We start from the raw sequence: 57,671 nt of genomic DNA, 5'->3' as shown, positions 1-57,671 counted from the left end.
GCTTTTTGTTCAATTTCTTCATCCGATATATCACATGATGTTAATAGTAATAAACTAAACATTATGCTACATTTCATTATTGTTCTTTTCATATTGCCTCTCCTTTTACTACTACTGCCTATACAAAAATGTCCTTATGGATTTTAAATTACGATTTATATAAAGAACTTCTTCTAATAATCATAAGTATAAAAAAACTATTAGTTACCATTTTACACTTATAGTGTAATTTTACACTATAATCATTTTATCGTAAAGCAAATATAATCTCTATTAAAATCCGTTAAAAACCTACTAATATTTAATTCTATAGCAATCACAGTACGGTTTTTATTGTCTCTAACTTTAAAATAACCACTTTAATTTCACTGCGAAAAAATTTAATAAGTGCCTCCGCTATTGCGAATGTCATTTACTTTCCCTACTACATTTAATAATTATGACAAGCAATCATAGGAGGTTACTATATGAGCGAAGAATATATTATTTTACATGGAACTGCTCTTGAACCAAATTTAATCGGCCCCACACTACCACCAATTCCACCATTTACATTCCCTACCGGACCTACTGGAATTGGAATTACTGGTCCCACTGGGGTTACAGGACCCACTGGAATTGGAATTACTGGTCCTACTGGGATTACAGGACCTACCGGAATTGGAATTACTGGTCCTACTGGGATTACAGGACCTACCGGAATTGGAATTACTGGTCCTACTGGGATTACAGGACCTACTGGAATTGGAATTACTGGTCCCACTGGAGCAACCGGTTTAGGGATTCTTCCCGTATTTGGAACAATAACTACTGACGTAGGTATTGGTTTTTCAGTAGTAGTTAATACAAATATTAATTTTACCCTTCCAGGACCTGTTAGTGGAACTACTCTAAACCCAGTAGACAACTCCATTACAATTGATACCACTGGTGTATACTCAGTATCCTTTTCAATCGTATTTGTCATACAAGCTATTTCGTCTAGTATATTAAATCTTACAATAAACGATTTAATTCAATTCGCAATTGAAACACGAGTTGGCGGTGGTTCTGGGTTAAGGGTTACATCCGCCAGAACTGATCTATTATCTTTAAACCAAGGAGATGTTCTTCGAGTACGAATAAGAGACGCCACGGGTGACATTATTTATTCCAACGCATCTCTTGTTGTTTCAAAAGTCGACTAGTTCATTTATTAAAATACAGATTTAGGAATGATAACAATATAAAAAGAAGAGGAAAACTTATATTTCAGTCTACCTCTTCTTTTCTATTAACAATTCACTGCTGAACATATATGGAAACTGATCCTCCACTTACATGGAACTGCCCCCATCCATCCTTATTAATTGTTACAGTATTTGTTTGATTACCCGTCATATCGTGCCATACTTCCCCTGCATTATTCTTTCCAACATCCATCCACTTTGATCCTCCCGGTCCATCAGAGATTAATGTCGCTAAACCAGAATTAGCATGTACACTATCACCTTCTCTTGTCCATCCAATCACATCTGGATGGTCTAAATAATCACGCTGCGTACCATATGCAAAGTTTTTTCGTGCTGTCAAAATCGGATCAATTTTATCTTTTAACGCTGGAATTTCATAACTACTATTTCCGCTTGTCCCATAGTAATCACCATAAAAAACTGAAGGATAGCCCTCTGCACGAGTTAAAATAAATGCATATGCCAACGGTTTAAACCACGGACTTACTACAGATTCCAATGACTGACCAGGCTGCGAATCATGATTCTCAACAAGAGTAACTGCGAGTGCAGGATGATTTTGCATTACTGTTCCATTTAAAATATTTCTCATATCATAATTCCCATTTCCTTTTGAAGCATAATGAAAATTGTAATGCAGTGGTGCATCAAATACAGATTGATTATAATTGACTTTCGCTAAATAATTATTTAAAGTTTGGATATCATTTTGCCAATATTCAGCCACCGTAAACATTTCTTTCCCCGCTTGCTGTCTGACATGATTTACCCAATCGCGTAAATATTCATGATCAATATGTTTAACAGCATCTAAACGAAAGCCATCTAAATTTAATTCATTCGCATACCACGTCCCCCAATTTTTCATCTCATTCGCAACATCTGGATGATCAAAATCAAGGTCTGCATACATCAAATAATCATAATTTCCATTCTCACTAGACACTTCCCAGTCCCATGCTTTACCTATACCCCTAAATTTATAAATTCGATTTAATTTCCTTCCTTCATCCCAATCCGTTCCGTCAAAATGATACCATTTCCATTTGAAATTAGAATAAGTATCTCCGCGCCCAGGAAAGTTAAACCCTGTCCATGCATTAATTTCATAATCACCCGACACCTCAACGTTTCGATTATTACGGTCTACCTCAACAGCTGTTACAGTTTCAGTATAATCTGCTCCACCTTTATGATTCATAACTACATCACCGTATACATCGATGTTTTGCTTATGTAAAGCTTCAATTGCAGATTTCAATTGTGCTTTCGTCCCATATTTTGTTCGTACCGTTTCTTTTTGATTGAATTCCCCTAAATCATATAAATCATATGCTCCATATCCTACGTCATTTTGTGTAGTTCCTTTATATGCAGGCGGTATCCAGACAGATGTAATTCCCTTTTGAGCTAAATTTCCAGCATCTGAATGCAAGCGGTTCCAATGATTCCCATCATTTGGAGCATACCACTCAAAATACTGCATTAACGTTCCATTGTTAACCGTATCTGCATACGCTTTACTCTCCCCATATATACTAGATAAAAACAAAACAACCGACAAGCCGACTACTGTTATTTTTTTTAACATATTTAAACCATTCCTCCTTAGAAAACGTTTGCATAGTTTATCGGAATTATTATAATATTCGTTCTACAATTAGTAAAGTAGCAATCTCTCATTCTCCCATATTATTTTTTAGTCTAACTTCAAATATTCAACCAATACTTCAACGTAGTTTTCATTTCACATCTTATTCAAGATTGTTTACAATTTATCTATAAAATCATAACGGAGGGATTTCTATGACCGACTTTCAAAAGCAATTTTTTGCAAGATTAAATATTGAAGAAAAAGACAAAGTTTCATTTGAAGATTTACCCAACATTATGTACGCAATGGCACAAACTGTCCCTTTTGAAAACTTAAATATTCTCGAAAACAACTTTACAGAGATATCAAAAGAAAATCTAAAAGAAAAAATTTTAGTAAACAACCGTGGCGGTCTTTGTTATGAACTCAATCCTACTATGTGTTACTTCCTTAAAGACGCTGGATTTGATGTTCATCTCGTTTCAGGAACAGTGTACAATGCAGCAAATTCTATATGGGCTGTTGATTCTGGTCATATCGCAACCGTTTTAACACATCATAATGAACTTTATTTAATTGAAGTAGGATTCGGATCATACTTACCTCTTGCACCTATCCCTTTCTCAGGTGAAGTCATTCACTCCGTTACAGGAGATTATCGTATTCGTAAAGAAATGACCGAAAAGGGAAACTATATGTTAGAGATGCGTAAAAATAATGAGTTTTTGGATCAATCTTCTGCTGATGATTGGACGTTAGGCTATGCATTTTATATAGAAGAAGTGGATGAAGAAAAAGCAAATACCGCACAAAAAATTATCGTTGAACATGATGGCTCACCATTTAATAAAGTACCTCTTATTGTAAAACTAACTGAAGATGGGCATGCATCTTTAACAAAGGATAGTCTGACAATAGCGAAAAACGGTAAAAAAACGAAAGAAAACGTTACAGATGTGCAATATAAAAATCTTTTACATTCAAAATTCGGAATTACATTATAATTTTTTAAGCCTTGCCATTTTAGCAAGGCTTTTCAATTTTCAGCAGGGATTTTTTGCAATTTGTTGTATTTCATAGTTATATAGGAATATAACTACATATTTAGAAAGGAAATGATTATGACTGAACTTAAAGATCGACTACAAGTAGATGATAAAGAGAAATGGGATTTAACGGACATTTACCATACAATTGAAGATTGGGAAAGTGATTTTCAAAAAATTGGAGTATTAACGAAAGAATTACACGAGTTTAATGGAAATATTTACGATGGTAATAGCTTATTAGCTTATTTAACAAAGAGTGAAGAAATATCTAGCATCATATCTTTAATGTTCGCTTATGCACGATTACAATCTGATCTTGATACGCGCGATACTGACGCTCAATCTCTTGTCGATAAAGTATCACAATTACATGTGAAAGTAAGTGCTGCTAAATCTTTCTTTTCCCCATTCTTACTTAGCGTAGATGAAAACACATTACAATCTTACATAGAAGAAGCAGAAGGCTTACAATATTATAAAGAAGACTTATTTGAATTATACCGTTATAAAAAACACGTATTGAATAAGGACCAAGAAGAAATTTTATCACAAATGGGCGAAGCACTCTCCTCCCCGCAGCATACATATGGCATGTTAAATAATGCAGATATATTATTTGGTGAAGTGACTACTAATGATGGAGATAAAGTTACTTTAACAAGAGGAATGTATGCAAAGTTAATAGAAGATGAGAATCGCGAGAAACGTAAAGAAGCCTATAAAGCTTATTACAAACCATACGTTCAATTAAAGAATTCTATCGCTTCTACTTTATCTGCTGCTATTAAAAATAATGTTACTGTTTCTAAGCTAAGAAACTATCCATCGGCGTTAGAGAAATCATTATTTGGCGATATGGTTCCGAAAGAAGTATATGAAAACCTAATTGATACAACGAAAAAAAACATTCAATCATTACATACTTATAATAAACTTCGAAAAGAAAAATTAAATGTAGATGAACTACGCCAGTACGACTTGAGCGTTGATTTAGTAGCTGGTGTAAAACAAGACATTCCATACGATAAAGCGTTTGACATCATGATTGAATCACTAGCTCCTTTAGGTGAAGAATATATTGAAACATTAAAGAACTTTAAAGATAAACGTTATATCGACGTGAGAGAAACTCCAGGAAAACGTTCCGGTGCTTATAACTTTGGTGTATACGGCGTTCATCCATTCATTCTTTTAAATCATCATGATGATTTAAATAGTCTTTTCACTCTTACTCACGAATGTGGGCACGGTATGCATACGCACTACTCACACGGATACCAACCAAGAATTTCTGCACACTATACTATTTTTGTCGCAGAAGTCGCTTCTACTGTAAATGAAGTGCTATTAATTCATCATTTATTAAAAGAAGCAAAAGATGCTGATGTACGTAACCATTTAGTAAACCATTTTATCGAGAAATTCAAAGGTACTTTCTTTACACAAATCATGTTTGCTGAGTTTGAAAAAATTACAAATGAAATGGCGCAACAAGGCAAACCATTAAATGCCCAAGTCTTTAGCGAAGTTTATGAAAACTTGTTCAGAGAGTATAATGGCGACTCCCTCGTATTTGACGAAGAAGTAAAATACGGATGGTCTAGAATACCGCATTTCTATCGTCCATTTTACGTATACAAATACGCAACTGGATTCGCTTCTGCAATCCAAATTGCCGATAAATTATTAAGCGGCGATCCAAATGCACAGAAAAACTATCTCGAATTCCTTAAAGGCGGAAGTTCAGACTACCCATTAAACTTATTGAAAAAAGCTGGTGTTGATTTAACAACGCCAGAACCGATTGAAAGTGCATTAAATCGTTTTAGTGAACTTGTTGAAGAGTTTTCAACTCTATAAAAAAGAAGAGCCTCTCGCTAGAGGCTCTTTCTCTTTCATGCTCCCTTTCCTTCTATTAAATCGTTCGCCATTTTCCTAAACTCTTGATTAAATGCATCATTCATACCATTTTGGACATTAGAGAATAATATGACAAACGTTCTTTTATCCCAATTAAAATTATTAAAAGTATTCCAACCTGCTAATACGCCGTGGTTATGATAATAATCTGGATACGTATAGAAACTAAATCCGTATTTTCTTGCAGGTGATGCAGTAAACATGTCTAATACACTTTGTTTAGATAGCAGTTTTCCATCCATAATGGCCTCATCTAATCTTTTCATATCTTCAACAGTCGTATACATTTCACCACACCCATACAACCAGTTCATTTTTAAGCGGGGTGCAGCTATTAACTCATTATCTTTTTTCGTATAACCTTCTGCTAAGAAAATATCTTCAGGAAGGGTAGCCCCCATTCCTGATTCATGCATTTCAACAGGAGTAAAAATATTTTCTTTCACATATTCAGCGAGCGGTTTATTCGTAATTTTTTCTACAATATACGCAAGCACCATATAATTATAGTCTGTATATTTCCATCCTGTCCCTGCAGGAAATTGTAACGCTTGCGAACCAATCCACGTTACTAACTTTAAACGTGACGCCGCATCCACCCTACCTTTTCCTTGATCTGGTAACCCTGACGTGTGTGTTAATAGATTTCGCAACGTAATGTTTTTATCTGCCGGAAACGATGGAATATATTTATTTACATTGTCTTCAATATTTAATTTCCCTTTTTCTTTTAGTTGCATGATAGATATTGCAACTACTGTTTTCGTAATAGAACCAATGCGATATTTCGTTCTTGGCGTTGCGAATACGTTATCTTTCACATTCGCATACCCATAACCTTTTCGTAAAATCACATGGTCTTTACTAGCTACAAGAACGCTCCCATTAAATCCTTTATCTTTTAAATATTGATCTAATTTGCCAGCTACAACTTCATAGCGTTTCTTCTCATTTGTATCAACTTCTTGCATTTCGTCCTTTTGCTTACTATTTACATTAGAAAATGCCTTTATATCATATTTCTTACCTTTACTTGCATGTATGAGTGCAACGACACTTCCAGAAAAAACAGCAAAAATAAAGAAAACGATTAACCATTTCTTTAACATAATAGGAACCCTCTTTTATCTAGTTTCACTTAACGCGCATCCATTCTATTCTATATCTTTTAATTTTCAAACATTTTATAATACTATCTATTATTCACCCAAGTAAACTAGATTCCTTTTTCTCATATTCAGTTTTTGGCTACTCTCTATTGTATTTCTTTCTTGCAAAATTTCCACCTTACAATCGGATGCACCCTACTATAATTTCAACATCTTATGTAACATTTGTTACACACTATAAGAAACGGAGTTGTTAAGATGAAAAACACAGATAGAGACAATCGTTTAGATGATATGACGTTTCATTATCCTACAATAAAATATAGTTATAATTTAATATTAAGTAAAATAGATCATAACTTTAAAAGGAAATGATACTAAAAATTTTCAAACAAAAGAAATCATGCAAATAACGATAAAGAAAAACAAATCATTATGGCTAAAATTACAGGCAATTTCAAAAGAGGCAATGAACGTCATTGAAAACGAATCTCATTTACATTTTGATTATACAACAAATAAAAAAGGAAATGTCACCCATTCGGCATTTCTTTAGACTTTCTTCATAAAAAATTTACATTGCTAACTTTCTTTTATTTTTTGTTTTTACTATATAAACTCACTGCTGAGATACTTAATAGTAACACGACACACAACCACGCATACGTATACCCTTTCTCGTCCACAATATAACCAAATAAAACAGGTGCAATAATAATTGCAATTTGATTTATTGTAAGTGCTAAACTCACTGTTATTCCTACAGATTCTTCACTTGCCAATTCAGCAACTTCGGCTATAAAAAGACTAAACCATCCAATTGAAAAGAATCCTAACAATGCACTTACACCATACAATACTCCACTCGTTATTGTATGTATACTCATTACTAACAATAGAACCAAACCGATAGAAGCACAGACAGTTATAAATAAAGGTATGCGCCGATTCCCCTTATAAAACACATCACTAATAGCTGCTAATGCAACACGACCAATCATTCCAGAAAAGAACATAACTGAAAATACTGTTCCGGCTACAATAGATGTAATCGATTGTTCCCCTGCTAAAAATTTCATGAAGTGTCCAACTAACACCATTTGTAATGAAATCATGCAAATACCCGTTATATAAATTGGATACAACTCTTTTTTACATATCACTACTTTTAGCTCCATCCAAAAGGAAATTTTAATATGTCCTTTCCTCGCTTCCTCCTGAACATATGGCTCTTTATAAAACACAAAAAATAATACTCCTCCAATTATACAAATGCATGCGATACTATTTATCGCGTAAGTCATATTATATTGTACTGTAAGAAACGGGATTAACACTCCCGCTAACGCGCCACCAATCGGTATACCAGCTTGCCTTATTCCCATCGCTAATCCGCGATTTTCTTTTGGGAACCATTTTAAAATCACTTTACTTCCTCCTGGCTGGGAAACACTATAAAACATTCCTATTAATAAAAGTAAAAATAATAACCCATTAAATCCACTTACTATATTAGTCAGTAAAAGCGAACTCCCTAGCAAAAATGAACTGATAGAAATTAATATTTTTTCATGATATTGATCAAGTAGCCGACCGACAAAAAGCATACAAAATAACGGTCCAACATTTACAACACTTACTAACAATCCACTCTCCATATTCGTAAGCGCATATTCTTCTTTCCAAAATAAAGCGAAAACCCCGACACCATATGTTATAAGTGTCGCTGTTGTTTGAGCAATCGTCGCAACAATTAACATCACCCACTTATAAGTACTGTTCATCCTTTCTTCCATTAACACAATAATCCCTCCATCCTCTTCCATTGTATGAAAGTTCTGATATCATATAAAATAAAGATTCATCATATAATCCATCAAAAAAATTGATATCTTTTTGGAGGGATGATACGTGGACATAAAAGATTTAACTGTATTTTACGAAGTCGCGAAGGAAAATAATATTTCTCACGCAGCGAAAAATTTGAATTATGTACAATCAGGCGTAACAATGCGTATGAAACAACTAGAAAATGAATTAGGCGTGCCTTTATTTTACCGTAACGGAAAAGGTGTAACTTTAACTTCTAACGGTGAGATTTTATTAACGTACGCCAAACAAATTATCCACTTAATGGATCAATCTATAAAAGCGGTTCAAAGTAATGGAACTAAACCAAAAGGCACTTTAAAAATTGGATGTACAGAATCTACAACTGCGGTAAGGCTCCCCTTTATATTAACGACCTACTATGAGAAGTACCCAGAAGTCGAATTGATTTTAGAAACAAATACGACCGAACAACTAATTAGTCTTGTATTAGATCGAAAACTAGACGGAGCGTTTATAGCTGGCTCTACTCAGCATAATGAACTTCATTCAAATGTATTTCATGAAGAAGAATTAGTTCTCATTAGTAAAAAACCTTTATCCTCTCTTAAAGACATAGAAGATATGAATTTACTTGCCTTTAGTCACGGTTGCTATTATAGAAGTTTATTAGAAGACTGGCTTCAAGAAGAAGGAGTCTCGCCTAAACGAGTATTAGAGTTCGGAACAATTGAAGCTACACTTGCATGTGTAAAATCAAGTATGGGCGTAGCGATTATGATGAAATCAATTTTAAAGGGGCATGAACATGACGTATCATTCAATCCTTTACCAAATAGCTTCAAAAAAGTTCCTACTACTTTCATTACTAGAAACGATATATTTCGCTCAGCTGCATTACAAAAATTTATGGAGGTGACTCACAATGCATGAAAAGAAAATACGTGGGATGAAACGAAAAACAAACGCTATGATAAAACGAATTGAGGAACATACAAAAACGTTCCCTTCTACTTTCTATAACGATGAATATTGGTATATGCCTTTACCCGTTTCTCAAGCTTTTATCGAGTCTCATAAAACACCCAGAAAAGTAAAACGATTATGTATACAAACCTTAATAGATCGAGTAAATCATTTAATAAAAATAAAACCGAGTGATACACATACATATCGAGTTGTTGCCTTGATTTCTATAGGGGATTTATGGAGATCGCAAATTGTCGTATTTAAAAACAATGACTACTTTCATAATTTTTTTAATAGAAATAACGAATTCCAAAAATGGATACTTCTTTCGAATAAAATTGATTTTTGGGAAACATGGGGAATTTCAATTTGTCCTACTCCTCAAATGTTGCGCTTTCAAGAAGTCATTTATGATGAGGATGCAATCGATGAAAAAGAGATTTGGTTTATTGGAGAGTTATCTTAAAAGGGGTACTTTCAAATGAAAAGCTTCCCTTTTTCCACTTAACAAAATCGCTATATAATGAATTTATCATTTTACTATATAGGAGGTTTTTAAATGGTAATACCTAAATATCCTGATGTCCCTACTCTTACGAAAAAACAAATCGATCAAATTACAGAAATCGCTTTTCTAAAAGAAATAACACCACAAAAATGTGATGCTATTTTCGTTTTCGGCGGTTCTCATCCCGGCAATTGGCAAGCTCCTCTAGAAGCTTATCAACAAGGTTTAGGAAATCAAATTATCGTTACAGGTGGTACTAGTTTGCATGGTATGAAACATCCGAGCTGGAATTACGGAGATTTGTCAGATGCAGAAGTAATTGTAAATAAATTAATGGAACATGGCGTACCAAAAGATGCTATCATATTCGAGAAAAACTCCCTCCATTCCATTGCTAATGTAATAGAAGCGAAAAAGATTTTTGATTTCACAAAGATTAATCGTCTACTATTTGTATACAAAAGCTTAGGCGCTGGTCGGCAATATAGAGTATTAAAAAAACATTTACCTAAAACTATTACTTGTATCCCATATACATTTGATACAAGTTTCGATGGTGAGTTTATAATTAATAGATATAATTGGATGGAAAATGAGAAAAGCCGCTCTATGATTTTTGGAGAATACTTGAGAAATGTTTGCTACGGTAGAAAAGGTGGTATTGAGCCACCTGAAAAAGAGGTTCAAGGTCTAGAAGAATATGTTTCCTATTACTATAATCTAGCATAATAGAAAAAAGGTATACCTAAAACACCGGTATACCTTTTATGCTATCTCACTTATTTTTCTTTTAACACACTATGTAATCGATCCGGATAATTTGTAAACATTCCTGTAGCACCCCATTTCATTAACAATCTCATATCTGGTTTCTCATTAATTGTATAAGGATGAATTAACAGTCCATTTTGCCTAGCCATTTTTATATATGACTCATTGATAATTAAATCTCCGTTATCATTACGTAAGTTTGGTCCAATACCGACTGCATATTTTTTAATTTCTTGAAAATCATCATTCGTTACACTTTTCGGCTCATGTGTAATGCCAGACCATTCAACAATCTCATTGTTTTCATTTGGATAATACCAAAGCAATTGAACTAACGGAATACTTTTATTCATACTATGAATCTTTTTTAAACTATCTTTACTAAATGATTGAATCATAACACGGCTAGAAGACATGTTTTGACCTATTAAATTATATTTTTCTAATAAAGCTAATAATTTCTCTTCCATTCCTGGATACACATCTGGTGATTTTGTTTCAATGTAATACTTCATGCTTCTTCCGTACTTTTGGAAAATTTCTTCAAGAGTCGGAACTTTTTGACCAACATACTCTTGCTTAGCCTTTTCTGGATACGCTTTATTGAACCACGATCCTGCATCTAAACTCTTTATTTCGCTTAACGTTTTATCTCGTACTTCGCCTGTTCCATTTGTCGTGCGATCAACTGCTGTATCATGCATTGCAATTAATTGGCCATCCTTAGTTAATTGAATATCTAACTCCAAATAATCCGCTTTCATTTTTTTCACTAAATCATAAGAAGCAAAAGTATGCTCAGGTGCATGTCCACTTGCTCCGCGATGTGCAATATTTAAAAACTTATTCTTATTCCACTCATGCTTTCCTTCTGCTTTCGCATGAACAGCTCCCCCAGCAAAAATACTTCCCGTCATAAAGAAAATAACTAATACGCTAATAATTTTTCTCATCCTTCTAATCCTTCCTACGTTGTAAATTTCAACAAGTTAATGAGATTTACACGAAATAGAAGATACACTTTCATTATTTTTATAAGCCTATATTAAAATTCCAATCTTACAAATATAATTCTCCTATGTTATTACTATACTATTTATTTTCCATATCCCTCCTATTCACATGTAACTTCCTATTGATTACATTTCATCAATAAAAAAAGCCATAAATTATTTAGAGGACACTTCTGTATCCCTAAATAAATTTATGGCTTATCTCAAATATCTCCGGCCTCGATTAACTTGTCGAAATTAATCATACCAAACCTATTAAAATTTGTGAATATTATTTTTTCAGTACGGTAAAGCTTTAATCAGTATAAGTTATATATCTATCTTATACTAATTAGTATTTGAACACATCAAATTTTTCCGAACAGCCCGATTCCTATCTAACTTCTTTAATTTCCATTCATACAAGATAAAATTCTATTGTCATTTGACATGATATTTACGTAAATCTAGGCTTTACTTAATTACAAATTCTTAATTTCGTATATCCTTTCTTGCAAGTTTAGGTTTCTTTTGAGAATGTGGTATATTTACATGTCCCGAAGCAGCCACGGATTGTCTCCTTTCCTTCCTTGACAGCCTAGGCTTCTTTTGAGAATGTAATTTTTTTAAATGTCCTGAAGCAATACATTGTTTTTTGAAATCAAAGTAAAAATACAAATGTGTACTTAGAGCTATGAACACAACGGAAAAAAATGAAGCGAGAATGATTAATACAATAGCCATAGCCTTTTGACTCAAAACACCAATAATAACTTGACCAATCATATAGCCTAAACCTGAAAAAATACAATTTTAGGAATTTTCACATCTTGATCAGTTGTACCCCTTAAGCGGGCTGTAAAATATTTAATCCAGAATAATTCAGATTTATAAACAATTAAACTATATGCAATAAGCGATAGAATAAAAAATAAAGGTGACTCTATTTCTACGAATTCGTAAGCTAACTTTTGCACAGCTATGAAGCTACAAAATGAAATACTTAACGCAACAAATCCAGAATATAGTAAATGTTGCAATTGAGGCTGCCGAGGCTTATGAATAGAAACCCAAATTCCCCATAGATTACATATCATATAAAATGGAAAAGCTACGTAAGAGTATATATTGTACGGCGGAAATATGAATAGAATGATAAGTAGCATAAAATTCATAAAGAACCATACAAAGCCTACAATATTCCTTATATCAAATGGTATTAATATTCGTATACAATCAACTATGTTGTTGCCATTATATTTATCCATTATGCATCCCATCCATTTCCTTCCTCTTCAAATCAACATATACCCATATGTATACGCCATATATACTACACACAACAGCCAATAAAGAAAAGACTAAAATTAAGACCGTCGCTAAACCGTTTTGTGATAATGTACCTATACATATTTGTCCAATTACATATCCCAATCCTGATAAATAAACAATTGGAGAAATTTTTATATTGTCATTTTCTTCATTGTTTAATCGCCTTAAAAAACTTTTCATTCCAATAGAAATCAATTTATAGATTGTAAGAATGTAAAGCAGAAAAGTAACAATAAAAAACAAAGGTGTTTCAATTTTAATAAAGGTATATGCAATCTTTTGAATCACTATAAAGCTTCCAAAAGAAAAAGTTATTCCCATAAATCCATTATATAAAATGTGTACCAACCTTGGCTCATTTGGTTTACAAAAAAACACCCATACCCCCATATATTAGCAGTCAAAAGAAAAGGTAAAATTATATATAAGTATATAGTAAAGGTTGGAGGAAATAAAAATGGGTTAAAATCATAAAATTAATAACTACCCACACCATAATGACACTCGATTTTACACTGTCAGGCATCAATTTCCGAATAATTTGTTCTGTACTTTTTCCGTGATATTTTTCCATATTAATCTCCCAAAAAACTAAAAAATTTTATCTAAAGCTGCTCCGATTCCAGATTTAACTTTATCTTTTATCGAATCCTGTTTACCATCATGATTCCAATCACCTTTGTTAAATTTGATTCCATCAGTTTCTATATTAATTTCTATAAAAACATCCAAGCTTATTCCACTCCAATAAAGGTTCCATTTGCTGCATCACTAATAAGAAATAATGTAAAAAAAACTGCTTGTTTAAACAGTTTTTTTACATTATTTCTTATTGTATTTTAGATAATACATTTTCTTGGAAAGTACGCTCTTCCTGATCTTCATATCCAGTTGAAACAACTTCTTGAATATCATCTTGATTAAATAAATAAGTGAAATCTGGATTAATATAGCCTTCTGGATAAGGACATCCCATATAATCGAATTTTCTTACCTCATCCGTTGCTACTTGTTGTTTTCGCCCAAAAATCATAAGTTTCTTTGTACCTTCTTTTAAAATTACAATAGAGCCTATAGGAAAAAGTTGCGAATTCATTGTATGGCCCCTCCTTATTAATTGTTTTTTGCTAAGAATTTTAGGAACCTAACTTGGTTTTTACCTTCTTTAAATCAATATATATACATATATACGCTCCAGATATACTAAACACAACAGCCAATAAAGAAAAGACTAAAATTAAGACCGTCGCTAAACCATTTTGTGATAATGAACCTATACATATTTGTCCAATAATATATCCCAATCCTGATAAATAAACAATTGGAGAAATTTTTATATTGTCATTTTCTTCATTGTTTAATCGCTTTAAAAAACTTTTCACTCCAATAGAAATCAATTTATAAATTGTAAAAATGTAAAGCACAAAAGTAACAATAAAAAACAGAGGTGTTTCAATTTCAATAAAAGTATATGCAATCTTTTGAATCACTATAAAGCTTCCAAAAGAAAAAGTTATTCCCATAAATCCATTATATAAAATGTGTACCAACCTTGGCTCATTTGGTTTACAAAAAAATACCCATACCCCCCATATATTAGCAATGAAAAGAAAAGGTAAAATTACATATAAGTATATAGTAAAGGTTGGAGGAAATAAAAATGGGGTTAAAATCATAAAATTAATAACTACCCATACCATAACGACACTCGATCTTACACTGCCAGGCATCAATTTCTGAATAATTTGTTCTGTACTTTTTCCGTGGTATTTTTCCATATTAATCTCCCAAAAACTAAAAAATTTTATCTAAAGCTGCTCCGATTCCAGATTTAACTCTATCTTTTATCGAATCCTGTTTACCATCATGATTCCAATCACCTTTGTTAAACTTAATTCCATCTGTTACTATACTAGCTCCTATAGAAACACCAAAGCCAATACAAGCTCCAGCAACAGTTCCGATTGGACCTCCCAAAAAAGTTCCAACCAATGCACCTGCTTTGGCTCCCGCAAAGGCACTTACAGCAGTTGTACCAACCCCAATTGCTGCATCACCAATAATATCACCAGCTAGCTTAGTTTTTGACGCTTTATTTTCAATATTTTCCTTTGTATCATTAATTACATCCCATCCTACAGCTGCATAGCCTAAAGCATTTGTTTTTAATTTCAATGAATCTTTAAGAAATTCTTTTGGTGATAAAACATGTCTTTTTACATCGTCTATTTGCTTTACTTCGGCTAAAGGTAATTTTGTACGCCTTATCACATTAAGTCCATTTTTATCCTTTAGTACGGTCCGATTTTGAAACCTTACCATTTCTTTTCCTTTTTTATTTGTGTAGGGTGTTACACGCAAACCTTTATTATGTAAAGCTGCCAACTTGTAGGCAGCCGCACCTTCAGTTACAGTACCAAGTAAAGTAAATAATGATCCCGTAGGGTTATCTTTCCAATCACCAATATCGCCACCCAACGGTGCAAACCAATTAACATCAATTGCTTCTTCCCCAAATGAAACTTCTTGTTGATCAGCCTTCTCAAAACGGTCAGCAGCTTTTCTTAATGCATCACTATGTTCTTTTAAAACTGTCGTTATAGTAGCTAACACTGAGCCTGCGTATTGGGATTGATTTAACACAGCATCTCTTCCAGATACTTGGAAAGGAAGATCAAATAACTGCTGATTGATACGTTGATGTGTTTCAGATACCTCATGAGCTGTTTGTTCTATATTAGAAGCTAGTTTCCTTAAATGGTCAGGAGTAACCTTAATTTCACCGCTCACCTTGTTTTACCCCCTAATGATTTAAGATAAAGTACCATTTTCTTTATCTCTTCAGTAATTGTAAAGGTATCAAGGCAAATAAAATTCGTTTGTGTTTGCTCATTATCTAAAACTTTTTGGATTAGCCAATATTGGTTTTGACTATATAAAAACTGAATACAGTCTGTAGACCATGAGTCCTTTATATAATAATGAACTTGAACAGTATTTAATTCTTCACGATTATGTATAATGTTTGCTAACTCTAAGGAAGCTTCATCATCTAAGTAAAGTTTCAAGTAATCTACTAATTGCTTGTTTGATTGATTTAAAATAGTTTCCTTATATGCAGAAGAAGGGATTTTAAATGTATAATTTGGACGAGAGAAAGTATTTTTAGGCTGTAATGCTTGATATATAAATTGCCAAGCTACCTCTGGTGTCCCGCATTCTTTAAATGTACATTGTTTTTCACCGTTATCATCTGTTATTACATTTTGTATAACCTTTTTCTCACTAAAATAGAAAATGTTTTTTTCTAAAGTGCTGTTTTTACTTATCTGTACTTCAATAACAAATCCTGTAGTTAAACAAATACGAAAATATTCTAAAAGTTGTTTGTCACATAATGTTTCATCTTCTTTTATTATGAGTAGCTCTTCGTTTGTCCAATTCTCGTACATTACATCTAATTCTTTGTCTATTTCCTCATCTGACCAATTTTCAAAGGGGTTCTCAATTCCAATCATTGTTTCATGGTCAAATATCCCCGTTAATACATATACTTCTTTATTTGATAAAATAAGAGGTTCAATAGTCAAATAGTCCCACTCCCTAGCGTAATATATAATCTCTAGGAAATATAATACAATAAAAAAATGATTCAATCTAGTAATTGCCAACACTTATAACTAAAAACTAAAAAAATTCTAATAACAACAAAGAGAAAGGGAATTAATTTACATATGTTTTTATAATAATAATGTCTCTTCACTAAACAATTTTATTTTGTAAGCCAAAAAAATAGAAGTATCGTCCTATATAAGACAATACTTCCTTAGTTACTTAAAAACCACATAATAAATTACTCATTACCTCCTCCAGCATTACATCTGGATTTACCACTGCTTTTTCCGAACGCCATCCAATAAAGCCATCTGGTCTAATTAGTACAACTCCTTCATTCTCTATCCCATATAATTCACAAAAAACATTTTCTTGAGTAATAAAGTCTCTCCTTAAACCAACGCTGTAAACTTTTATATTTATTCCTAATTTAGATGAAACATCAAATACAGCTTCAGCCCAAGAACTATTTTCTACTTCAGTAAGTAATACAAAATTGTTACCGAATAAGTCTAATATAGAAACTTTCTCCCCTTCATACATTCCAAAAAAATGAGGTGCTCGCGTTCCAGGTCTTCCGTTCAAATCTATGATACCCATTCTATGCGGATTGTCTGAGTCATCTATTATTGCTTTTGAACAATACTGATACCCAACAGTTACAGCTAAACCATCCATAATATTTAAACTGCCTCCCTCCCTATTCGCAGCACGAAACAGTAAACCACTCGCATAATCTGTCGTTAATTTTGCAACAGGATATCTCTCTTCATGATATGTTTCTAACAATTTCGGGTTTGCTTTTCCTTTTATAACAGCCGCTAATTTCCAAGCTAGATTGTGCGCATCTTGTATCCCTGTATTGGAACCAAACCCTCCTGTTGGCGGCATAATATGTGCAGAATCGCCAACTAAAAAAATGCGATTATTTCGAAATTTTGTAGCAGTACTTTCAGTCGCTTCCCACGGTAAAACACTTAATATTTCTGACTCAACATTTGTGCTTCCAATTGCGGTTTGAATAATTTGTTTACAACGTTCTATAGTGAAATCCTCTGGTCGCTCTCCTTTTAATGGATCGTAGGATACATGGTAAATCCATCTTCTTTCGTTATCAACTGGAATGAGCGCACCAAGAACTTCCGGATGAAGTACCATAGAAAAACCAAATGCATCTCCTTGTATAAACTCACTTAAATCCGCTTCAAAATAAATATTCATATAATAGCCACCGATTGTACCTCGTCCCTCCGTACTTATCCCTAGCTGCTCACGTATTTTACTTTTTGCCCCATCTGCTGCAATTACGTAGTCACAATGAACAACCCTCTCTTTTTCCGTTTCGCGATCTCGAATCGTTGCTATTACTCCGTTTTCCTTTTGTTCAAATGAAACTAACTCATGATAAAAAAATAGTTGCCCACCTAATGTTTTTGCTTCTAGTAACATCATCTGTTCTAAAGTAATTTGATAACAAGCAGTTTGTTTTGATGGACTAATCTCTTTTACTTTTCGAAGTAATTTTTCATCGTTTTCATACTGAGTCACCCTCAATTGTGCGAATTCTTCCTGATTCGCCTCAGCTATTGTATGAACAGCTATTCTTCCTTGGCAATTTTCTAATGTTTTACCCGCTGATCTAATTCTTTGTTCTAAACCTAATTCTCGAAATAACTCCATCGTACGAAAAGTGATTCCACCTGCTTTTGGATGAATTGCAGTAGACGGATGCCTTTCAATAAGTAAGTACTCAATATTATGTTTTGCAAGAAATAACGCAGACGCTAATCCTGATAATCCCCCTCCAACAATTAAAACTGGTACATAATTCAATTCCATATACTTATCCTCCACATCATTGTTCTGAGCTCAGTGACATAAATATAATCAAAAAAACAACAAAGATATAGACTTATATTTCATTTTAAATTATCATATAGATAGATTACGCCCCAAATTACTTTTACTTTTTCATACATCTATAATCCGTTTGAATTGTGCATGTATGCAAGAGTAAAACGAAAGAACTCACTTTAGTAGACACCAAAACAATAAAAACATGATAAGCGGTCGTAACCCTATAAATTATACAGGGTTACGACCGCTTAATTTTTTGCCCAATGACTTAACCATTCTCATTTGGAAACAACGTATTATTAAATCATTTTCTATTTTTAAAACTTCATCCATCTTGGTATGTATTCCTTTTCTATCCCCCTATTATTTTCAACACATAAAATTTCATTCGTCTCGATTTTCTTTCCCAATATTGCAGCTCATACAACAATCATGTAGCATTACCGTATCGATGTAATGGTCCATCATCTTAAACCTTTCGACTTATTACCAGGGGGTATATTGATTAAAATGAATAAACAAGAACAATTAAGTGTTATAAAAAAAGATTTTATTGATTCTCAAAAAGTATTATTGGCAATTGGTGATGAAACACGTCAAGCTATTTTGTTAGTTCTCATGGAAACTGAATGTCAAACAGGATTACGTGTAGGAGAAATCACAAAACAAACACACCTTTCTCGACCAGCGGTATCACATCACCTTAGGATTTTACGAGAAGCCGGTATTATTTTAATGCGAAAAGAAGGTACAAAAAACTTTTATTATATTGATATACGTACAAAATTAGTTTTATTAAAAAATCTTGTATTAGATATTGAGAAACTATTGCACAACTTTTATTGAAATTTGGAGGTATAAGAAATGAAAGCGCTGATAATTGATAAGTACGAGAAAGTTCCAATGCATATGGCAGAGGTACCTACTCCTGAAATAAATGAGCATGAAGTGCTTGCAGAAATTCATGCAGCTAGTATTAACCCGATTGATTTTAAAATACGTGATGGAAAAGTAAAAATGTTACTTAAATATGAAATGCCCCTAATCCTTGGCAATGACTTTTCCGGTGTTATCGTAAAGGTTGGATCAAAAGTGAATCGTTTTAAAGTAGGCGATGAAATATATGCACGTCCAAGAAAAAATAAAATCGGTACTTTCGCGGAATATATAGCCATTCATGAAGATGACATAGCTTTAAAACCGAAAAATTTAAGTTTTGAAGAAGCTGCTTCGATTCCACTTGTTGGATTAACATCATATCAAGCATTACATGATATCATGCACTTACAAAAAGGACAAAAGATTTTAATTCACGCTGGGTCTGGTGGTGTTGGTACTTTCGCAATTCAGTTAGCAAAAATAATGGGCGCTACCGTTACAACAACTGCTAGTGAAGCTGGTTCCGATTTAGTAAAGTCTCTTGGCGCAGATCAAATTATTAATTACAAAACAGAAAAATTTGAAGAAATACTAAAAGATTATGATGCAGTATTTGATACCATTGGTGGTACAACACTTGAAAAATCATTCGATATTATAAAAAGCGGCGGCAACATTGTTTCCGTTTCAGGAATGCCAAATGCTCGTTTCGGTAAAAAATTTGGTTCTGGATTTTTTAAAACATTCTTATTTTCATTAGCAAGTAAAAAAATTACTGCACTTGAAAAAAAGCATAATGCTCAATATTCATTTTTATTTATGAAACCAAGCGGGGATCAACTACGCATCATTGCAAACTATATTGAAGCCGGAAAAATCAAACCGGTAATCGATCGCGTTTTCCCTTTTGAAGATGCTCAAAAAGCAATGGAATATTCAGAGGCTGGAAGAGCAAAGGGAAAAATAATTGTAAAAATAAAATGATAATACACCCTCCATTTTAATCAATCTTTTTGAAAAATGGAGGTTTTGTGTTTGCTGTAAAATAGACACAATGCACTGAAGTCCTTACAATAGATTGCAAGGGGAAATATCATATTATACTTTTCGTTAACTTAACAAAGAATACATACGTACAAATACATATTTAACACACAAAAAAGGAGGAGATAAAATGACTACAAATAATGAAGCAGGTTGGAATTTAGACAATAGTTATGCGACTTTACCACATTCATTTTATACAGAAATCCCCCCTACTCCCGTAAGTTCACCGGAGTTAGTTAAGCTAAACCATTCACTTGCGATATCTCTTGGCTTTAATCCTGAAGAATTGAAGAAAGAAGCCGAAATTGCTATTTTCGCCGGTAATGCACTCCCAGAAGGAGCTCATCCATTAGCTCAAGCATATGCTGGTCATCAATTCGGACATTTTAATATGTTAGGCGACGGTCGTGCTCTTTTAATTGGTGAACAAATTACTCCTTCAGGTAAACGTTTTGACATTCAGCTAAAAGGTTCTGGCCCTACTCCGTATTCACGCCGCGGTGATGGTCGTGCTGCACTCGGTCCGATGCTACGTGAATATATTATTAGCGAAGCAATGTATGCACTTGATATTCCAACTACCCGCAGTTTAGCAGTTGTCACAACTGGTGAACCAACCTATCGTGAAACAAAATTACCTGGAGCTATTTTGACTAGAGTAGCAAGTAGCCATATACGCGTCGGCACATTTCAATATGCTGCAGCTCGCGGCTCAATCGAGGATCTTCAATCGCTAGCTGACTATACAATAAAAAGACATTACCCAGAAATTGAAGATCATGAAAACCGATATACTGCATTGCTACAAGAAGTCATCAAAAAACAAGCAAGCCTCATCGCTAAATGGCAACTTGTTGGATTTATCCACGGTGTAATGAACACTGACAATATAACAATTAGTGGAGAAACGATTGATTACGGCCCTTGTGCATTTATGGATAATTACGACCAACGAACCGTATTTAGCTCTATTGATACACAAGGTCGCTACGCATATGGAAATCAGCCATATATGGCCGCATGGGACCTCGCGCGACTAGCTGAATCTTTAATACCAATCCTACACGAAGATGAAGAAGAAGCATTAAAGATTGCTCATGATGAAATTTCAAAATTTAGCGTACAGTATGAAAAACAGTGGTTCCTTGGAATGAAAAAGAAATTAGGACTATTTAGCAACGAAGAACAAGATCACTCACTTATTGAGCAACTTTTAAAAATGATGGAGAAATATAAAGCAGATTACACAAATACATTCTGTTCATTAACTCTTGATACGTTAGAAAATACGCCTCTATTCGATAGCCCTGAATTTAAAGAATGGTACAAACTGTGGCAATCTCGATTAGAAAAACAAGAAGAATCGAAAGAAAATGCCTACGAAATGATGAAAAATAATAACCCATCAATCATCCCAAGAAACCATCGCGTAGAAGAAGCACTAGAAGCTGCTGTCACAAATGGCGACTATAGCGTAATGGAGAAACTTCTTGAAGCTCTAGCAAATCCTTATGCTTATTCTACAGATCAAGAAGAATACTGTGTTCCGCCTGCGCCTACGAATCGTCCTTATCGTACTTTTTGTGGGACTTGATTGCAATTTAAAGAATGTTTCTAGTTATATTAACTGTTAACAACAAACTTAAAAGGTGTTTTCAATATTGAAAACACCTTTTAAGTTAACTTATTTAATGTCCATTTTTAAAATCAACTAAAAATGCCGACTTCAAATCAAAAATACTTCATTCTATATTTATCCACGTTCTACTACTAAAAAATCTGGTTTTGCAGGTGCAGGCGTATCTCCATGAGCAGCATATTGTTTAGTATCAAAATTTAATACCGAAAAATTTTCATGTGTCGCTTGTTTTGGTTCAGCTAAAATGCCACCAATACTCAAAAATACAACACCAGCAGCCGTTAACCCCATAATAGTTAATCCAATTTTTCTCATTATTTCAACGCTCCTTTGTCAAATATTCTTTTTCTCGTTTCATAAGCCTTATAAAAATACTTTTCAGCCTGTTCTATATTGCCTTCTTTATGAAATTCTATCGCCAGCTTTTCAGCATATTCGCAGATATATTCGTTTAAATTTTCTCTTTCAAAGTAAGAAAAACTTTCAAGCATAATTTTTTCTACGTTTTCTGCTTTCAAACATTGACAAAATTCATTTAGAATTAAAAAATGATACTTATATTCATCATTTTTTAATTCTTTGCAAACTTCCAATCCAATTTCAATTAATTCTTTTGCCTTTTCTATTTCTCCTATTTTATAATATTCTCCTGCCTCTATAAAAATAGCTTTATAATGATTCGGCATTTTTTTAGAAACCTCTGATAAGTGTCTAATAGCCAAGACCGAAAGGTTTTGACTTGCATACAATAATCCTAAATTATGTCTTATTCTTAAAACTAGTGTTTCAGCATCATTTTTTTGCAAAGTATTTAACGCTGAAACAATATACTCCTCTGCTCTTTCATGCTGTTTTAATTTTGAAAAAGATAACCCCAAAACATTTTCACATAGTGCTACATTCATTTCATGCCCTGTATGTTTTGCAAAGATATCCCTTGCTTTCGAAGCATATTCAATAGCTGAATACGCTTGATACATTTGATATTTTAATGTAGAAACTCTGTAGTTAAACTCTGCTTGTTCAACTTCATCTGGAATATTCTTTAGTAATCTTTCCGCTTTATCAAAATAGTTACTCGCTTCACTATAATTTGAGAGAATTGTAGAATGTATAGATTTGAAAAAATAATAATAATATTCTAAAAATTCATCATTCGGTTTAGGCAGCGAATCTAGTTTATCAAAAGAATTTTTTGAAATGCCTATACCATCAATTAGCACTTTATATCGAAAATCTAATAGATAATAGTGAAATAAAACATTTATATCTCCTTCGATAATATGTAGCTTTTTATCAATCTCTTCCTTTAATTTATTGGCTTCACTTACTCGTTGTGCTCTGATGTTTTGGTACCAATCATTCAGCATCTTAGTAATTAATTTATTACCCGTGATTTGTATATTCATTGAAACCCCTCCTCATCTATTTAAGTATTCTAAAAATAACACAATTCAATTATCTATATCCATATTTATATATATTTCTCAACAATTGTTTGAAATTCAATTCCTCAATTAATTATTTGTTCACATTACACCCATCTTTTATAACCTCTGAATATGAGTATCCTTAAAATCCGTCTCATATTTCAATCCATATCCAAACATTCGATCCATTCCGATATGTGCCGTCCATATTAGACCTATCATAATAACGGTATCCATCTTAAAATAAACACCTACTATAGCTATTAAAATGGATATAATATATGTGTGAAATATATTATAGATTTTAGCACCAATATGATTATTTATCCCATAAGCTAACATTGATAAATCCGGTGCTAATAGGAATATCCAAAATATAATCCAACTAAATTCATATAATGAATACATATAAATCGCGGCTAAGAATACAACTAAGCCTTCAAAATGTACAATACGTTTTTGCATTCTTTATCATTCCTATTTTTCTATATTTACCGATACATTTTTATCATTAAAAGTATTCTTTGCATTTTTTGACCAAATGGTTGCTAATATTGGTCCTGCAATGTTATGCCATACTGCTGCTAATACACTTGGAAGTGCAGCAGCTGGTCCAAAATGTGCGGTTGCCAGTGCAACACCTAAACCTGAATTTTGCATTCCTACTTCTATTGAAATAGCTCTTCTTGTCCCTTCATCTAGTCCAAGTACGAACGCTGTTATATATCCGAGTAAAAAACCGAACGCATTATGGAGCATAACCGCAATAAAGATAAGAAGGCCTGAAGAAGTAATACTGCTTACATTTGCTGAAACTACCGCTGAAACAATAATGATAATTGCTAATACTGATATTAAAGGAATAACAGTCATTCCTTTCGTAACAGTTTTAGGGAAAAACTTCTTCACCACTAATCCTAAAATAATAGGTAGGATAATGACTTGTACGATAGAAAGAAACATAGACATAGCATTCACTGGCATCCATTGTCCTGCAAGTAATAATAAAATAAGAGGTGTAGCAATGGGTGCTAATAACGTTGATAATGACGTCATTGCAATAGACAACGCTAAGTTCCCTTTTGCTAAATAAACCATAACATTTGATGCAGTGCCACCCGGTACTGAACCGAGTAACACTAGTCCAGCTGCTAATTCGGCTGGCAGATTCATAACATAGGCTAGTACGTATGCGACAAGTGGCATAATAATAAACTGAGCACATACACCGATAATAACTGGCAATGGTTTTGTAGCAATGATTTTGAAATCAACAGCCTTTAATGTTAATCCCATCCCAAACATGACAACCCCAAGTAAAATCGTTATGTAACTAGTTAATCCGAGAAATGGAGCAGGAATAAAATATGCAATAGCTGCAATACAAATAACCCAAAATGCAAAATGCAAAATACTTTCCAGCTATATTACTTATCGCTTCTAGTACTTTCACCCAATCAGCTCCTATCCTTTAATTGAAACACTTTATTCGGATTCAAAATATTTTGCGGATCAAGAGCTTTCTTTATTTTTTCCATTACGATTAATGCTGCCCCGTGTTCTTCTTCTTGATACTTCCTTTTTCCGATTCCGACGCCATGTTCTCCTGTACACGTTCCCCCTCGTTTAAGAGCATATAAAACGATACTTTCATTTATTTCGTCCGCCTTTTTCACTTCTTCTTTATCGTTTGGATTAACCATTAAGAGCACATGGAAATTTCCGTCTCCTACATGACCAAGAATGCCACCAACAAGACCATTCTTTTCTAATGTCTCTTTCGCATGTTGGATTGCACCAGCTAATTCTGAAATTGGTACACATACATCTGTACTCATAAGCTTTTTACCAGGATAGCTATGAACGTAAGAATATGCTAGATTATGCCGTGCATCCCATAATTTATTTCTCGCCGCAGTTTCCGTTTCAAAAGCAACTTCTTTACATTTATGATCAAAAACAATTTCCTTCGTAAATTCAATATCTTGCTTTAGCCCAGCTTCATTACCGTGAAACTCTAAAAACAGTGTAGGCTCTTCTCTGTAACTTGTTTCATTATAATGGTTTACTTGTTTCATAGATAATTCATCTACAAGTTCAATTCTCGCAATTGGAATACCCGCTTGTAGTATGTTAATAACAGCTTCTACTGCATCATTTATAGTTGGAAACGACGCTCTTGCAGCCATAACATGCTCTGGTATGCCGTATACTTTTAATGTTAACTCTGTAAAGCATCCAAGCGTACCTTCTGATCCTACGAAAACACCATTTAAATGATAACCTGATGATGACTTCGCTGCTAAATTTCCAGTATGTATTACTTCTCCATCAGCAAGAACAACTTCTAAATCACGAACTTGATCACGCATAACACCATACTTCACGGCTGTCGTTCCACTCGCATTTGTAGCAGCCATTCCACCTAACGTTGCATCTGCCCCTGGATCTACACTAAAAAACAAACCATATTTCTTCAATTCTTTATTAAGCTGAGAACGAGTCACTCCCGGCTGTACTCTCACAAGAAAATCTTTCTCTCTTATTTCAAGAATTTTGTTCATTAATGAAAAATCAACCGTAATCCCTTTTTCATAAGGAATTACATGCCCTTCTAAACTAGAACCTACCCCAAACGGAACGACAGCTGTTCCGTGCCCACTCGCTATTTTCATTATGGCACTAACTTCTTCTGTCGTTTTCGGAAAAACTACTACATCAGGTAAACTACTAGCATGATAAGATTCATCTTTACTATGTAACTCTCTTACTGTCGTATTGATTACTACTCGATCTTCGGGAAGTACACCCTTTAATTCATTTACTAAACGCTCTACTGTTATTTCCATCGTACACTCTCCTACTCTCTATAAATTAGAATTACAAAATATGTTAAGTGTTTTATACATAATAATCCGAAAAATTAAATAATTCAAGTTTTACATATACGAAATTCATTTCTTACTTTCGAATAAAAAAAAGAACTTGCAACAATTGTTTCAAGTTCTTTTCTATAAAACTACATTTTAAACGACTTCTTTATTAACAACATAAACCAAATTAAAGTAACTGCCATCAACGAATGAGAAAACCCAACAATATAGGTTAACCCTTTAAAGTCCGCTCCATTTAACTGAAGAAGCCCTCTTGCTGCCAATGAACCTAACATTAAAATTAATGCGATATTATGTACAACAAACCACTTATTAAAACTTTTCGCTTCATGAAACGCGAATACTTTTGCTAATCCTAAAGCAATTAAAAAGAAGAAAAAGCCAAGTACAAGTGTATGTGTATGCAAAAGATTTAACAACGTAGATCCTACAATCCCCTTATACTTTCCATATTCCCTAGCGAAAATCCCTGATAATAAACCGATAATCAAATACGTAAACGATGCATTATATAATTTCTTCATTATGTACCTCCTTGAGTAGAATGTGTAGTGTGTCATATTTAGTAATAATGATAGTTATATAGTAAAAACTCCTAGTCACCTAGGAGTCATTGTATAAGCATCTCACTCTTTACAATCAAATCTAATTATAAAATATCCTTTTATACAAAACAAACGAACTTTATGTGAACAAGCAGGACTCTTTTAAAATATGTTGCGATTTCGTATTACGCAATCCATACTAATTATTATAAATGTTAAAGGTGGTGCATTGGATTGATAGTTCTTGAAACTGAACGACTCGTTCTTCGCTGGTTTGATATAAAAGACGCTCCATTTATTCTTGAATTAGTAAACGATCCTGCATGGATTCAGTATATCGGTGATAAAAGAATTAAAAACTTAGAAGATGCAAAAAAATACATCTTAAACGGACCCGTTGATATGTATAATAAAATGGGCTTTGGTCTTTACCTAGTTGAACGAAAAGAAGATCTCACTCCACTTGGTATGTGTGGTCTTATTAAAAGGGATTCATTAGAAGATGTTGATATCGGCTTTGCCTTTTTAGAGAAATTCCGTTCAAAGGGATATGGCTTTGAATCCGCTTCTGCTGTAATCGAATACGGAGTACAAAAACTAGGACTGAAACGAATTGTAGCAATTACAACTATCGATAACATCTATTCAGGAAAGCTTTTAGAAAAAGTAGGATTGCAGTTCGAAGAGATTCTTTCGGACTCAGGAGAAGATCTAAAGTTATTTGGATATAACGTACATTAAATTGACAGAGTTCTCTTTTAACCTAATCAAAAAATATTTCTTCAATATACATTCCTAAACGTTATCATGATTAAAATACTCATCTGTTTTTAACGATATAACAACGCTAACATTTAAATCACAACCCTAATTTTCAGTACTGTATTTATTCTTAAAAACCCTCTATCTTGTTCTTAAATTTGTCAAAACTCTTATGTAGTTACATGAAAATTTTATGCTAATATGTTACTAAGAAACTATGCGTTCCCTTAACCCTGTATCCGGCCCTGTATTTTTTACAGGGCCTTTGTTTATTTAATTTACTTATCACGTGCTTATACATATTAAAAGTCATTTCAAATGTAATAAACAATAAATACTAAAATAATTTAAGAATGAAGTGTCCAAAAAAGCCTAATCTCTCTACAATATATTGAGAAATTAGGCTTTTTAATAAGAAAATTAAAATTCATAAACAATGAATAATTTACATGTTAGGCTTATCTGTTAAAGCAGAAATAATCCTGTTCACTAAGTCTTCTGGCATCCATTCCTGATTTGTATCATTCGTTTCATTTGGTCCTAAAGAATCAATGAACTTTTTAAACTTTGGAAATAAAACAATAGAAGTGATCCAATGTATCGTATGATTTATGGAGAAAAAATGAAAAACTCCTTGTTTTTCACCCTCCTGTAATATTGCTTTTAACTGTTCAAAATTACCGATGAAATAGGGTTTGATTTTTTCTAATCTTGCACTTTCCTTAATAATCTCTTCATATGCCAATACTCCAATTTCAGGATTTTCTTTTATATGTGTAGTAAAGACTGTTAAATATTCTTTAAGAGCATTGATAGGATTAAATTGATTCTTCTCAAGAAAATTAGGTAACTCATTAGCAAGGCCATATTTCTTAAACACCTCATAATACAGGTTTTCTTTCCCATTAAAATAGTATGAAGCCATAGCGACATTCACTTTCGCTTCTTTTGCGATTTCTTGTATACTCGCACCTTCGTAGCCACGCTCTCCAAATTTTTTCTTAGCAGCCTTCAAAATATTTTCCATCGTCTGCTCTCGAGATTTCCCCATTTTACACACCTCAAATAATATATATTTCACTTCAAAAATCCAATAAGGACTTTGAATAGAGTATCTTTTTAATGAAATTTAATTATATATTTAAAGTAGTAACTTAACAACCGATGAAGTCTTGATTACTTTAAACTATTCGCCACACAACGTACGCCTCAAAAAGAAACATCCCCTGACTCTCTCCTATCCTAGGTCATCATACAAAGAATTCATTTAAAAATGAAATAAAAATAAACACCATACTTAAAACAATATCCCGCTGTGTAGCATGAATAGCTTTCAAATACTTCACGCTCTTTTCTGATTGAGTATAAGAACGAACGAAAAATAATAAGGACCAGAGTTTATCTGTTTTTACAGATAAACTCTGGTCCTTTCATTACGTTATGCAGATTTAAAATACACCTTTATACTCATATCTTGATGAAATAATTATCCATCAATTGTACCTCATTTACTGATTAGATTTGTTTAATCTCAATATAAGGTCCTTTGATGTTTAATTTGTTAATGTCATTTGAGATATTTCCTACAGTTGTTTTTTCATTAAACGTATAGACCTTTTCACCATTTACAAAGATACCCCAATTTTTATCTTCGTAACTGATACCATAGCCAGCATTGATAGATGTCGCTTTGAGTTGGTTTCCATTTATTGAAAAAGATAATTTCCCTTTTCCTTTGTTAAGTTTGTTATTCACGTTGTTGATACCAATCATTTGTTCTTCAAGGGCTTTTTGGTTATCAAGGGTAACTTGATGGTTTTTCCAGTCCAATTTATAGTTGTTTGTAAAGAACTCATTATATGTATCTTTATTATTTGTTCCCCACCATTTTGAACTTACCCATTCAATATTATACTGATCTGAAATTCTACGATTTGTTATTTTTAAATCTGATGTAGATTCTGTTTTATCAGCAGTAATAACCGCTACTACATTAGGAGAAAAACCATATCCTGTTAAAGCTGGTACTGTATCCTTTGAAACAAAATTATTCGTTCCTTCATTATAACTACGTGATTTCATAAATAGTTGATTACCGTAGAAAGTATTAAATGAATCACGATTATAAATTCCCCACTCCGGGTAATTAAATGATTGGAATCCTACTTTCCAATTTAATTTTTTATCTGTGTGAGTCTCTAATACCGTTTTATAGTCTACTTGATCGTAAGATACACTTTCTTTCCAAGCAAAGCTACCCGTAATACTCGCATCGGCATTGGGTCCTTTATCATTTACCCCAACTTTAACACTTCCACCAAGTGTATACCCAACCTCGGAAGTAACCTTTGCTGAAGTCATTGTATTAACTGGGGCAGCTTTATGGAATTGAGCGCTATCACCACTTGTTATTTCTGCTTCAGTATGATAAGCCGATGGCCATTTTAAACCTGCGTTATAGTATCCGCCATTAATTGTATATTTAGCATCTATATTACTACCATCAGTGGTAACAATTGCAATCTTTTTATCTGCGTAAGGATCCTCAATAAAAGAAACCTTTATTGAATTTTTGATATTCTGCTTCATGTCATAAGTAGTTTTAAAACTATTATAGACTTTTCCACCATTTTGAAGATTTTCTACAGTTCCTTTAGAATCCGCAAATACAGATGTTGCTTGTAAACCAAGTGATCCAGACATAATAACGGACGCTACCGCAACACTTTTAGCTATTCCATTTGCTTTTTTCATACAGACAGCCACTCCTTCTTAAACATTTAAAAGATATAAACGTATTATTTTTAGTTTTCAATACTAAAGATAGATTCATAACGTTACAATGTAGAAATTTATTAATCTTTACGACACTAACTATCAACACTTGTTTTGCTAATTTTCATCTCTTTTTACTGATAACTATTATCAACATTATTAAAACACAAAATAGCGATTTAAACAACAATTTTAAATGTTAATTTAAAATTGTTGTTTAAAAAAATGTAAAAAAATTATAGAATTCTTCATTTCAAGAATTACTATATTTTCATTTACTTATTACAATCTATATTCAGATACATTATTCCCTTTCCATTCATAATAATCTAAAATCCCCTCATAAATGGCTTCTGCTGCAATCTGCCTTCCGTTTTCTGTAGATAACTTACTATAATCGATACCATTATCTATAAAAGCAAGTTCCGTTAACACAGCTGGCATGTCATTTTCTCTTATAACATGAAGATCTCCATGTTTAACACCTCTATCACGTGTTTGAAGTGCGTCTACTAATCGTGTTTGAATTTTTTCAGCTAAAACACGACTTTCTTCCACATGAGGATTTGTTTTTTCAGATTTAGAAGATTTATAGTAGTATGTTTCTGTCCCTTTTGCATTACCGTTAAAAGCATTTGCATGAATGCTTATAAAGATATCACCCTGATTTTGCTTAGCAAACTTAACACGTTCCTGTAAAGAGCTTTTTTGATCATGTCCAGGTCTAGTATCAGATTCACGAGTTAGTAAAACTGTAAATGGAGTATGTTTTTCAAGCAATTGTTGTAGACGTAAAGAAGTATCTAGTACAATCTTACTTTCAGGTAATCCCTTTGTGTTTTTTCCTGGATCTTCGCCGCCATGTCCTGGATCAATAATTATTGCTTTATTTTCTAAAGGATTACTTTGACTATATTGAAGCATATCTGTTTTTGCGGTTAGTTGTGCAGCTTCAGCGCGTGTTATGAATCTATTTGGTTGCCAACCATTATCTGTACCAACTGAGATTTTTAAATCAATTAAAGTATTTGCGAACTTTTCACCCCAATGTCCCTTTAAATCTTCAAATTTACTTTGTCCATTGTTAGTGCTTTTATTTTGTAGTTTATATGCATTCACTAGCATAGTAGCCATAGCAGCACGAGTAACTTTTCCAGAAGGATTAAATATTCCATTTCCTTCACCTTTAATTATTCCTGCCTTTTCAGCTGCGGCAATATAAGGAGTTCCCCAGTGGTTTTGTGAATCTTTAAAAGATGGTTTTGCATTTAAATCAATGTGTATACCAAGAGCCTTTGTCATAATGGTTGCTGCAGAAGCTCTATCTAGTGTATCACTTGAACCAAAAGTTCCATTTGGATAACCACTCAACACTTGTTTATCAACTAAATAAGTAACGGATTTGTCAGCCCATGCAGGAACATCTGGGAATTTGTGAGTATCTGCAAAAATACTAGAAGAATAAGATAGTAGACTTCCAGCAAGAATTCCTGTAGCAATTAATTTGTTCTTCAAAATTTAGCACCTCTAAAAATTTATTACAAGTTAGTAAATATATCATTTATAGTTAATCTTTAAATAATACTCCTTAGACTAAAGAATAGATTAAGTTGGCACTAACACTATATTACAAATGAATAATTTAAAATTGAACTATTATTCCGAAAAGAATCTTCAGACATACACTTATAGATTGAAACTATTCAATATATTCACCAACATTGTGTAACTAGTATAGTTACTTATATGAACGAGTGTCAATTGAAATAACCTTACAGTTTTGTAAGGTAACCAACTTAATAATATATAAAGTAATTATTAAACAATGTAAATAATTATCTTTTATTTTAAGCAAAGATTGTTTTAAAGCACATTCCTTCTAAATTATCATTGATGCCTCTTTCAAGTCTTAATGCACACCTTAAAAAGAGCACTTTTGAAAAGTACTCTTTTTACTTTGCAAACCACTAATTCTATTAGGAAACTTTTTACGAATTATGAAGCTACAAACCTAGAATTCCTACAATCTGGCGAGCCTTAGCATTATCAATATAATAATGCATCTCTAATCCTCGTCTTTCTGCACGGAGCACGGTTCCCCTTAATTTTGATAGATGCTGTGAAACAGTGGATTGCGGGAGTCTTAATATTTCTATCAACTGTGTAACATTACACAGTTGATGGTGCATTAATTCATTTACAATTTTTAATCGAACGGGATGTGCCATTACCTTTAATACTTCTACATCTTCCTCTCGGATTTTAGCTAGATCTCTATTAGATATTAATGTTGTCATTTCGCATTCCCCTTTATTATTAATTTCTATTTTTCAATTATCCTTATAAATAGTACTTATAGATATTTACCATTTGTCCTGTTGAGAAAATATATTCTCGTTCTTAAACAAAAAAAACATCAATCCTATAAACAGTTTTTACTGTTCCAATGAATTGATGCCCTCTAATTTTTAACCAAACTATATTTTGTTTTAAAAGGATTATTTTATAGTTTATTATATGACTTTGAATGAAACTTAACATTCTTTGTTACATAAAAAATAATACTTTTCTCCCTTGTTTAAGTACGAATTAAAATCCCGATTCCCCCTTACACATATTGTAAAATCCAAAAGAAACGTTTCTTCATTTTATCTTATACAGCATATATTATGTATTTCTCAACACCAATAAACGTAGCTAAATCCCCTATAATGGTATCTCTAGCTGGTAACTGTCATTCCTTTTTAAAAGATCACTGTCTTTAATAACAGATCCTTTTAACTTTCCTCAATTAAAATATCCTTTTTATTTTATTTTCGTTTTAACCTCAATGATATATAAACCCCTTTTAATCTATTAATCCCCTACTAAACTTCTCCATGTAGAGATAAAGGAGACTTCTCGTTCAAATAATAAATTATGCAACATTGCATTTGATAAACATTTTCATTGTAACTATAATGATTACAGGATTACTATTAATCCAAATATTCCACGTGGAGGTTTTATTATGTTTAAAAAAATCATTGTATCTTCTATGGCGCTTACTATGTTTGGTGGGGCTACAACTATGCTAGAAACACCTACTGCTCAAGCAGCTTCTTATAACTCAACATCCTCTTCTTACTTTGATGTCACTCCTGAAGAAGCGGCTGCTTTTTATCAATCTCAGGACTATAAAACATTAAAAGCCTTTATGGATGACTTTGAAGCTAGAAACCCTTATGTTCCTGGTGGAGGCTACGCTCAAGGTAGTGTTCGAATGCAAAAATTCAATGATGCTCTTAGAGATGCTAAATTAACAAATGTATACCAAGAATTTATTAGAATTTCGTACTACAATCATTATCCAGAACCAAAATAATCTAAACAAATAAGATGCTCATTACTTTAACTTAGCCTAATTTTAAATGTATAGCCTAAAACTAGAAAAACCACTTATATAAGTGGTTTTTCTAATTTTCCATATAACTTAACTGAATGATAAGTTACCTTTATTTTAAGATTTATCACAACCGACATCCTCTTTTTTACACAAACTAGTAAATTAGCAATGAAAATATCAACATGTATTTATAAATAGTTGAAAACCATTCTCTTCTGTTTTATAGCAAAAAACGAGCACCCTCTCGTAATTACATAAGGTGCTCATTTTTATTTTTATGTGTAATTCTGGATTCAATATAGTTTCTTTCCGGTAAGTAAAGACTAAATTAACTTATAAACAAGGCGTTTTAAATTTAATTCATAGATTTTACTGCAACTTGGAATTGTCCCTTAGAACCATCATCATTTGAAACGTAAATACTATACGTTCCAATTGGTAATGGAGATAAAGCATTCCGTACATTTGTAACATTAATTTGTTGTTCTCCAGGTTTTATATAACCACCAACAATTAGCTCCATATTTGGACCTTTCACACTATATCCCATTGTATTTTGACCATTATTTTTCATAAAGAATCTTAAATTTTCACTCCCACTATATACAAAAGAAGTTATAGCCTCTCCACTATAATCCATTGTTTGAGTTAATAATATGTCTGTAGGAATATGTTCAACAAAATGAATTGTATCATTCATTTTGTTTACTTCTTCAGCATAAGTATTATTTCCTAACACACCAAGTGTTAATGCTGAAATTACTCCACAACTGAGCACTAGTTTATTTAACTTCATTTTAAGTTCCCCCTCGATGTTTGTAGTCTATTACCATCATACATTCTTTTTCAAGTACGTTTTTATGTAATAATTCATATCTTTAAACCTATATATTTTAACTTTACACCTTAATAGTTAGTGAGAAACTGACATAGATAAGGCTACAATATTATGCTTCATAAAAAAGAACATGTAAATTTCAAAGTCTTTTTCTCACAAGAATTCATACAATTAAGTACCAAGACACTCAAATAAATAGCGTTCCCATTTCAGATAAAATATACTAATAAAAAATTTTGAAATTTTCACTTTGTAATTTGATATATTCCATGTTAATATAACGAAGGCTATAAAACAAAAGTCACCACATATATTACCTTCACAGAATATTCACACTTAAAAAATCATTATTTTATCAGTAACTCAATTCAAATTTCACCTATACAAAAATCAATTTCTAGTTTCATATGTATAAATATCTAAGTAGATTTTTTTATCTATTAGTTTTTCTAACTTCCTTATCAATTCTAATACGTGTAATATAATAGTACTTTTTCAAGTGCCCTTCCTTTTTTAGATAGAAAGTTTACTGATACTAAACATCTAAGTTTAACTCATACATAATCCAATATACAAACTATCGGAGATGCAAAACTATGGGAATATCTACTCTTTTATTAAATACCTTTATAATAATAATTTGTATCCTTAGCTACCACGTATTTTGGCTAGAATTTAAAGAAAAAATAACATGTAATAATATATTGATTTCTATCCTTTCCTCCGTTGCTATTATTTTTTGCATGACTTTTCCTTTTCATTTACATGCTGGATTTATTTACGATTTACGTTTTATTCCTATCATATTAGTTTTTCTATACGGAAATACAAAAAACATTGTTTTTATAGGAATTTTATATCTTTCTTATCGATTTTACTTAGGCGGAAATGGCGTTCTTCCATCATTTATTATCTTTACTATTATTTCTGTTATAACAATGTTCTTTCGTTACGTATTACCTATGTATGTTAAAGAAAAAAAGCTATTATTAAGCTTACTTCTTATTTTAGTATGTACAACTTCACTTTCTATCTGCGGTTTTGTAACTCAAATAAATACAGGCGGTAAAATAGACTCTACTCTCATAGAATTTTTATTAAATTATATAATCATTAATATTTTCACAGTATTATTATCAGTTTATTTAATAGAGGGAATGATTGAGAAATATAAAATGAAAGAAAAGCTGCAACGGGCTGAAAAATTTTATATAGCTAGCGAACTAGCCGCGTCCATTGCACATGAAATCCACAATCCACTAACCACAGTACATGGATTCACTCAATTGTTAAATGAAAAACATGCCTCTAAGCTACCTCAGGATCAGTACTTAGAAATCATGTTAATTGAAATGCAGCAAATACAATCTACTATTAATAACTATTTATCTTTAACAAAACCACAGAACACCCTAAAAGAGAAAATAGATATTAATCATATTTTAAATCAAGTGAAAGACACTATTTCACCACTCGCTCTATCATATAAAGTTGAAATAAAACAAAATAGTACAGATTCCTTTTATATAAATGGCGACCCCGAAAAATTCAGAATCTGTCTAAACAACATCATACAAAATGGAATTGAGGCCATGACAAATGGTGGAGTATTACAAATAAATATACAGAAAATAAAAGGTAATATTATAATCGATATTATTGATTCAGGGATTGGAATGTCCTCTCAACAAATAAAACGAATTGCTTTGCCATTCTATTCAACAACAGAAAAAGGGACTGGACTTGGTACTATGATTGCTTATAGCATTATTAAAGAATTAAACGGAGATATAGAGATAGAGAGTGAATTAGGTAAAGGGACACGCTTTTCTATTAGTATCCCCTGCTAATATGACGGAATTATTTAAATGATAAAATTTTACTACTTAACTTATTAAATAAATTTAAAAAATGCTGCTACTTGACTCATTAGTCATCTTGATTTCTTGAATGAATTAAAAGTAATAAGGACCAAAGTTTATCTGTTTTTACGGATAAACTCTAGTCCTTTAATTAAATCAAACATACTTAAATTTTATTACTTTGCTCACATCTCTATGAAATAATGATTCATAGACTGTATCTCATTTACTGATTAGATCTGCTTAACTTCAAGATCAGCTCTTAATACTTGATTTCTTAATATCATTGGATACATTCCCTACAGTTATTTTTTCATTTAAAGTATAAGCTTTTTTGATATGCATAACGATACTCCAGTATTTATTTTTGTAACTGATATCGTTACCTGCATTACTAAATATAAGCTTAAATTGATTTCCATTCATTGAAAGACAATTTCCCTTTTACTATTTTACCTCTACCGTATAATTCCCTGTTCCCCCGCCATACTGATACACATGTAAATAATATTTTCCTGGATACGTGTAGTAACTTCCTACTAACTTATTCCCCTCTTGCTGTGCATACGTAACATAATTATTTAAATCTGCTTCTGAATAAAGAACCCAGTTTACTCCTATATTATTTTCCTTCGTTACATTAATTTGCAGGTTTTTCGCCGTTTCCACATTTATTTCAAAAAAATCACTCGTATCACCATTTCCTAAACTAGCACGTAAAACTTGATTTAATTGCAGTTTATTTGCTGTTTGGAATGAATTATTTGATTCTTTTTCTACACTATTATCCTCTTTCTTTTGAACGGTTACATTCGTTGTAACAGTATTCGTTAACCCTTTATCATCTGTTACTGTTAATTTCGCTGTATATGTTCCTTCTTTTGTATACACGTGAGTCGGATTTTGTTCATCACTTACAGTACCATCACCAAACTCCCATTTATAAGCAACAATTTTCCCATCTTCATCTTTTGATCCATCGCTTTTAAACGAAATTGCCTCATTTATATTTCCACTATAGGGATCATTTATAACCGCAACTGGCGCTTTATTCACAGCGCCTTCTTCTGTATTAATCCCATGGAATACAACGTCATATTCAAATTGTTCTGATGCATTCACACGGTAATTTACGAAATAAGCTGTTACTGTTTTATAGCCTGTCCATTCTTTTGCACTTAAACGTTTTAACGTATCATTCACGTTTTGTGTAATTGTTTTCCAGTCTTCATATTCCCCTTTTGCAGTAGTACCTGTGTACGTCCCTTGCAATGTAAATGTATTAAAGAACTGTGATTTATTTTTCTTAACCGATACATTACTTAATTTTACTTCTGCTGTAATTTCTGCCGCAATATCTGAAACTGGTTTCGGTGCGTGAGTTGCTAAATAATCATCTGATACTAATGGAACATTATATTTCTCACGGTTATCGACTAACATTTGCATATAGTCTTGATACTCTTTATTTAAATTCGCATCTTTACTTAAAGCAGAGCGGTATGCATCATATGCTGTTACATCATTTTTTCTAATAAGATCATGAATTTTGTCAAACATATCATATCTCTTATTGTACATGTACGATTGTAAAGCGAAGGAATAATTATAGAAATCCCACGTTCCATACTTTGCATTTAACGTTCGCTCTGCCGTATAACGTTCCGCTGGATTTGAAGATAATCCGCCAATAATGCTCTTTCTCGGTACAACATTATCCGTTCTCGTTGCACCTGCAAAAAACTCAGCATTTCCTTCTTCAAACCAAGATAATCTCTCATTCTCATAAATCTTACCTTGGCCCCAAAGTCCTGGCACTTCATATCTGCCTTGTAAATAATGCGTGAACTCATGTCGGAACAATTCTTCTAAACTATAAATACTTTCTTCTGGTGTACGTTCATAAGTAAAGAACGTGCCTGTTCCTTCTATATAAAGACCACCGTTATTCGTTTCATATCCGTACAATTGACGATTAAATTGATATTCAGCTGGACTATTATAAATAACCATCGTTAATACATCATCAGGATTTCCTTTTTCTAATGGCTGGTCACTTTCAACCGTACGATGGAATTGCGCCTTTACTTCTTTTGCCGCCCAATAAAGACGTTTTACTTTTTCTTCTGTCACTTTATCTCCAGCTTTTAAAACAATTGCCCCATCATCAAACGTATACGTTTTCGGCAAATACTTTTTCTTCCCATCTTCTCGTATTTGATCTAAATTAATAACGTTACCATTTGCATCTTTTCCGCCATAATTCGTCGTAATTTGCTCAGCCGCTACGAAATATTGCTCTCCTAAGTACGGATATATTTTCATTGCGTCTGTTACTACTTGTAACCCTTTCGTTCCTATAGTGTGGAACGTACCAAGTCTACCTGTATAATAAATCCCATTATTAATAAGCCATCCGTTTTTCTCTGTAATCGTTCCCATTAATGCAAAACGACTTAGCTCATTAATATAGCTATCTATTTTCTGATACCATACTGTATCTTTTGGCGCTTTTCTCGTATCGTACAAATACGATTGAATGTCGTAATCGACGCCTTGCATAATATCGTAAATCGCATTTCCAGCTGATAAATTATCTACTAATGTAGAAAAATTATCATTATATTGTTTAAAAATCTTTGAAGCTGATGTTATCGTTTCCACATCACTCGAAGCATTTCCTATTAATTTCCCGTATGATGATATAACTCTATTTTGTTCTAATGTACCGAGTTTAAAATTCGGATTGCTTGTGATCATTTTCAATGCAGGTAAGCATTTATCGTGATAGCTCCGCTCATTTAGTTTACTTAATTCTGTATTATAAAACCCTAAATAAAAACCAGATCGTAACACCTCTACTAAAGTCTCAATCCCTTTTGAATCATCTTTCGTATAGGCTTGTCCTTGCTGCTTCAATTTATCAATAATTGCCTGCATCCTACTATCATTTTGATAGAATGCAAGACTATCCTTGTTAAACTGAAATAGCCCAGTAATTTGCTCCCAATCGATTGTTACAAGTAAATCCACTAACTGCTGATTGCTCAATTGATTTAATTCAGCAATTGTATAAGTTTTCGCTGCAGCTAATTGCTTACTTTCCTTTTTCACTTCAGGCGGTCTTTGTGATAAATCAGCAAGTTGTAGCCTTTTCTCAAAAGACTTATTTTCCAGCACTTTTGATGAATGAGCTAATTCTTGCACTGGTGGTTGTACGCCAACTGGCTCCATTTTGAGCACATTTCGATAAGAAACTTGCTCTCCCTTTGTACTTTCTGCCAATGTACTCCCTTGAAAACTTCCTAACATTAAACTAGCAAAACTTACCCCTAATAACACTTTTTTTGAATAACCTTTCATGCTCTCCCCTACCTTACATTTTTTAGTGTCCTGCACCATTATTTTACTATTTTTACTTTTTATACTGTATTGAGAAAAAAATAAGGTAACGTTCACATATGTATCCATGTCGTGCAAAATTAACACTTGACTTTACGTGCGTTTTATATCAAAAAAGATAGATCATAGCGAAATTCCAGCTACATCTATCCTCGTTTTTAACACTATGATTTTAACTTTATGAATGTAACTTCCGGTAATATTTGCATATGCTGAATAAACTCATTCTTTTCTTCTGACGATATATTTTTCAGTTGCATCCCTACCTTATAAACAGTTTCTATACCTTGCTGTGAAGCTTCCACTTCATATGAAAGTATTGGAATGCCTTTCACTTGTAGTGTTTCTAATATTTGTTGTACTGCTTCATGTTTATTTATACACATTTGCACCGTTATATTTTGTGGAAATAAAAATTGCACCTTAAAAATACGACTTACAATTTCTAAACCAATTAAAACGAGAATCGTCGCTCCAATGCCTACTACATACATTCCCGCTCCAATTGCTAATCCTATTCCTGCAGTAGCCCATAAACCAGCCGCGGTCGTTAATCCTTTCACCGCCTGCTTTTGAATAATAATTGTACCTGCACCTAAAAAACCAACTCCACTAACGACTTGTGCTGCAATACGGCTTGGGTCTAGAGACATATGCTCTTCAAACACAATATCTGAAAAGGCATATTTCGAAACAACCATTATTAACGCACTTCCTACCGCTACGAGGAAATGAGTCTTTAATCCAGCTTCTTTCGATCGAATTTCTCTTTCAATACCAATCATTGCTCCTAACAAGCCAGCAACACCGATTCGTATAATAAAATCAAAATCTACACTCACGGGCACTTCCTCCTTTCATTCATTATAGATAGATAAAACAAAAATTATCACAAACATCTATTTATCGATATGAAGGAATACCACTAAAATACACTTAATACTCCGACCGTTTTATGTTAATATTTTAAATATTAACATAAAATAAATAACTTCTAATTTTAAGCCTCCACTAATTTTCTAAAAAACAAGGGTGGATTACATGAAATTAGGTTGAGAAAGTTAAGAAAACGCTTTCATTTTGTATCATAATTATTTATAAAAACTACATAAATAAAGGAGCTTACTAACAATGACCGTCTCATTACTTACACCTACTACTGATTTAAAAGAAGAATACTTAGATTTCTATAACGAATGGAAAGATAGCGGTGAAACAATGATCCCGTGGGTTATTTCAAAAGACCCTTCTAACTTCCCCGCTTTGATTCAAGAATTACTCGATGCACATAACGGAGTAAACCTTCCTGAATCTTGGGTACCAGACTCTACATATTGGCTCGTTACAGATAATAATAGAATTGTGGGGGCTGTTAATATACGCCATAGTTTAACCGAACATTTATTTAACGCTGGCGGTCATATTGGTTATGGCATTCGCCCTTCTGAAAGAAGAAAAGGTTATGCTACGAAGTTATTAGAATTATCCCTAGAAAAAACTAAGGAATTAAACATCACGAGAGCACTTGTCGTTTGCGATGAAGTAAATACTGCTTCAGAAAAAACAATTTTACATAACGGCGGGCTTCGTGATGATGATTTCACTGAGGAAGATGGAAATGTAGTAAGAAGATTTTGGATTGAGCTATGAAGAAGTCCTCCAATGAAAATAATCTTGTTATAGAGAAGTATAGTAGAAGTAATGAGCTTCAAGTAAAACATCTTATTGATTTATATAATGAAGAATCGTATCTATTTCACTTATTACGAGATAATAAAACAAAATGCGCGTATGTTGCCTACTATAAAAAAGATGTAGTAGGCATCTTTTTTACCTGGGACAGTAACTTCCATCCATACTGCACATACTTTCGAATATATACGAATCCTTTCTATTCAGGGCTACACATTGAACAATTTTTATTAAACGAGATTCCAAAACGAGAAAACTTCATACTACCATTACAAACCTCTATATGGGAAACGTCAGCTCATTTAAAAGATTATTATGAGCAAAATAATTTTATGGAAATCCGAAGAACATATATGCCGATATTAAACGTACAAAAAATCATACCTATCGGGACAACGCTTCATTCAAATTATCATGTACAAACCTTATCCACCATCTTGTCCAATAATAACTTCTTTGAAAAACTAGCTCACTTAGTAAAAACGAATTACGAGTATACTCACTTAGCAAATCCGGTTGCCTCACTCTCTCTCTCGAAACTTGGCAAGAGATGATTTTGGCTGATGATGTACTACTAGATGGGAGCTTTCTCATTATAGATGAAGCGCATCAAATTATGGCATACTCTTTCCTCCATACATCGGAAAGGGATACTGCTTTAGAACTAGGATGGTGCGGAACTCACACTATAGAAGATTTACCCTTACTGAAACTGCTCTTTTTCAAACAAGCTATGTATGCAAATAAACACGGCTATTCTTTTATTCAAGGTGAATTTGATTCAACGAGTATATATGCAATGGAAATATTAAAATCCTTTCCTTTTAACCCTTGTGCTACTTGGATTACGTATCAAAAAGAAGTCGGAAAGTGATTATACACCTTCCGACTTCTTTTATGCTGTTTCTATTTCAAACTGCACTGTAATACCACTTGGATCTACCACCACAAACCCATTTGTAGTTTCATTTATTTCATGTTGTTTTTCTATTAATCTTTCTTTCACTTCATCTAACGCTTCTTTATGCGGTAGTACAATCGCATATACCTTTAGTCCAGTTGCATGTACTGGTGGATGTGGATTGTTTACTCCGTTCCACGTATTTGCACCAATATGGTGATGATATCCCCCTGCTGAAATAAATAAGCAATCCTCTTCACGCTGTTGTACTTCAAAACCTATTGTTTCGACATAAAATTCATGTGATTTCTCTACATCAGCTATTCGTAAATGTACGTGCCCGACAACAGTGTTAGCAGGTAATCCATCAACCTCATAATCAACGAGTGTTGCTAGTTCTTTTAAATTAAGTGGTGTACTTCCTCCTGGCCCTTCTCCCCATTGATCACGCGGACGATCCGCATAAATTTCAATACCATTTCCCTCTAAGTCTTGTAAATAAAACGCTTCGCTATACGTATGATCACTTGCACTATTAAACCTTGAAATTGGTAAAATTTCATTTGAATATGTATAACGCCCCTCTTGCTCAACCGGACTATCAATTACATTCTTATTGCGAATCACCCCAAATAATGCCGAAGCAAACGCCTCACGAGTCGGAACTAAAAAGGCTATATGATATATACCAGTCGTACGCGGCTCTTGCAGTACCCCGTCCTCTAACTTTTCAAGAACAAGTAACACGTTCTTTCCACCTTTTCCAGATAAATATGCTTTATTCTCCTCTTGCTTAATTACTTCTAAGCCTACAACATTCTCGTAAAAGGCAATTTGACGTTCTAAATCTTTCACTTTAAATTCCACATGACCAATACGTGTTTTCGGATGAATTTTTACCATGAATAACTCCATCTCCTTATCCCAATATTTTTCCATTACATATAACCGTTACTATGAAGGATACAACTAAAATCATCCTATGTAAATAAGAAAAGTCAGAATTTATCCACTTTTTAATTTTCATAACAAAAAAGTCACCTCTTCTAACTTTCAGAAAAGGTGACTTTATAACTCTTATCTCATTTTATGTACTTCAGCAACTAACTTTCCACCTTGAATACCCATGTAAAGTTTCACAGGTGCATCATTTGTGTTTTCAAACACTAAATCTAAGTATGGATACGCAATTGTAGCATCTCTTCCTTGTGGAACATAGCCTACTGTTTTAGAATGTGTCGTTCTCTCTACCATTTTCAAACCAGCTTGATCTGCTGCATTGTATAAAGTTGATGATGTTTGACAAACACCACCGCCGTATCCATCTACTAATTTACCATCTACAATTTCTTTTCCTAATTGATATCCTTTATCTGGCGTTGTATCACCAATTAATGCATTGAAAGAGAAACGATCTCCTTTTGCTAATACAACTCCATTTATGCTCGCTGCCGACAAACGGATATTCTCAATACGGCCACCTGCTGAGCCTCCTAAATTCGTTTCATATCTACCAATTACCGTACCGCTTCCTTGCGCGTCACTTAATGTTGCGGTAGGTTTTTTCTCAACAATAGGTAACTGATATGAAGAATCCCACATACCAACGTTTAATAATTTATCTACCAATTCTTTTTCCATTAATTCATAAGAAGGTTTTCCTTCTTGCCAACTTCCATCAGATGCTAAACGCGAAGGAACCATCTTTTTATCGACGCTTTTCCCAACCTCGCTAGCAACCTTCGTTACCGATTTTTTAAATTTTGCTTCGTCTTCAAAATAACCTAGACTCGATAAATCTAGCTTTTTCACTTCCGTACCAGTTCGACTATCAACTAAACTAATAGAATCCTGTACTTCTGCTTTAGCCTCTACCGTGTGGCCACCAATATCACTTACTAATGCAACATCACTTACTTTTGTACCACAACCACTCACTACAGCTACACATAACACCCCAACTAATATACCCTTTACTTTACGGAACAATATACTCTCCCCTTTTTCCCAACATTACTTTTATGTATTATTTCATTTTTATGTATGTTTTGTTACAATCATTTTACAATATATTTATAAATTGTTACAAGTTATTTTTTACTCTATATAAATTACTCTTTTCTTTTCCAAATGTCTATACATATTTACATAAAAGTTTGAGTTTGATAGAATTGTAACCTTTATGTAACCCCATTCTTTTATCCAGTATATACCATAAAACAAAAGAAATACAAATGTAAAAACTCCATATTCTTATTTATAAAGAAACTTCTCTTGAACATAAATAGGTATTTGCCGTGCCACCGCTCCGCTTTTGCACATACATTATGGTGAATTTAACCTATTTTAAAGAAATGGAGGATGTTTTTATGTACCCCTACAATCCATACGATCCATATAACCAAAATGGTTATCAGCCTCAATATGATTTACAAGCACAATACCAACAATATATAGATCCAGCAGAACAAGTTAATCCATATGATCAAAATCGACAATTCCAACTTCCAATCTCTTTTCCTGGTACTGGAAACCGCCAACTAGAAAGACGAGTAAATGAGCTTGAGCAAAGAGTACGTCAATTAGAAAACACAGTTGAGCGTCATACACGTAGATTAAACCGCTTAAACCAACGTTTACGTACAATAGAAAACAGACTAAACATTCCATTTTCAGCATTAGAAGACGGATTTTAATTTCGAAAATAAAAAATATATGAAGGAAGGGGCTCCCCCTTCCTTATATAAATTGACGAAAGTTTTTTCCATCTCTATACTGATAAGAGTTAATGAAATGAAACAAGGTGATAAATATGGATTTTGAAATAAATTATCTTTCCTTTTATGTTGTACAAGTAGAAGGAAAAGGTGAAGCTGTTGATAAGCGCTACAAACATTTTCAAACATTAGACGCTGAAGAGTATGAAGATAGCTCCTTAAAAGAATTTTTGAATGGAGAATTATTAAAAATTTCAAAGCGAAAAGTAGAACGTCATGCGAAAACAGAACAAGCTCCGACAAAGATCGGTCGCTTTATTGTAGAAGAAGGGCACGAACTTGATTCAAACCCTCATTACAACCTATTTAATCGCATTCGCTTTGCGGAAACAAAGGAAAACTTCAAAGATATGAGCGAACCTCTAGTTTATACATATCTTGACACAAGTGCTGTACGCGGTGGTGTATTTTTAATTGCGCAAGCAAAACTACGCAAATACTTTGATGACCCATTCGTTTTCGTTATGAAATGTGACTTCGAGCCGAAAGTCGCTTCTATTTCCGATGAATCCACACTGATTCGTAACGTTGAAATGGCTATCACAACAAAAAACATGAAATCTATCCAATATCCGTACATGCCTGAAGAAGGTATGGTCGAAGTGGGCGAGCTAAAAATTCACCAAGCATCACACGCCCGTTACTTTGAAGACTTCTTAAAATTCGTCGAGTACGAGCGCTCTATGCCTGAAATTATGAAAACACAAGTAATGGACATGGTATATGACCAAATTGAAGATGTATTTGAAGAAGGTACGGAAGAACGCGAACAATTCGACCAAGCGATGGAAGTATGGGCTGCCAGTCCGAAACGCGAAATTATGGAACAATTTTCAACCGAAGAAGTAATGGAAGCTACCGCTCAAATCGTCGAGCATGCTCCTGAAGTAGAATTAAAGCTAAAAGCAGATCATATCTCTGTGAAGGCCCTGCTTGCTGATTTCGGGGATCAAATACATATCGCAAAGGTAAATGACCGATATGTATTAATGATTGAGGCTGATACACTTACGTTTGAAAAAGGATTCTCTCCGATTGAGTTTCTGAAGCCGGATGAATTGCAAGACGTAATGGAGCGGATTGAGAATAAGCAGCAGTATTCTTATGATCCGAACGGGATTGAATAAATCTTTCCATATAACTTTTTTACTGAGCGCTTTTAATAAGCGCTCTTTTATTTGGGACAGAATTGACAATTATATTAAAAACCGATTCTACTAAGAATCGGTTTTTCTACTTTATAACAAAATATGCTTATGTTTAAAAATAATTTTTAATCCAAGATCACATTTGTTGCAGAATCAAGCGTATTTCCATTAGAGATCTTTGCTTCAATATTTCTAGTTGACCAAGTCCTTCTAAAGTTTTTGGTACGCTTCCTTTTAGTCACTATGTATATTCTTAAAATGAAACTTTTACTTTATTACCTCAAATTTATTGTACTCATAAAAAGATAGTTGAAAACGATATTCCGGATGCTCTCTCACCCAATCGTAGGCTTCTTCTAAAATTTCCATTTTGTTTTGTAGGTCATTAAGTTCACTACATTCATTCCTTTTCTGTTTGCACAGAGGGCAAAATCCACCTACTATCTCGGCATTCATCGTACGAATCGTTTTACTTTCTAAATCAACTACTAGACGAAGAATAAAAGAATGCTCCGCTTTTGTAGTCACCATCATTTCAGCAGTCCCGTCCTCATTCCAAAAGACTCCGTTTAATTCCATCTGTACGGTGACATCTTTAATATCCAAGTCTATCACTATCATACCTCCCTTGTATAAAACTCTTATCTTACTCTTTTATTTTAATCTTTAATACACCACGATTTAAAGATAGATTGAGCTTTTATTAATAGATTTTAAAATTCTTGCCACATCTTAATTTTCAAAGCAATTACAATGGCCCAATTCGAACAAATCAATTCCTATTTAATATGAATACTTTATTCACCCATCAATACAATGACGTTAAATTTATGTAGATGGAAGTAGAGGAGAATATCATTTAACCTCTGTATTCTCCTCCATCTCAGCCAAATACCTAATCTGTCTTTCCGCTTTTCTAACCGCAGTACGAAAATGCTTTTTCAGAAGTTCTACTGTAGATTCACTTATATAATATCTTTCCGTTATACTTTCCCACGTATCACTACTTTCAAATGTACTCCAAACGAAAGGACGCTCTGTATTTTTTCTCATTTCTTTAAATACCCATTTTCGCATCTTTTTTTTCGCTTTTTCTGTTAGTTTGCCGTTTTCTACAAGTTCAAGCTCACCATGTCTTTTATACCTTTTAGTAATATCTCTCTCGCTATATGCTTTAAGAAGTATGTTCGCTGTATTCTCAGCATCCGCTAAAGCTCGGTGCTGCTTCCCTTCCCACGTTAAACCAAGCTGTTCTACCGCAAATTGTAAACTTGGCGTATGTTCAAACAATTCTTCATACGCTTGAAAAACAAATTTTTGTAAATCCATTCTTCTTTCTTTGTCCATACATGGGCAATCTACACCATGTAACGTACAATCATGAGATAGAAATCGATAATCTTCTTTTCCCCATGTAACAAATATAGAATCTTCCCCGATAAACTGAATAAATTCCTCAATAATTTGCGGGAATTTCTCTACACCAATTAAATCTTTCTTTGTAATTCCCGTTAATTTTGTCGTATGACGAGTAAGTCGTGCACCCGGTTTTACTAACTCCGAAAATTCTCCAATTGCCTTCATTGTACTTGCTTCTATTTTTATAGCTCCGATATCAACTATCTCTGACGGATCTTCTGATTTATACGGCCTGAAATTTCTCTCTATATCAAACACAATAAAATGTGTAGCGTTTTCCAATTTATTTACCTCTTTCTAAATTCCTTTTCACACACATACTTTATTTTCAGTATTTATTTAATCATACACTTTATGCATGTAATACTTCGTCTAAAAAACGAAAATTCAATTTCATTATTATATGTACATAGGAGGTTATTCAATAAAAATGCAAAAAAAAAGAAGGGCAAGCCCTTCTTTTTTCCACAATTACTTCTTGTTAACGTTTGTAGCTTGAGGTCCACGGTTACCTTGTTCTACTTCGAAAGTAACTTCTTGACCTTCTTCTAAAGTTTTGAAACCTTCGCCTTGGATAGCTGAGAAATGAACGAATACGTCTTCTCCGCCTTCAACTTCGATGAATCCGAAACCTTTTTCTGAGTTAAACCATTTTACTTTACCGTTTTGCATTTAAAAAATCCTCCTACAATGTACCTATATGTACATATTCATTTTCAACCACTTTACAAAAATAAGTCAGACATTAAAAAAACTGCAACTCTGAGGAGATTTAACATTGCTATCCTCCTCGGAAGTTACAGCTCATTTAAATCTCTATATTATTAAAAGTAAAATGGTTTAAATATAATATATCATATCAATATAATAAAAGCAAAGTTTTTTTTGCTATACAACTTTTTTCTTCCACTGCATCGCTTTTGATTCACCTGATCCAGCTACAACATAGCCTTCTTTTTCGTTAACGATGCGCCAGCCATGCCCTTTAACTGAGTCGCATACTGTAACAATTCCTTCTTCTAAAAGTACACGACAAACAGTACTAATCCCCGCCTTATTTTGCGTTGACGTTGTATATAGCACATGTTGATCTACACTTAAGTCTAAATAGCTACTTGCTTTCTGCTCGCTTTGACATGTGTGCCAATATGTTTTTTCATTCTCAATACTTTCATCTATTTTACAAAAAGAGATATTCCCGCTAATCCCCTTGCATGATCCACTGGCTGCTACTAAATAAGAGTTGTGTAAAGTCAACGCTGAGATCATCTGATTCATCACGATTTTAATCCTCTTTAATTTACGTGTCTCCAAATTAAAGAGCCAAACACCACCATACTTAGCATGTATTTTCGTACCGATAAATAAGTAATGTTTATATAAAAACAACGATCGAATAGATGGTGCCCCACCACCATATTCAAGAAATGGATGAATAGTTTCCCATGTCGAACCAAAATCATTAGAATGATACAACGTTTTATCTCCATGAGCAATGACAGTTCCTAGTACATTACTACATACATTCCAACTCGTTGCTTTTGTTGGAAAACGTTGGACCGTCCAGTTCTCTCCACCATTCATACTACGAATAAAAATTCCTTCGTCACCTACACCATACACTACATTATCTTCGCTATGTAAATCCCTAATTCGTTTTTGAAAACCATTTAAAATTTGTTTCCATTCTCCGTCTTGTTCAATAAATAAACCATTATATGTAGTAGCTAACATAAGCTTTCCATCTCTTAACTTTGTAATAGCGGTCGCACTTAACATTGTCTCCACGTTGACACTCCCATTCTTAGAACTTCTCAGCAAATGCAATTGCAAAATTACTGCATTTTTCAACATCCTCTTCGTCTTCTGGAGCTAGTTCGATTTTCAATCCTTCTTGTACAAGCTCTGCACCGCGTTCTACAAGGCGTTCTTCAAATATCGTTACCGCTTCACAAAACAGTTCATACGCCGTATCACCTGACCCGAATACCGCTACTTTTTTCCCTGATAAATCTATATTTTCTAAGTCATCATGAAAATCTTCCGCTTCAAATGGTAATTCACCATCGCCCCACGTATAAGATCCTAAAATGATTCCATCATAAGCTAATAATTCTTCAGCATCCATGCCTTCCATTTCTTGCAGTACTACTTCATGATCAAAGGCATCTAAACTAACTTTAATTAAATCAGCAATACTCTCTGTATTTCCTGACATACTTGCATAAGCTATTAAAATTTTCGCCACTTCGGCATCCCCCTCTTACAATAAATGATTCTCATTCTCATTATATTAATAATGATAATCAATTTCAATTGTATTTTTTATTATTTCTGTTTACATCACAAAAAAGCACAGATGACTATACAATCATCTGTGCTTTTTTATTACTTTTTAAAAATACCAAATGGCTTTCCAACTGGTAAAACAACTTTCCCGAAGTGTGTATTTAACACTGCTGCTGCTGAACCATAGAAAGATAATAATGAAATAAGAAGTTCAGAATATGCTGCTAAATTATGCATTGCGTGCGGCATAACACCTAAAGTACTTAATGAAAGACCGATAAATAAGAAATCAATAAGGACGAAAATCATAAATAATACTTTATGTGTTTCCATTGCACCAATTGTCATGAAGATTGTGAAAATCAAATATCCGATAAAGGCTACACCAAGCTGTTTTGAATCTGCAACTTGTGCTAATTTTTCGCCAAATACTCCAAGTTGAATTAACCAAGTCATTCCAACGCCTAACCAAAATAGGCCGTACGCACCGAATGCTGTTGTACCAAATGTATTGTTATGCTTTGCATCGTGAATGCATGCAAAGATTTGTGCAAATCCTCCTAAAAAGATTGCCCATGGTAATACAAGAGAAACGCCATCTGTTAAGCCTAGCTTTTGAGATGATGCTACAAGTGTTACCATCGCTAATCCAAATAGACCAATTCCAGATGGATCTGCTGTTGTCATTTTCACATGATGTGTAGTAGTTTGATTGCTCATATAAACCTCCTGATTATAAACATACTCGAATACAATACTTAAATCAGAAGACTATGTCAATGGTTTTTTTTGTATGTTGTCAGACCTTATATTTTATAATGTTCTAATATACTTCCGACCACTTCATACGGTTTTATATTCACTTTTTCCAACTCGCGTATCGGCAACCACAACGGAATATAACTCCCTCTCTCTTTCAGCTCGAATTCTTTAGCTTTCCCACTTCCGAAAATCCCATCTATACTATGAGCATTACAATAATACTCCGTTCCTTTATACTCCACCTTCGTAATAAGATGCCCTACTTTTATATGTATCCCTAATTCTTCATAAGCTTCTCCCTTCGTTGCCTCTTCAGGTGTTTCTCCTTCTTCAATTCCTCCGCCTGGAAAAACATAATATGTTTCCCCTTCCCTAATACGTTTTATAAGAGCAATTTTCCCTTCCTGCACAATAATAGCTACGCCGCGATTTCTTATCATTTTATTACCTCAATACGAATCGCAACTGTTCCCCACTTTTTTTCTTGTTCTTTCGTATATATGTTGTATGTACTTTCTAACATTTCCTCTAAACTATCATTTTCACAATCCAATAATTTTTTATCAATTTGTTCGTACATTGCTTTAAAGCATTCATATCGTTTTATTTCTGTTACTTTTACAGTCATCGTTGCTGCTGTCGTAAGGTTTGTAAATACAATATTATCGCCTTGTTTTATAAGTTGACGTTTTGTATCAAATAAACGTACTTCATATACTTTTTTTCCTGATTGAATTGACTGAAAAGGTTTATTATATAACCCCATTTCATATATCATTCATTCCACTCCTTTTTTATTCGTTGTGCCTACTAATTATATTTGTTCATTACCAATTCATACAACACAGTTCAACTTATTCCAAGTTGCATATAATGTTCCATTACTTGCTTTAGAGAGGATGCAAAATTTGTTATGTTATATTTAAATCAAAAACCTGAATATAATAAATATGATATTGGTGATTATACTTATAGTAAAGTAGGGCCAACCATTTTTTCTTGGAACGATGAAACGAAATTAAAAATAGGTAGGTTTTGTTCATTAGGAGAAGAAGTCGTTTTTATACTTGGCGGTGAGCATCGTGCAGACTGGATAACGACTTACCCATTTAATGCACTTTTTGATGAAGGAGCGCATATTACTGGTCACCCTTCTTCAAAAGGTGATATCGTAGTCGGCAATGATGTATGGATTGGTTATCAATCCTGCATTTTATCTGGTGTTACAATTGGTAACGGGGCCATTATCGGTGCAAAGAGTGTTGTTACAAAAGACGTACCTCCATATGCAATTGTAGCTGGTAATCCTGCAAAATTTATTCGATATCGTTTTCCGCAAGAAATGATTGACAAACTAGAGAATCTCGCATGGTGGGACTGGGACATTTCTGTTATAAAAGGAGCTATTCCACTTCTACTCTCAAACAAAATCAACGAGTTTTTTATCTCGTCCGAAAATGAATCTATATGATTAATACAAAAAGAGCATCCTATTCTTTCAGGATGCTCTTTTTCTTTTTATTTTTTATGTCCGTGCAACTGAATACACGGAGAACATTGAAATGGAATTTTATCTAAACAATTAAAGTTTGTTTCGCAAATTTGTTCAATCGTTGGAATAAACGGAATGACAACCATATTACTTTCTACTATTTGTGTAACAGGTGGTAACACTGTGCCCACTTGATGTCCGAAGCGAATACTCGCTTGATTAATATAATTCCCTGAACCATTTGGCGCGCTCTGAACTACTACTTGGAACGAAACTGTTCGCGCTTCACCTGGATTTAAATTCCCTACAAGAAATCCTGATACCGGGCTTACATTTGGCACTGGTATATTATCAACCGTTACACTTCCAAGGACAAATCGAACACTACTATCTAACATATCTTGAAAACGGATATTTTGCATTACAGTATCACCCGTATTTGTAATAACTGTCGTAAACGTAATGACATCTCCAATCGTTGCTGTTTGATGATCTGCCGTTTTTACAACTGTCGTTGAGACATTTTGAGGAATAAACGGAATAACAACTGTATTGCTATCACCTTCAACTACTACTGGCGGCTCATTCGGATTTACAATTGCGAGCCCATTTGCTATAGCAGTATTTGTGACTAAGTTATTTATTTGCCCTCCTATTATTACAACTTGGAAATTAATAATTGCCGCATCATTTGGCTGAAAATCACCTAACGGAATACCGGTATTCGGATTTACAAATGGAAGAGGTACATCGTTTACCGTTACCGTACCATTTATAAATAACGTATTCGGATCAACGATATCTGTTAACACGATGTTGGTCACAGGAACTGTACTATCATTTATAACGGCAATTCCGTAAGTGACAACATCCCCTACCATTGCCACTTCAAAGTTTGCTCCTTTTGCAACAAATAAGATTGCAGTATTTACCGTTACAATAACTGTATTGCTCGTATCCATCACTGTAACTGGCGGTTCCCCTGGTACTAAAATATATTCTGCTAACGCCCCAGCAACGTTCACTACTGTACCACCATCTGGAAAGCTCGTAATCGTAGCTTCATATGTTACAATCGCCGTCTCACCGACTGGAATGTCTACAATCGTAAATCCAACCTGCGGATTTACTCCCGGACGAGCTACTCCATTTACAGTTACACTATTTGGTACAAAAACAGCTTCCGGAGATAGGACATCGATAAATTGAACATTCATCGCATCAGCAGTACCAGTATTTAATATTCGAACCGTATACGTTACCGTTTCTCCTACTCCAACAATTGAATGAGCTACTTCTTTTTGCATATCTAAACTGCCTCTATTTACTGGTGTGACTGTCGTATTACTTGAATTCGTAATTGTAAACGGAGGTTCTCCTGGAATTAATTCGAAATCACCCGTTACTCTCGCTGTATTCATAATGCTACTAGAAGGCGGAACTGCGATTACATTTACTGCAAAGGTAATTAATACACTATCCCCTACTGCAAGATCAGGTAATGAAAAGCCTACAAATGGATCTAAACCCACTTGTGGAATCCCATTTATTTGTACACTTCCGGGAACGAATTCTAAACTAGGTGATGGAACATCAATAAACTGAACATTTGTCGCTGTTACCGTTCCTGTATTTGTAACTTGCACACTATACGTTAACGTATCTCCTAAACGTGTTGCTTCTTTATTTACAGATTTTATAACGCTGAATCGTCCTCTATTTATCCTTGTTATTGTCGTATTACTCGGCTCTGTTACTACAACCGGTGGCTCTCCTGGTACTAAAGTAAAGCTTCCTGTTATATTTGCAACGTTCGTAATTGTTCCTGATGCCGGGATGTTTGTAACTGTCGCTTGAAACGTCACTACAACCGTTTCACCAACTGGTATATCTCCAACTCCAAAGCCAGTAATCGGATTTAAGTTTGGTTGCAGGGCTCCATTTATCGTTACACTATTTGGTACAAATGACGCTCCTGCTGAAATAGTATCAATAAACTGAACATCATTAGCTGTTACTGTTCCTGTATTCGTTATTTGAACCGTATACGTTAATACATCCCCAACTAGGGTAGCAGCCCTATTTACCTGTTTTATAACATTAAATTGTCCTCTATTTACAGTTGTAAGTGTTGTATTGCTCGGTTGATTTACTATCACTGGTGGTTCTCCTGGTACTAATACAAAGCTTCCAGTTACATTTGCTGTATTAACAATTGTTCCATTTGATGGAACACTAACCACTGTTACTTGGAATGTTACTTGGAATGTTAATTCTACACTTTCACCTGGATTTATATCTGGAAGCGGGAATCCATTATTAGGATTGAATCCAGGTTGTAACACACCTTCTATCGTTACACTGTTCGGCATGAATGCTATAGAGGACGGTAATACATCACTATATTGAATATTCGTCGCTACCACTGTCCCTGTATTTTGAACTACTGTTGTATATGTGATTGTATCGCCTACTGCAACAACCGGCTGACTTACTGATTTTAATACATTCAAACCAGATTCATTTATTTCTGTTAATGTCGTGTTACTTGTCGTCGTCTCCGTAATAGGCGGCTCTGTTTCACTTACAGCAAATGTTGCTGTAACGTCTACAAAGTTAACAATCGTTCCACCTTCTGGTATGCTTGTAACCACTTCCTGATATGTGACAAGTACAAAATCATCTACAGGTATATCTGGAACTGTAAAACCAATGAAAGGATCTAATCCTGGTGCCGGTACCCCGTTTATACTCACACTTCCTGGTACAAATGCTACTCCCGCGGAAGTCGTATCAATAAATTGAACATTCGTCGCTGGCACTGTTCCGAAATTAAAGATCAATACATCATACGTTAATATTTCTCCTACAGTCGCTACTTCTTTATCTACTAGTTTCAATGGAAAAACAAACGCTATATTAATCGTCGTAACGACTAAATTTGTTAATATCGTTTCCGTAATCGGTGGTTCTTGCGGATTTGGTTGTGAAGTAAATGTAACGTCTGCATCATTTAAGATGACTTCATTATCTGGAATTTCTGTAATCGTCACTTGGAACGTTACCTCAATACTTCCACCATTAATTAATAATGGCGTAACTGTAAATCCTATTTCTGGATTTAAACCAAGTTGCTGCACCCCACCTATTGTTACACTATCTTCTACAAATGTCGTTCCTTCTGGTATGACATCTTGGAAGAACACATCTGTAACTGGTATAATTCCTACGTTTGAAATGAGCACGGTATACGTTAATACATCCCCAACCGCTCCGGTTGCAACGTCAACTGTTTTTGTTGCGGTTACTTCACCGGGAGGAGGTAACGGTATTGTAACTACCGTTGTATTACTTGAGTTCGTTGTTGTTACAGGTGGTTGTAAAGGATTTAATAAGAAAGTGGCTGGAGCAGATGCTGTATTTAATACTGCTCCGCGTGTAGACGGTGCAATTACCGTAACTTGGAACGTTACTGTCAAGGATGTTCCAGCTGCAATATTAGGAAGCGGGAAACCGACATTCGGGTCAAATCCAGGTTGTGACGTTCCATTTATCGTTACACTATTTGCTACAAATGTTGTTTCTGGGGCAATTGGATCAATGAAAGAGACATTTGTTGCTGTTACTGTTCCATTATTTCGAATAACAACAGAATACGTGTAAGTTTCTCCAAGTGCTGCTTGTTGTACAGATGAAGATTTTTGTATATTTAACTGTGCTGTGTTTACTTGCGTCACTACAAAATTACTGTTTGTAACAGTCGTTATTGGAGGATTTGCTGGATTTATAAGAAAACTTGCAGTAATGTTCGATTGGTTTCTTATATTTCCACCGCTCGGAATACTCGTCACTGTAACTTGAAACGTAACCGTGGCCGTTTGCCCGACCGGAATATTTGGTAACGGGAATCCTGCCATAGGATCCGCGCCTTGCTGAACGACTCCGTTTATCGTCACACTATTTGCTACAAACGCAGTACCAGACGGAATTGGATCTTGGAAAATAATATTCGTTGCAGGAACAGTTCCTGTATTTTGAATAAGAATCGTATACGTTAACGTATCTCCTACACCTGCTTGCAGTGTATTTACACTCTTCATTACATTCAGTGATCCTACATTCACTCGCGTCACAACAATATTACTAATCGTTACAATTGTAATTGGTGGCTGGAGAGGACTTACTTGGAAATCAGCAGTTACATTCGCATTATTCGGAAGAACTCTATTTGGTGGTACACTCGTAATCAACACTTGAAAAGTAACTGTTACCATCCCTCCTACTGGAATATTAGCAAGTGGAAATCCAGTTGTTGGGTTTAAACCTGGTTGAGGCGTTCCATTTATTATTACACTATTTGCTACAAACGTTGTTCCAGATGGAATTGGATCAAGGAATGATACATTTGTAGCTGCTACCGTTCCACTATTTTGTATACGAACTGTATACGTTAACGTGTCTCCTACACCCGCTTCAGTAGCGCTTACACTTTTTATTACATTTAAACCTGAAGAATTCACAACTGTCATAACAGTATTACTTGGTTCTGTTACAGTAATTGGTGGCTCTGTTGGATTTACTAGGAAATCTCCTGTAACATTCGCACTGTTTACAACGTTGTTTCCAAGCGGAATTTCATCAATCAATACTTCAAATGTAACAATTACACTCGCACCAGTAGGCAAATCATTTAGCGGGAATCCAAGTTCTGGATCTGCCCCTTCTTGTAAGACCCCATTCACAAAGACACTGTTTTCAATAAATAATGTACCTTGTGGAATTGAATCTTGGAAAAATACATTTGTTGCTGGTACACTACCCGCGTTTATGATTTCGATTGTATATACTAAAACATCCCCTACCGTCGCAACATCTGTATTTACTGATTTCACAACTTCAAAATTCCCTGATTGTACAGTTGTATTCACAATGTTACTCGGAACATTAATTGTTAC

At 33.7% G+C, this 57,671-nt stretch carries 50 protein-coding genes and 6 pseudogenes (2 of these 56 running past the window's edge); 18 read left to right on the top strand and 38 right to left on the bottom strand.

Features of this window, described 5'->3' with window-relative positions:
* Positions 1 to 92, bottom strand: partial view of a hypothetical protein gene (locus ACYVEC_RS06345; protein WP_063221969.1) — the beginning only. It extends 628 nt beyond the left edge of the window; only the first 92 of its 720 coding nucleotides appear in the window; its start codon is at positions 90 to 92; its stop codon lies off the left edge, out of view.
* A 375-nt stretch (positions 93 to 467) separates the two neighbouring features.
* Here ACYVEC_RS06345 and ACYVEC_RS06340 point away from each other — a divergent pair, with 375 nt between their 5' ends.
* Positions 468 to 1,187: an exosporium leader peptide-containing protein gene (locus ACYVEC_RS06340; RefSeq protein WP_231428475.1), complete on the top strand. Its 720-nt coding sequence runs from the start codon at positions 468 to 470 to the stop codon at positions 1,185 to 1,187.
* A 94-nt stretch (positions 1,188 to 1,281) separates the two neighbouring features.
* Here the strand turns inward: ACYVEC_RS06340 and amyS are convergent, their stop codons facing one another.
* The gene (amyS, locus tag ACYVEC_RS06335) at positions 1,282 to 2,823 is read right to left on the bottom strand and encodes an alpha-amylase (RefSeq protein WP_098555977.1); all 1,542 of its coding nucleotides are present in this window, start codon (positions 2,821 to 2,823) and stop codon (positions 1,282 to 1,284) included.
* Between the two features lie 215 nt (positions 2,824 to 3,038).
* Here amyS and ACYVEC_RS06330 point away from each other — a divergent pair, with 215 nt between their 5' ends.
* Together ACYVEC_RS06330 and pepF are read left to right on the top strand one after the other, a co-directional pair.
* A complete protein-coding gene (locus ACYVEC_RS06330; protein ID WP_063221971.1) occupies positions 3,039 to 3,830 on the top strand; it encodes an arylamine N-acetyltransferase family protein in 792 nt (263 codons plus the stop codon).
* Between the two features lie 117 nt (positions 3,831 to 3,947).
* Entirely contained in the window at positions 3,948 to 5,735 is a 1,788-nt protein-coding gene (pepF, locus tag ACYVEC_RS06325) for an oligoendopeptidase F (protein WP_460505934.1), read from the top strand.
* Positions 5,736 to 5,770: 35 nt separating this feature from the next.
* Here pepF and ACYVEC_RS06320 read toward each other — a convergent pair whose 3' ends face one another.
* Positions 5,771 to 6,904 (bottom strand): serine hydrolase domain-containing protein, encoded by a 1,134-nt coding sequence (locus tag ACYVEC_RS06320; protein WP_063221973.1) that lies wholly within the window; start codon positions 6,902 to 6,904, stop codon positions 5,771 to 5,773.
* A 258-nt stretch (positions 6,905 to 7,162) separates the two neighbouring features.
* Here ACYVEC_RS06320 and ACYVEC_RS06315 point away from each other — a divergent pair.
* Positions 7,163 to 7,387 (top strand): annotated as a pseudogene (locus ACYVEC_RS06315) (hypothetical protein).
* A 110-nt stretch (positions 7,388 to 7,497) separates the two neighbouring features.
* Here the strand turns inward: ACYVEC_RS06315 and ACYVEC_RS06310 are convergent.
* Positions 7,498 to 8,730: an MFS transporter gene (locus ACYVEC_RS06310; RefSeq protein ID WP_063221974.1), complete on the bottom strand. Its 1,233-nt coding sequence runs from the start codon at positions 8,728 to 8,730 to the stop codon at positions 7,498 to 7,500.
* A gap of 85 nt (positions 8,731 to 8,815) precedes the next feature.
* Between ACYVEC_RS06310 and ACYVEC_RS06305 the strand changes: the two genes are divergently transcribed.
* The 3 genes from ACYVEC_RS06305 (at position 8,816) to ACYVEC_RS06295 (ending at position 10,940) form a co-directional block, all read left to right on the top strand.
* Positions 8,816 to 9,667 carry a LysR family transcriptional regulator gene (locus tag ACYVEC_RS06305; protein WP_063221975.1) on the top strand — a complete coding sequence of 284 codons (852 nt, stop codon included), beginning with the start codon at positions 8,816 to 8,818 and terminating at the stop codon, positions 9,665 to 9,667.
* Positions 9,660 to 10,169 carry a DUF3916 domain-containing protein gene (locus tag ACYVEC_RS06300; protein ID WP_063221976.1) on the top strand — a complete coding sequence of 170 codons (510 nt, stop codon included), beginning with the start codon at positions 9,660 to 9,662 and terminating at the stop codon, positions 10,167 to 10,169. The genes ACYVEC_RS06305 and ACYVEC_RS06300 overlap by 8 nt, the downstream gene beginning before the upstream one ends.
* A 93-nt stretch (positions 10,170 to 10,262) precedes the next feature.
* Positions 10,263 to 10,940 (top strand): YdcF family protein, encoded by a 678-nt coding sequence (locus tag ACYVEC_RS06295; RefSeq protein WP_063221977.1) that lies wholly within the window; start codon positions 10,263 to 10,265, stop codon positions 10,938 to 10,940.
* Between the two features lie 50 nt (positions 10,941 to 10,990).
* Here ACYVEC_RS06295 and ACYVEC_RS06290 read toward each other — a convergent pair whose 3' ends face one another.
* The 9 genes and pseudogenes from ACYVEC_RS06290 to ACYVEC_RS06250 all read right to left on the bottom strand — a co-directional run bounded on the left by ACYVEC_RS06290 (position 10,991) and on the right by ACYVEC_RS06250 (position 18,760).
* The gene (locus ACYVEC_RS06290) at positions 10,991 to 11,935 is read right to left on the bottom strand and encodes a glycerophosphodiester phosphodiesterase (protein WP_063221978.1); all 945 of its coding nucleotides are present in this window, start codon (positions 11,933 to 11,935) and stop codon (positions 10,991 to 10,993) included.
* Positions 11,936 to 12,466: 531 nt separating this feature from the next.
* A pseudogene (locus tag ACYVEC_RS06285) lies at positions 12,467 to 13,254 on the bottom strand (hypothetical protein).
* Positions 13,235 to 13,880, bottom strand: a pseudogene (locus ACYVEC_RS06280) (hypothetical protein). The pseudogenes ACYVEC_RS06285 and ACYVEC_RS06280 overlap by 20 nt, the downstream one beginning before the upstream one ends.
* Positions 13,881 to 13,897: 17 nt before the next feature.
* Entirely contained in the window at positions 13,898 to 14,038 is a 141-nt protein-coding gene (locus tag ACYVEC_RS06275; protein ID WP_180230801.1) for a hypothetical protein, read from the bottom strand.
* Between the two features lie 97 nt (positions 14,039 to 14,135).
* Positions 14,136 to 14,402, bottom strand: coding sequence for a DUF4176 domain-containing protein (locus tag ACYVEC_RS06270; RefSeq protein WP_063223657.1), 267 nt, complete (start codon positions 14,400 to 14,402; stop codon positions 14,136 to 14,138).
* 40 nt (positions 14,403 to 14,442) lie between these two features.
* Positions 14,443 to 15,084 carry a hypothetical protein gene (locus tag ACYVEC_RS06265; RefSeq protein ID WP_098555672.1) on the bottom strand — a complete coding sequence of 214 codons (642 nt, stop codon included), beginning with the start codon at positions 15,082 to 15,084 and terminating at the stop codon, positions 14,443 to 14,445.
* Positions 15,085 to 15,100: 16 nt separating this feature from the next.
* Positions 15,101 to 16,096 carry a WXG100 family type VII secretion target gene (locus tag ACYVEC_RS06260; RefSeq protein WP_063221200.1) on the bottom strand — a complete coding sequence of 332 codons (996 nt, stop codon included), beginning with the start codon at positions 16,094 to 16,096 and terminating at the stop codon, positions 15,101 to 15,103.
* Entirely contained in the window at positions 16,093 to 16,896 is an 804-nt protein-coding gene (locus ACYVEC_RS06255; protein WP_063221201.1) for a hypothetical protein, read from the bottom strand. Before ACYVEC_RS06255 ends, ACYVEC_RS06260 begins: the two co-directional genes overlap by 4 nt.
* Before the next feature lie 244 nt (positions 16,897 to 17,140).
* On the bottom strand, positions 17,141 to 18,760 hold the full coding sequence (locus ACYVEC_RS06250; protein ID WP_063221202.1) for an FAD-dependent oxidoreductase: 1,620 nt from the start codon (positions 18,758 to 18,760) through the stop codon (positions 17,141 to 17,143).
* 519 nt (positions 18,761 to 19,279) lie between these two features.
* On the opposite strand from ACYVEC_RS06250, the gene ACYVEC_RS06245 reads away from it, so the two are divergent.
* The 3 genes from ACYVEC_RS06245 to ACYVEC_RS06235 all read left to right on the top strand — a co-directional run bounded on the left by ACYVEC_RS06245 (position 19,280) and on the right by ACYVEC_RS06235 (position 22,298).
* On the top strand, positions 19,280 to 19,624 hold the full coding sequence (locus ACYVEC_RS06245; protein ID WP_063221203.1) for an ArsR/SmtB family transcription factor: 345 nt from the start codon (positions 19,280 to 19,282) through the stop codon (positions 19,622 to 19,624).
* 18 nt (positions 19,625 to 19,642) lie between these two features.
* On the top strand, positions 19,643 to 20,641 hold the full coding sequence (locus tag ACYVEC_RS06240) for an NADP-dependent oxidoreductase (RefSeq protein ID WP_460505928.1): 999 nt from the start codon (positions 19,643 to 19,645) through the stop codon (positions 20,639 to 20,641).
* A gap of 190 nt (positions 20,642 to 20,831) precedes the next feature.
* Positions 20,832 to 22,298 carry a protein adenylyltransferase SelO gene (locus ACYVEC_RS06235; RefSeq protein ID WP_460505926.1) on the top strand — a complete coding sequence of 489 codons (1,467 nt, stop codon included), beginning with the start codon at positions 20,832 to 20,834 and terminating at the stop codon, positions 22,296 to 22,298.
* Positions 22,299 to 22,457: 159 nt separating this feature from the next.
* Here ACYVEC_RS06235 and ACYVEC_RS06230 read toward each other — a convergent pair whose 3' ends face one another.
* The 6 genes and pseudogenes from ACYVEC_RS06230 to ACYVEC_RS06205 all read right to left on the bottom strand — a co-directional run bounded on the left by ACYVEC_RS06230 (position 22,458) and on the right by ACYVEC_RS06205 (position 27,191).
* The gene (locus ACYVEC_RS06230; protein WP_046954629.1) at positions 22,458 to 22,658 is read right to left on the bottom strand and encodes a hypothetical protein; all 201 of its coding nucleotides are present in this window, start codon (positions 22,656 to 22,658) and stop codon (positions 22,458 to 22,460) included.
* A complete protein-coding gene (locus ACYVEC_RS06225) occupies positions 22,658 to 23,752 on the bottom strand; it encodes a response regulator aspartate phosphatase (protein ID WP_063221206.1) in 1,095 nt (364 codons plus the stop codon). The genes ACYVEC_RS06230 and ACYVEC_RS06225 overlap by 1 nt, the downstream gene beginning before the upstream one ends.
* A gap of 138 nt (positions 23,753 to 23,890) precedes the next feature.
* Complete coding sequence (locus ACYVEC_RS06220) at positions 23,891 to 24,238, bottom strand: DUF4260 domain-containing protein (RefSeq protein ID WP_001172040.1); 348 nt, start codon at positions 24,236 to 24,238, stop codon at positions 23,891 to 23,893.
* A gap of 12 nt (positions 24,239 to 24,250) precedes the next feature.
* Positions 24,251 to 25,226 (bottom strand): annotated as a pseudogene (locus tag ACYVEC_RS06215) (bile acid:sodium symporter family protein).
* A 4-nt stretch (positions 25,227 to 25,230) separates the two neighbouring features.
* Positions 25,231 to 26,622, bottom strand: a complete 1,392-nt coding sequence (locus tag ACYVEC_RS06210; RefSeq protein ID WP_063221207.1) for an FAD-binding oxidoreductase — start codon at positions 26,620 to 26,622, stop codon at positions 25,231 to 25,233.
* Positions 26,623 to 26,792: 170 nt separating this feature from the next.
* On the bottom strand, positions 26,793 to 27,191 hold the full coding sequence (locus tag ACYVEC_RS06205; RefSeq protein WP_061183446.1) for a DUF2871 family protein: 399 nt from the start codon (positions 27,189 to 27,191) through the stop codon (positions 26,793 to 26,795).
* A gap of 255 nt (positions 27,192 to 27,446) precedes the next feature.
* Here ACYVEC_RS06205 and ACYVEC_RS06200 point away from each other — a divergent pair, with 255 nt between their 5' ends.
* The gene (locus ACYVEC_RS06200) at positions 27,447 to 27,953 is read left to right on the top strand and encodes a GNAT family N-acetyltransferase (protein ID WP_063221208.1); all 507 of its coding nucleotides are present in this window, start codon (positions 27,447 to 27,449) and stop codon (positions 27,951 to 27,953) included.
* A gap of 466 nt (positions 27,954 to 28,419) precedes the next feature.
* Here the strand turns inward: ACYVEC_RS06200 and hlyIIR are convergent, their stop codons facing one another.
* From hlyIIR to ACYVEC_RS06180, 4 genes are all read right to left on the bottom strand, one after another.
* Positions 28,420 to 29,025 carry a hemolysin II regulator HlyIIR gene (hlyIIR, locus tag ACYVEC_RS06195; protein WP_063221209.1) on the bottom strand — a complete coding sequence of 202 codons (606 nt, stop codon included), beginning with the start codon at positions 29,023 to 29,025 and terminating at the stop codon, positions 28,420 to 28,422.
* Positions 29,026 to 29,489: 464 nt separating this feature from the next.
* Complete coding sequence (hlyII, locus tag ACYVEC_RS06190) at positions 29,490 to 30,728, bottom strand: hemolysin II HlyII (RefSeq protein WP_063221210.1); 1,239 nt, start codon at positions 30,726 to 30,728, stop codon at positions 29,490 to 29,492.
* Between the two features lie 303 nt (positions 30,729 to 31,031).
* On the bottom strand, positions 31,032 to 32,264 hold the full coding sequence (locus tag ACYVEC_RS06185) for an N-acetylmuramoyl-L-alanine amidase (RefSeq protein WP_063221211.1): 1,233 nt from the start codon (positions 32,262 to 32,264) through the stop codon (positions 31,032 to 31,034).
* A 488-nt stretch (positions 32,265 to 32,752) separates the two neighbouring features.
* The gene (locus ACYVEC_RS06180) at positions 32,753 to 33,046 is read right to left on the bottom strand and encodes an ArsR/SmtB family transcription factor (RefSeq protein WP_063221212.1); all 294 of its coding nucleotides are present in this window, start codon (positions 33,044 to 33,046) and stop codon (positions 32,753 to 32,755) included.
* Positions 33,047 to 33,759: 713 nt separating this feature from the next.
* Here ACYVEC_RS06180 and ACYVEC_RS06175 point away from each other — a divergent pair.
* Positions 33,760 to 34,113 carry a hypothetical protein gene (locus ACYVEC_RS06175; RefSeq protein ID WP_063221213.1) on the top strand — a complete coding sequence of 118 codons (354 nt, stop codon included), beginning with the start codon at positions 33,760 to 33,762 and terminating at the stop codon, positions 34,111 to 34,113.
* Between the two features lie 376 nt (positions 34,114 to 34,489).
* On the opposite strand, the gene ACYVEC_RS06170 is transcribed toward ACYVEC_RS06175, so the two are convergent.
* Positions 34,490 to 34,930 (bottom strand): hypothetical protein, encoded by a 441-nt coding sequence (locus ACYVEC_RS06170; protein WP_063221214.1) that lies wholly within the window; start codon positions 34,928 to 34,930, stop codon positions 34,490 to 34,492.
* A 638-nt stretch (positions 34,931 to 35,568) separates the two neighbouring features.
* Between ACYVEC_RS06170 and ACYVEC_RS06165 the strand changes: the two genes are divergently transcribed.
* Positions 35,569 to 36,822, top strand: a complete 1,254-nt coding sequence (locus ACYVEC_RS06165; protein ID WP_063221215.1) for a sensor histidine kinase — start codon at positions 35,569 to 35,571, stop codon at positions 36,820 to 36,822.
* A gap of 267 nt (positions 36,823 to 37,089) precedes the next feature.
* Here ACYVEC_RS06165 and ACYVEC_RS06160 read toward each other — a convergent pair.
* From ACYVEC_RS06160 to ACYVEC_RS06150, 3 genes and pseudogenes are all read right to left on the bottom strand, one after another.
* Positions 37,090 to 37,279 (bottom strand): annotated as a pseudogene (locus ACYVEC_RS06160) (beta-channel forming cytolysin); the annotation flags it as partial.
* Positions 37,280 to 37,281: 2 nt separating this feature from the next.
* Entirely contained in the window at positions 37,282 to 40,197 is a 2,916-nt protein-coding gene (colA, locus tag ACYVEC_RS06155; protein WP_460505919.1) for a collagenase ColA, read from the bottom strand.
* A 203-nt stretch (positions 40,198 to 40,400) separates the two neighbouring features.
* Positions 40,401 to 41,078 carry an MgtC/SapB family protein gene (locus ACYVEC_RS06150; RefSeq protein ID WP_063221217.1) on the bottom strand — a complete coding sequence of 226 codons (678 nt, stop codon included), beginning with the start codon at positions 41,076 to 41,078 and terminating at the stop codon, positions 40,401 to 40,403.
* A gap of 289 nt (positions 41,079 to 41,367) precedes the next feature.
* Here ACYVEC_RS06150 and ACYVEC_RS06145 point away from each other — a divergent pair, with 289 nt between their 5' ends.
* Positions 41,368 to 41,886, top strand: a complete 519-nt coding sequence (locus tag ACYVEC_RS06145; RefSeq protein WP_063221218.1) for a GNAT family N-acetyltransferase — start codon at positions 41,368 to 41,370, stop codon at positions 41,884 to 41,886.
* Positions 41,883 to 42,802, top strand: a pseudogene (locus ACYVEC_RS06140) (GNAT family acetyltransferase). Before ACYVEC_RS06145 ends, ACYVEC_RS06140 begins: the two are co-directional and overlap by 4 nt.
* Before the next feature lie 21 nt (positions 42,803 to 42,823).
* Here ACYVEC_RS06140 and ACYVEC_RS06135 read toward each other — a convergent pair.
* Together ACYVEC_RS06135 and ACYVEC_RS06130 are read right to left on the bottom strand one after the other, a co-directional pair.
* Positions 42,824 to 43,732 carry a VOC family protein gene (locus ACYVEC_RS06135; RefSeq protein WP_063221219.1) on the bottom strand — a complete coding sequence of 303 codons (909 nt, stop codon included), beginning with the start codon at positions 43,730 to 43,732 and terminating at the stop codon, positions 42,824 to 42,826.
* 174 nt (positions 43,733 to 43,906) lie between these two features.
* Positions 43,907 to 44,818 carry a VanW family protein gene (locus tag ACYVEC_RS06130; protein ID WP_063221220.1) on the bottom strand — a complete coding sequence of 304 codons (912 nt, stop codon included), beginning with the start codon at positions 44,816 to 44,818 and terminating at the stop codon, positions 43,907 to 43,909.
* A gap of 338 nt (positions 44,819 to 45,156) precedes the next feature.
* Between ACYVEC_RS06130 and ACYVEC_RS06125 the strand changes: the two genes are divergently transcribed.
* Complete coding sequence (locus tag ACYVEC_RS06125; protein ID WP_141439280.1) at positions 45,157 to 45,525, top strand: hypothetical protein; 369 nt, start codon at positions 45,157 to 45,159, stop codon at positions 45,523 to 45,525.
* 116 nt (positions 45,526 to 45,641) lie between these two features.
* The gene (locus ACYVEC_RS06120) at positions 45,642 to 46,733 is read left to right on the top strand and encodes a DUF3900 domain-containing protein (protein ID WP_063221221.1); all 1,092 of its coding nucleotides are present in this window, start codon (positions 45,642 to 45,644) and stop codon (positions 46,731 to 46,733) included.
* A 288-nt stretch (positions 46,734 to 47,021) separates the two neighbouring features.
* Here ACYVEC_RS06120 and ACYVEC_RS06115 read toward each other — a convergent pair whose 3' ends face one another.
* The 8 genes from ACYVEC_RS06115 to ACYVEC_RS06080 form a co-directional block, all read right to left on the bottom strand.
* Entirely contained in the window at positions 47,022 to 47,369 is a 348-nt protein-coding gene (locus tag ACYVEC_RS06115) for a hypothetical protein (protein WP_063221222.1), read from the bottom strand.
* Positions 47,370 to 47,609: 240 nt separating this feature from the next.
* The gene (locus tag ACYVEC_RS06110; protein WP_336448621.1) at positions 47,610 to 48,455 is read right to left on the bottom strand and encodes an exonuclease; all 846 of its coding nucleotides are present in this window, start codon (positions 48,453 to 48,455) and stop codon (positions 47,610 to 47,612) included.
* A gap of 189 nt (positions 48,456 to 48,644) precedes the next feature.
* Positions 48,645 to 48,845: a cold shock-like protein CspB gene (cspB, locus tag ACYVEC_RS06105; RefSeq protein ID WP_001179150.1), complete on the bottom strand. Its 201-nt coding sequence runs from the start codon at positions 48,843 to 48,845 to the stop codon at positions 48,645 to 48,647.
* A 216-nt stretch (positions 48,846 to 49,061) separates the two neighbouring features.
* Positions 49,062 to 49,961 (bottom strand): WD40/YVTN/BNR-like repeat-containing protein, encoded by a 900-nt coding sequence (locus ACYVEC_RS06100; protein WP_063221224.1) that lies wholly within the window; start codon positions 49,959 to 49,961, stop codon positions 49,062 to 49,064.
* A 16-nt stretch (positions 49,962 to 49,977) separates the two neighbouring features.
* Positions 49,978 to 50,421: a flavodoxin gene (locus tag ACYVEC_RS06095; protein WP_001062756.1), complete on the bottom strand. Its 444-nt coding sequence runs from the start codon at positions 50,419 to 50,421 to the stop codon at positions 49,978 to 49,980.
* Positions 50,422 to 50,561: 140 nt separating this feature from the next.
* Positions 50,562 to 51,182: an acetate uptake transporter gene (locus tag ACYVEC_RS06090; RefSeq protein ID WP_000070945.1), complete on the bottom strand. Its 621-nt coding sequence runs from the start codon at positions 51,180 to 51,182 to the stop codon at positions 50,562 to 50,564.
* An 86-nt stretch (positions 51,183 to 51,268) separates the two neighbouring features.
* Positions 51,269 to 51,664, bottom strand: coding sequence for an NUDIX hydrolase (locus ACYVEC_RS06085; RefSeq protein WP_460505913.1), 396 nt, complete (start codon positions 51,662 to 51,664; stop codon positions 51,269 to 51,271).
* Positions 51,661 to 52,002, bottom strand: coding sequence for an ASCH domain-containing protein (locus tag ACYVEC_RS06080; RefSeq protein WP_063221226.1), 342 nt, complete (start codon positions 52,000 to 52,002; stop codon positions 51,661 to 51,663). The genes ACYVEC_RS06085 and ACYVEC_RS06080 overlap by 4 nt, the downstream gene beginning before the upstream one ends.
* 135 nt (positions 52,003 to 52,137) lie before the next feature.
* Here ACYVEC_RS06080 and ACYVEC_RS06075 point away from each other — a divergent pair, with 135 nt between their 5' ends.
* Positions 52,138 to 52,695, top strand: coding sequence for a CatB-related O-acetyltransferase (locus ACYVEC_RS06075; protein WP_063221227.1), 558 nt, complete (start codon positions 52,138 to 52,140; stop codon positions 52,693 to 52,695).
* Positions 52,696 to 52,742: 47 nt separating this feature from the next.
* Here the strand turns inward: ACYVEC_RS06075 and ACYVEC_RS06070 are convergent, their stop codons facing one another.
* Positions 52,743 to 57,671, bottom strand: the 3' portion of a protein-coding gene (locus ACYVEC_RS06070) for a DUF7507 domain-containing protein (protein ID WP_460505910.1). The gene runs 2,556 nt beyond the window's last position; only the last 4,929 of its 7,485 coding nucleotides appear in the window; the start codon falls outside the window, past its right edge; its stop codon occupies positions 52,743 to 52,745.

This window comes from Bacillus sp. MN7755 (genome assembly GCF_054771475.1).
This window is presented reverse-complemented; position numbering and strand designations above follow the sequence as displayed.

What these genes read in the sequence shown, in the direction of transcription:
- ACYVEC_RS06340 (WP_231428475.1), top strand. Translation starts at nt 468, where the DNA reads ATGAGCGAAGAATATATTATTTTACATGGAACTGCTCTTGAACCAAAT.
- amyS (WP_098555977.1), bottom strand. Translation starts at nt 2,823, where the DNA reads ATGTTAAAAAAAATAACAGTAGTCGGCTTGTCGGTTGTTTTGTTTTTA.
- ACYVEC_RS06330 (WP_063221971.1), top strand. Translation starts at nt 3,039, where the DNA reads ATGACCGACTTTCAAAAGCAATTTTTTGCAAGATTAAATATTGAAGAA.
- pepF (WP_460505934.1), top strand. Translation starts at nt 3,948, where the DNA reads ATGACTGAACTTAAAGATCGACTACAAGTAGATGATAAAGAGAAATGG.
- ACYVEC_RS06320 (WP_063221973.1), bottom strand. Translation starts at nt 6,904, where the DNA reads ATGTTAAAGAAATGGTTAATCGTTTTCTTTATTTTTGCTGTTTTTTCT.
- ACYVEC_RS06310 (WP_063221974.1), bottom strand. Translation starts at nt 8,730, where the DNA reads ATGGAAGAGGATGGAGGGATTATTGTGTTAATGGAAGAAAGGATGAAC.
- ACYVEC_RS06300 (WP_063221976.1), top strand. Translation starts at nt 9,660, where the DNA reads ATGCATGAAAAGAAAATACGTGGGATGAAACGAAAAACAAACGCTATG.
- ACYVEC_RS06295 (WP_063221977.1), top strand. Translation starts at nt 10,263, where the DNA reads ATGGTAATACCTAAATATCCTGATGTCCCTACTCTTACGAAAAAACAA.
- ACYVEC_RS06290 (WP_063221978.1), bottom strand. Translation starts at nt 11,935, where the DNA reads ATGAGAAAAATTATTAGCGTATTAGTTATTTTCTTTATGACGGGAAGT.
- ACYVEC_RS06270 (WP_063223657.1), bottom strand. Translation starts at nt 14,402, where the DNA reads ATGAATTCGCAACTTTTTCCTATAGGCTCTATTGTAATTTTAAAAGAA.
- ACYVEC_RS06265 (WP_098555672.1), bottom strand. Translation starts at nt 15,084, where the DNA reads ATGGAAAAATACCACGGAAAAAGTACAGAACAAATTATTCAGAAATTG.
- ACYVEC_RS06250 (WP_063221202.1), bottom strand. Translation starts at nt 18,760, where the DNA reads ATGGAATTGAATTATGTACCAGTTTTAATTGTTGGAGGGGGATTATCA.
- ACYVEC_RS06240 (WP_460505928.1), top strand. Translation starts at nt 19,643, where the DNA reads ATGAAAGCGCTGATAATTGATAAGTACGAGAAAGTTCCAATGCATATG.
- ACYVEC_RS06235 (WP_460505926.1), top strand. Translation starts at nt 20,832, where the DNA reads ATGACTACAAATAATGAAGCAGGTTGGAATTTAGACAATAGTTATGCG.
- ACYVEC_RS06230 (WP_046954629.1), bottom strand. Translation starts at nt 22,658, where the DNA reads ATGAGAAAAATTGGATTAACTATTATGGGGTTAACGGCTGCTGGTGTT.
- ACYVEC_RS06225 (WP_063221206.1), bottom strand. Translation starts at nt 23,752, where the DNA reads ATGAATATACAAATCACGGGTAATAAATTAATTACTAAGATGCTGAAT.
- ACYVEC_RS06220 (WP_001172040.1), bottom strand. Translation starts at nt 24,238, where the DNA reads ATGCAAAAACGTATTGTACATTTTGAAGGCTTAGTTGTATTCTTAGCC.
- ACYVEC_RS06210 (WP_063221207.1), bottom strand. Translation starts at nt 26,622, where the DNA reads ATGGAAATAACAGTAGAGCGTTTAGTAAATGAATTAAAGGGTGTACTT.
- ACYVEC_RS06205 (WP_061183446.1), bottom strand. Translation starts at nt 27,191, where the DNA reads ATGAAGAAATTATATAATGCATCGTTTACGTATTTGATTATCGGTTTA.
- hlyIIR (WP_063221209.1), bottom strand. Translation starts at nt 29,025, where the DNA reads ATGGGGAAATCTCGAGAGCAGACGATGGAAAATATTTTGAAGGCTGCT.
- hlyII (WP_063221210.1), bottom strand. Translation starts at nt 30,728, where the DNA reads ATGAAAAAAGCAAATGGAATAGCTAAAAGTGTTGCGGTAGCGTCCGTT.
- ACYVEC_RS06180 (WP_063221212.1), bottom strand. Translation starts at nt 33,046, where the DNA reads ATGACAACATTAATATCTAATAGAGATCTAGCTAAAATCCGAGAGGAA.
- ACYVEC_RS06175 (WP_063221213.1), top strand. Translation starts at nt 33,760, where the DNA reads ATGTTTAAAAAAATCATTGTATCTTCTATGGCGCTTACTATGTTTGGT.
- ACYVEC_RS06170 (WP_063221214.1), bottom strand. Translation starts at nt 34,930, where the DNA reads ATGAAGTTAAATAAACTAGTGCTCAGTTGTGGAGTAATTTCAGCATTA.
- ACYVEC_RS06165 (WP_063221215.1), top strand. Translation starts at nt 35,569, where the DNA reads ATGGGAATATCTACTCTTTTATTAAATACCTTTATAATAATAATTTGT.
- colA (WP_460505919.1), bottom strand. Translation starts at nt 40,197, where the DNA reads ATGAAAGGTTATTCAAAAAAAGTGTTATTAGGGGTAAGTTTTGCTAGT.
- ACYVEC_RS06145 (WP_063221218.1), top strand. Translation starts at nt 41,368, where the DNA reads ATGACCGTCTCATTACTTACACCTACTACTGATTTAAAAGAAGAATAC.
- ACYVEC_RS06135 (WP_063221219.1), bottom strand. Translation starts at nt 43,732, where the DNA reads ATGGTAAAAATTCATCCGAAAACACGTATTGGTCATGTGGAATTTAAA.
- ACYVEC_RS06125 (WP_141439280.1), top strand. Translation starts at nt 45,157, where the DNA reads ATGGTGAATTTAACCTATTTTAAAGAAATGGAGGATGTTTTTATGTAC.
- ACYVEC_RS06120 (WP_063221221.1), top strand. Translation starts at nt 45,642, where the DNA reads ATGGATTTTGAAATAAATTATCTTTCCTTTTATGTTGTACAAGTAGAA.
- cspB (WP_001179150.1), bottom strand. Translation starts at nt 48,845, where the DNA reads ATGCAAAACGGTAAAGTAAAATGGTTTAACTCAGAAAAAGGTTTCGGA.
- ACYVEC_RS06090 (WP_000070945.1), bottom strand. Translation starts at nt 51,182, where the DNA reads ATGAGCAATCAAACTACTACACATCATGTGAAAATGACAACAGCAGAT.
- ACYVEC_RS06085 (WP_460505913.1), bottom strand. Translation starts at nt 51,664, where the DNA reads ATGATAAGAAATCGCGGCGTAGCTATTATTGTGCAGGAAGGGAAAATT.
- ACYVEC_RS06080 (WP_063221226.1), bottom strand. Translation starts at nt 52,002, where the DNA reads ATGATATATGAAATGGGGTTATATAATAAACCTTTTCAGTCAATTCAA.
- ACYVEC_RS06075 (WP_063221227.1), top strand. Translation starts at nt 52,138, where the DNA reads ATGTTATATTTAAATCAAAAACCTGAATATAATAAATATGATATTGGT.